At 34.8% G+C, this 57,671-nt stretch carries 53 protein-coding genes (2 of these 53 running past the window's edge); 31 read left to right on the top strand and 22 right to left on the bottom strand.

The genetic code is table 11. From position 1 onward, the window contains the following. From ZA07_RS15800 to ZA07_RS15730, 15 genes are all read left to right on the top strand, one after another. On the top strand, positions 1-835 hold the 3' portion of the coding sequence (locus ZA07_RS15800; protein WP_053972730.1) for a glycosyltransferase family 4 protein. 275 nt of this gene lie to the left of the window's left edge; 835 of the gene's 1,110 nt are visible here — the last part of the coding sequence; its start codon lies beyond the left edge, outside the window; its stop codon occupies positions 833-835. Continuing rightward, complete coding sequence (locus ZA07_RS15795) at positions 832-1,797, top strand: glycosyltransferase family 2 protein (RefSeq protein ID WP_231628700.1); 966 nt, start codon at positions 832-834, stop codon at positions 1,795-1,797. The genes ZA07_RS15800 and ZA07_RS15795 overlap by 4 nt, the downstream gene beginning before the upstream one ends. A gap of 5 nt (positions 1,798-1,802) precedes the next feature. Beyond that, complete coding sequence (murJ, locus tag ZA07_RS15790; RefSeq protein WP_053972728.1) at positions 1,803-3,119, top strand: murein biosynthesis integral membrane protein MurJ; 1,317 nt, start codon at positions 1,803-1,805, stop codon at positions 3,117-3,119. Continuing rightward, complete coding sequence (locus tag ZA07_RS15785; RefSeq protein ID WP_053972727.1) at positions 3,116-4,228, top strand: O-antigen ligase; 1,113 nt, start codon at positions 3,116-3,118, stop codon at positions 4,226-4,228. Before murJ ends, ZA07_RS15785 begins: the two co-directional genes overlap by 4 nt. Positions 4,229-4,232: 4 nt before the next feature. Continuing rightward, positions 4,233-6,071 carry an asparagine synthase (glutamine-hydrolyzing) gene (gene asnB, locus ZA07_RS15780; RefSeq protein ID WP_053972726.1) on the top strand — a complete coding sequence of 613 codons (1,839 nt, stop codon included), beginning with the start codon at positions 4,233-4,235 and terminating at the stop codon, positions 6,069-6,071. Beyond that, on the top strand, positions 6,071-7,132 hold the full coding sequence (locus tag ZA07_RS15775) for a glycosyltransferase (RefSeq protein ID WP_053972725.1): 1,062 nt from the start codon (positions 6,071-6,073) through the stop codon (positions 7,130-7,132). The genes asnB (ZA07_RS15780) and ZA07_RS15775 overlap by 1 nt, the downstream gene beginning before the upstream one ends. Beyond that, positions 7,132-8,286: a glycosyltransferase gene (locus ZA07_RS15770; protein WP_053972724.1), complete on the top strand. Its 1,155-nt coding sequence runs from the start codon at positions 7,132-7,134 to the stop codon at positions 8,284-8,286. The genes ZA07_RS15775 and ZA07_RS15770 overlap by 1 nt, the downstream gene beginning before the upstream one ends. Next, the gene (gene asnB, locus ZA07_RS15765; protein ID WP_053972723.1) at positions 8,286-10,175 is read left to right on the top strand and encodes an asparagine synthase (glutamine-hydrolyzing); all 1,890 of its coding nucleotides are present in this window, start codon (positions 8,286-8,288) and stop codon (positions 10,173-10,175) included. The genes ZA07_RS15770 and asnB (ZA07_RS15765) overlap by 1 nt, the downstream gene beginning before the upstream one ends. Then, a complete protein-coding gene (locus tag ZA07_RS15760) occupies positions 10,172-11,284 on the top strand; it encodes a glycosyltransferase (RefSeq protein WP_053972722.1) in 1,113 nt (370 codons plus the stop codon). The genes asnB (ZA07_RS15765) and ZA07_RS15760 overlap by 4 nt, the downstream gene beginning before the upstream one ends. Beyond that, positions 11,281-12,486, top strand: a complete 1,206-nt coding sequence (locus ZA07_RS15755) for a DegT/DnrJ/EryC1/StrS aminotransferase family protein (protein ID WP_053972721.1) — start codon at positions 11,281-11,283, stop codon at positions 12,484-12,486. The genes ZA07_RS15760 and ZA07_RS15755 overlap by 4 nt, the downstream gene beginning before the upstream one ends. Before the next feature lie 8 nt (positions 12,487-12,494). Beyond that, positions 12,495-13,073 carry a sugar transferase gene (locus tag ZA07_RS15750; RefSeq protein WP_231628699.1) on the top strand — a complete coding sequence of 193 codons (579 nt, stop codon included), beginning with the start codon at positions 12,495-12,497 and terminating at the stop codon, positions 13,071-13,073. A gap of 247 nt (positions 13,074-13,320) precedes the next feature. Then, positions 13,321-14,409, top strand: coding sequence for a DegT/DnrJ/EryC1/StrS aminotransferase family protein (locus ZA07_RS15745; RefSeq protein ID WP_304438207.1), 1,089 nt, complete (start codon positions 13,321-13,323; stop codon positions 14,407-14,409). 13 nt (positions 14,410-14,422) lie between these two features. Further along, a complete protein-coding gene (locus ZA07_RS15740) occupies positions 14,423-16,309 on the top strand; it encodes a polysaccharide biosynthesis protein (protein ID WP_369793542.1) in 1,887 nt (628 codons plus the stop codon). Between the two features lie 5 nt (positions 16,310-16,314). Then, positions 16,315-17,091 carry a polysaccharide biosynthesis/export family protein gene (locus ZA07_RS15735; protein WP_053972718.1) on the top strand — a complete coding sequence of 259 codons (777 nt, stop codon included), beginning with the start codon at positions 16,315-16,317 and terminating at the stop codon, positions 17,089-17,091. A 4-nt stretch (positions 17,092-17,095) separates the two neighbouring features. After that, on the top strand, positions 17,096-19,444 hold the full coding sequence (locus tag ZA07_RS15730; protein WP_053972717.1) for a polysaccharide biosynthesis tyrosine autokinase: 2,349 nt from the start codon (positions 17,096-17,098) through the stop codon (positions 19,442-19,444). 1 nt (position 19,445) lies between these two features. Here ZA07_RS15730 and ZA07_RS15725 read toward each other — a convergent pair whose 3' ends face one another. After that, on the bottom strand, positions 19,446-20,630 hold the full coding sequence (locus ZA07_RS15725; protein WP_053972716.1) for a proline dehydrogenase family protein: 1,185 nt from the start codon (positions 20,628-20,630) through the stop codon (positions 19,446-19,448). Between the two features lie 93 nt (positions 20,631-20,723). Between ZA07_RS15725 and aroB the strand changes: the two genes are divergently transcribed. Beyond that, positions 20,724-21,794: a 3-dehydroquinate synthase gene (gene aroB, locus ZA07_RS15720; RefSeq protein ID WP_053972715.1), complete on the top strand. Its 1,071-nt coding sequence runs from the start codon at positions 20,724-20,726 to the stop codon at positions 21,792-21,794. A 76-nt stretch (positions 21,795-21,870) separates the two neighbouring features. Next, positions 21,871-22,176: a hypothetical protein gene (locus ZA07_RS15715; protein WP_053972714.1), complete on the top strand. Its 306-nt coding sequence runs from the start codon at positions 21,871-21,873 to the stop codon at positions 22,174-22,176. Here ZA07_RS15715 and ZA07_RS15710 read toward each other — a convergent pair. The 3 genes from ZA07_RS15710 to ZA07_RS15700 all read right to left on the bottom strand — a co-directional run bounded on the left by ZA07_RS15710 (position 22,152) and on the right by ZA07_RS15700 (position 24,451). Then, the gene (locus ZA07_RS15710) at positions 22,152-22,694 is read right to left on the bottom strand and encodes a DinB family protein (protein WP_053972713.1); all 543 of its coding nucleotides are present in this window, start codon (positions 22,692-22,694) and stop codon (positions 22,152-22,154) included. The two genes, ZA07_RS15715 and ZA07_RS15710, sit on opposite strands and share 25 nt — an antisense overlap. Positions 22,695-22,755: 61 nt before the next feature. Continuing rightward, positions 22,756-23,238: an Lrp/AsnC family transcriptional regulator gene (locus ZA07_RS15705; protein ID WP_053972712.1), complete on the bottom strand. Its 483-nt coding sequence runs from the start codon at positions 23,236-23,238 to the stop codon at positions 22,756-22,758. A gap of 82 nt (positions 23,239-23,320) precedes the next feature. After that, positions 23,321-24,451, bottom strand: coding sequence for a M14 metallopeptidase family protein (locus ZA07_RS15700; protein ID WP_053972711.1), 1,131 nt, complete (start codon positions 24,449-24,451; stop codon positions 23,321-23,323). Between the two features lie 301 nt (positions 24,452-24,752). Here ZA07_RS15700 and ZA07_RS15695 point away from each other — a divergent pair, with 301 nt between their 5' ends. Beyond that, positions 24,753-25,160, top strand: coding sequence for a helix-turn-helix domain-containing protein (locus tag ZA07_RS15695; protein WP_053972710.1), 408 nt, complete (start codon positions 24,753-24,755; stop codon positions 25,158-25,160). A 4-nt stretch (positions 25,161-25,164) separates the two neighbouring features. Here the strand turns inward: ZA07_RS15695 and ZA07_RS15690 are convergent, their stop codons facing one another. The 9 genes from ZA07_RS15690 to ZA07_RS15650 form a co-directional block, all read right to left on the bottom strand. Continuing rightward, a complete protein-coding gene (locus tag ZA07_RS15690) occupies positions 25,165-25,650 on the bottom strand; it encodes a hypothetical protein (RefSeq protein WP_053972709.1) in 486 nt (161 codons plus the stop codon). Between the two features lie 2 nt (positions 25,651-25,652). Continuing rightward, positions 25,653-25,853, bottom strand: a complete 201-nt coding sequence (locus tag ZA07_RS15685; RefSeq protein WP_053972708.1) for a hypothetical protein — start codon at positions 25,851-25,853, stop codon at positions 25,653-25,655. Next, on the bottom strand, positions 25,846-26,040 hold the full coding sequence (locus ZA07_RS15680; protein ID WP_053972707.1) for a hypothetical protein: 195 nt from the start codon (positions 26,038-26,040) through the stop codon (positions 25,846-25,848). Before ZA07_RS15680 ends, ZA07_RS15685 begins: the two co-directional genes overlap by 8 nt. Before the next feature lie 2 nt (positions 26,041-26,042). Beyond that, the gene (locus ZA07_RS15675; protein WP_053972706.1) at positions 26,043-26,792 is read right to left on the bottom strand and encodes a phosphatase PAP2 family protein; all 750 of its coding nucleotides are present in this window, start codon (positions 26,790-26,792) and stop codon (positions 26,043-26,045) included. Between the two features lie 32 nt (positions 26,793-26,824). Next, the gene (gene serB / locus ZA07_RS15670; RefSeq protein ID WP_053972705.1) at positions 26,825-28,048 is read right to left on the bottom strand and encodes a phosphoserine phosphatase SerB; all 1,224 of its coding nucleotides are present in this window, start codon (positions 28,046-28,048) and stop codon (positions 26,825-26,827) included. 129 nt (positions 28,049-28,177) lie between these two features. Further along, the gene (locus ZA07_RS15665) at positions 28,178-28,969 is read right to left on the bottom strand and encodes a (Fe-S)-binding protein (protein WP_197276763.1); all 792 of its coding nucleotides are present in this window, start codon (positions 28,967-28,969) and stop codon (positions 28,178-28,180) included. Between the two features lie 27 nt (positions 28,970-28,996). Next, positions 28,997-30,304, bottom strand: coding sequence for a (Fe-S)-binding protein (locus ZA07_RS15660; RefSeq protein WP_053972704.1), 1,308 nt, complete (start codon positions 30,302-30,304; stop codon positions 28,997-28,999). A 15-nt stretch (positions 30,305-30,319) separates the two neighbouring features. Further along, complete coding sequence (locus ZA07_RS15655) at positions 30,320-31,270, bottom strand: MlaD family protein (RefSeq protein WP_053972703.1); 951 nt, start codon at positions 31,268-31,270, stop codon at positions 30,320-30,322. A 62-nt stretch (positions 31,271-31,332) separates the two neighbouring features. Continuing rightward, positions 31,333-32,454 (bottom strand): N-acetylmuramoyl-L-alanine amidase, encoded by a 1,122-nt coding sequence (locus ZA07_RS15650; RefSeq protein ID WP_053972702.1) that lies wholly within the window; start codon positions 32,452-32,454, stop codon positions 31,333-31,335. A gap of 85 nt (positions 32,455-32,539) precedes the next feature. Between ZA07_RS15650 and ZA07_RS15645 the strand changes: the two genes are divergently transcribed. The 5 genes from ZA07_RS15645 (at position 32,540) to ZA07_RS15625 (ending at position 39,634) form a co-directional block, all read left to right on the top strand. Beyond that, on the top strand, positions 32,540-35,317 hold the full coding sequence (locus ZA07_RS15645) for a putative LPS assembly protein LptD (RefSeq protein WP_053972701.1): 2,778 nt from the start codon (positions 32,540-32,542) through the stop codon (positions 35,315-35,317). Between the two features lie 10 nt (positions 35,318-35,327). Continuing rightward, the gene (locus ZA07_RS15640) at positions 35,328-35,708 is read left to right on the top strand and encodes a RidA family protein (protein WP_053972738.1); all 381 of its coding nucleotides are present in this window, start codon (positions 35,328-35,330) and stop codon (positions 35,706-35,708) included. A 6-nt stretch (positions 35,709-35,714) separates the two neighbouring features. Then, complete coding sequence (locus tag ZA07_RS15635; RefSeq protein ID WP_053972700.1) at positions 35,715-36,479, top strand: TIGR02757 family protein; 765 nt, start codon at positions 35,715-35,717, stop codon at positions 36,477-36,479. 27 nt (positions 36,480-36,506) lie between these two features. Then, on the top strand, positions 36,507-38,009 hold the full coding sequence (locus tag ZA07_RS15630) for a S10 family peptidase (RefSeq protein ID WP_053972699.1): 1,503 nt from the start codon (positions 36,507-36,509) through the stop codon (positions 38,007-38,009). Between the two features lie 149 nt (positions 38,010-38,158). Further along, positions 38,159-39,634, top strand: coding sequence for an alkaline phosphatase PhoX (locus tag ZA07_RS15625; RefSeq protein ID WP_053972698.1), 1,476 nt, complete (start codon positions 38,159-38,161; stop codon positions 39,632-39,634). Positions 39,635-39,707: 73 nt separating this feature from the next. On the opposite strand, the gene ZA07_RS15620 is transcribed toward ZA07_RS15625, so the two are convergent. Then, positions 39,708-41,597 carry a peptidase M61 gene (locus ZA07_RS15620; protein WP_053972697.1) on the bottom strand — a complete coding sequence of 630 codons (1,890 nt, stop codon included), beginning with the start codon at positions 41,595-41,597 and terminating at the stop codon, positions 39,708-39,710. A 179-nt stretch (positions 41,598-41,776) separates the two neighbouring features. Here ZA07_RS15620 and ZA07_RS15615 point away from each other — a divergent pair, with 179 nt between their 5' ends. Genes ZA07_RS15615 through ZA07_RS15600 form a run of 4 tightly spaced genes read left to right on the top strand, consistent with a single transcriptional unit; the run spans position 41,777 to position 45,919 of the window. After that, positions 41,777-43,690 (top strand): BatA domain-containing protein, encoded by a 1,914-nt coding sequence (locus ZA07_RS15615; RefSeq protein ID WP_053972696.1) that lies wholly within the window; start codon positions 41,777-41,779, stop codon positions 43,688-43,690. Beyond that, a complete protein-coding gene (locus ZA07_RS15610; protein ID WP_053972695.1) occupies positions 43,687-44,943 on the top strand; it encodes a dihydroorotase family protein in 1,257 nt (418 codons plus the stop codon). The genes ZA07_RS15615 and ZA07_RS15610 overlap by 4 nt, the downstream gene beginning before the upstream one ends. After that, a complete protein-coding gene (locus tag ZA07_RS15605; RefSeq protein WP_231628698.1) occupies positions 44,940-45,266 on the top strand; it encodes a DUF4870 domain-containing protein in 327 nt (108 codons plus the stop codon). Before ZA07_RS15610 ends, ZA07_RS15605 begins: the two co-directional genes overlap by 4 nt. 11 nt (positions 45,267-45,277) lie before the next feature. Next, positions 45,278-45,919, top strand: a complete 642-nt coding sequence (locus tag ZA07_RS15600) for an alpha/beta hydrolase (RefSeq protein WP_053972693.1) — start codon at positions 45,278-45,280, stop codon at positions 45,917-45,919. A gap of 1 nt (position 45,920) precedes the next feature. Here ZA07_RS15600 and ZA07_RS15595 read toward each other — a convergent pair whose 3' ends face one another. Then, positions 45,921-46,427: a hydrolase gene (locus tag ZA07_RS15595; RefSeq protein ID WP_231628697.1), complete on the bottom strand. Its 507-nt coding sequence runs from the start codon at positions 46,425-46,427 to the stop codon at positions 45,921-45,923. Further along, on the bottom strand, positions 46,424-47,188 hold the full coding sequence (locus ZA07_RS15590; RefSeq protein ID WP_053972736.1) for an MBL fold metallo-hydrolase: 765 nt from the start codon (positions 47,186-47,188) through the stop codon (positions 46,424-46,426). Before ZA07_RS15590 ends, ZA07_RS15595 begins: the two co-directional genes overlap by 4 nt. A 93-nt stretch (positions 47,189-47,281) precedes the next feature. On the opposite strand from ZA07_RS15590, the gene ZA07_RS15585 reads away from it, so the two are divergent. Beyond that, entirely contained in the window at positions 47,282-48,739 is a 1,458-nt protein-coding gene (locus ZA07_RS15585) for a hypothetical protein (RefSeq protein WP_053972692.1), read from the top strand. 30 nt (positions 48,740-48,769) lie between these two features. Here the strand turns inward: ZA07_RS15585 and bcp are convergent, their stop codons facing one another. Then, the gene (bcp, locus tag ZA07_RS15580) at positions 48,770-49,222 is read right to left on the bottom strand and encodes a thioredoxin-dependent thiol peroxidase (protein ID WP_053972691.1); all 453 of its coding nucleotides are present in this window, start codon (positions 49,220-49,222) and stop codon (positions 48,770-48,772) included. 43 nt (positions 49,223-49,265) lie between these two features. Here bcp and nth point away from each other — a divergent pair, with 43 nt between their 5' ends. Beyond that, complete coding sequence (gene nth / locus ZA07_RS15575; protein ID WP_053972690.1) at positions 49,266-49,925, top strand: endonuclease III; 660 nt, start codon at positions 49,266-49,268, stop codon at positions 49,923-49,925. 23 nt (positions 49,926-49,948) lie between these two features. On the opposite strand, the gene ZA07_RS16240 is transcribed toward nth, so the two are convergent. Together ZA07_RS16240 and ZA07_RS15570 are read right to left on the bottom strand one after the other, a co-directional pair. Further along, the gene (locus tag ZA07_RS16240; protein ID WP_166958548.1) at positions 49,949-50,098 is read right to left on the bottom strand and encodes a hypothetical protein; all 150 of its coding nucleotides are present in this window, start codon (positions 50,096-50,098) and stop codon (positions 49,949-49,951) included. A 57-nt stretch (positions 50,099-50,155) separates the two neighbouring features. After that, a complete protein-coding gene (locus ZA07_RS15570) occupies positions 50,156-50,740 on the bottom strand; it encodes an RNA polymerase sigma factor (RefSeq protein WP_053972735.1) in 585 nt (194 codons plus the stop codon). Between the two features lie 231 nt (positions 50,741-50,971). Between ZA07_RS15570 and uvrA the strand changes: the two genes are divergently transcribed. Further along, positions 50,972-53,758 (top strand): excinuclease ABC subunit UvrA, encoded by a 2,787-nt coding sequence (gene uvrA, locus ZA07_RS15565; RefSeq protein WP_053972689.1) that lies wholly within the window; start codon positions 50,972-50,974, stop codon positions 53,756-53,758. A 1-nt stretch (position 53,759) separates the two neighbouring features. On the opposite strand, the gene ZA07_RS15560 is transcribed toward uvrA, so the two are convergent. Next, positions 53,760-54,848, bottom strand: coding sequence for a DUF3667 domain-containing protein (locus tag ZA07_RS15560; RefSeq protein WP_053972734.1), 1,089 nt, complete (start codon positions 54,846-54,848; stop codon positions 53,760-53,762). Positions 54,849-55,066: 218 nt separating this feature from the next. On the opposite strand from ZA07_RS15560, the gene ZA07_RS15555 reads away from it, so the two are divergent. After that, positions 55,067-55,747 (top strand): hypothetical protein, encoded by a 681-nt coding sequence (locus ZA07_RS15555; RefSeq protein ID WP_157492177.1) that lies wholly within the window; start codon positions 55,067-55,069, stop codon positions 55,745-55,747. A gap of 51 nt (positions 55,748-55,798) precedes the next feature. Here ZA07_RS15555 and ZA07_RS15550 read toward each other — a convergent pair whose 3' ends face one another. Further along, on the bottom strand, positions 55,799-56,335 hold the full coding sequence (locus ZA07_RS15550; protein WP_053972687.1) for a DUF4833 domain-containing protein: 537 nt from the start codon (positions 56,333-56,335) through the stop codon (positions 55,799-55,801). A gap of 300 nt (positions 56,336-56,635) precedes the next feature. Continuing rightward, on the bottom strand, positions 56,636-57,671 hold the 3' portion of the coding sequence (locus ZA07_RS15545; protein WP_053972686.1) for a M13 family metallopeptidase. 986 nt of this gene lie beyond the right edge of the window; only the last 1,036 of its 2,022 coding nucleotides appear in the window; its start codon lies off the right edge, out of view; its stop codon occupies positions 56,636-56,638.

Genomic DNA, 57,671 nt, shown 5'->3' with positions numbered 1-57,671 from the left:
TTCAGACACAAATGCCGATTTAATACTTAGTTTCACCACCACGGCTAATTTCTATACGGTTATTTTATCGAAGATATTAAACATTCCGTCGATAATAAGTGAACGTATTCATCCAAAATATGCCTTAAACAAAGCTTGGCAAATTTTGGTTAGACATAGTTATAAGTACACAAACATTTTAGTAGTTCAAACTGAGGAAATTAAAAATTACTTTAAGAGGTCATTGAAAGACAACAAGTTGAAAATTATTGAAAACCCCCTTTCAGAGCATTTAATTAGTAAAAAAAGCGTAGCATTTAAAAGGAGCAATTCTATTCTGAGCATTGGAAGATTGGAATCTCAAAAAAACCAAGAACTTCTTTTACGGGCATTTAGTAAATTAAACCACAACGACTGGGAATTATTGATCATTGGTTCGGGCAGTCTTTTAGATTATTATAAAGAACTATCCTATACATTAAAAATTGAGTCCCAAGTATCCTTTTTAGGAGCCATAAAGGATGTTTCTCCTTTTTTAAATCAAGAAGGCATTTTTGTTTTAACTTCAAATTTTGAGGGTTCTCCCAACGCCTTGATTGAAGCCATGTATTTTGAAATGCCATGTATTTCAACTGATTGTCCTTCCGGACCAAATGAATTGATCGTCAATAACCATAATGGCATTTTAATACCTACAAACAATGAACAAAATTTGATCGATGAATTAAATCGATTAATGAACAATTCAGATTTAAGAAATCAATTGGGAAAAGCTGCAGGCGCATCTGTCAATCGGTTTATGCCTGACAGTGCATTGAAAAGATGGGAAGATTTAATTGAAAACACCTTGAAATGATGGATTTAAGAACATTATTACCCACATATAGCGAAAATCAAAAGCAGGATGAATTTTTGTATAAATTCACAGTTTTCACACCAGTTTACAATAGAGCGAAAACTGTTCATAGAGTTTTTGATTCCCTCAAGAACCAAACATTCAAAGACTTTGAGCTTTTAATTATCAATGATGGCTCTAAAGACAATTCAGATGAAGTCATTAGGGAACTTATTAAATCCGCAAACTTTCCGGTGAACTATGTTAACAATGAGACCAATCGCCATAAAATGGCATGCCTCATTCAAGGTTTTTCATTAGCTAAGGGCGAACTGTTCTTAACACTCGATTCTGATGATGAATGTGAAGATAACTCTCTTGAAGTATTTTACTCCAGATACCAGGAAATACCCGAAAACATAAAACCTCGAGTTAGTAGCATGACCTGTATGTGTAAAGATCAATTTGGAAATCCTGTTGGGGATACTTTCGAAACAGATCCTTACTACAGTTCCACTTTCAAGAATATGCTAGACGAAAAGTATCAAAAAGAAAAATGGGGATTGGTGAAAACCAGTATTTTAAGAAATATCGAACTAAGCCCAAAATTATATAATCAAGGTTATATCCCAGAAGGTGTTCTTTGGTGTTTTCTATCTAAACTCAATTATGACACTTATTATTTCAATGATTTTTTAAGGACTTATTACATAGACGAGAATGACCAAAATATTTCAAGTGGAACAAGAAAAAATAATCCATTGGGATTAGCAGTATATGCCCTTGGAATTCTCAATTGGTTTCAAAAAGATTTCAATAAAAATCCCAAACTTTTTTTAAAGTGGATTTATTATTTATTGCTAGCCTCAAAATACCTGCCCTATAAAAGAAAAGACTACAATCAATCTATTGAAAGTCCTTTATTCAAGGCTGTTTTTAATATGGTTTGGCCCATCAAAAACATTGTTATTACTAGAGAATAGTTTGCATGTTGAAAAATCAAATTAATAAAATAATCCAGAATAAAACGGTTTCTAACATTGCTGTAGTTGCCATCATTACCATTTTGGTAAAATTTGTTGGGTTTTACAAAGAAGTAAAAGTTGCAGAAGAGTTTGGTCTTTCAGAATTACTGGATACTTTTTATATCGCTTTGTTGATTCCTGGCCTGATTAACCAAGTGTTTTTAATTTCTTTCAAATCGGTTTTTATTCCAAATTACATTGCAGAATTAAAGGAAAAAAAAGAAGCCGCCTCATTTCAAACAGTGAGTTTTGTTATTACCATTGGCCTTGGACTCATTTTTACCCTTATTTCCTTTTTTTTCACAGACTTTTACTTAGATATTTTCTTTCCAGACCATACAGAATCCTATTACGGCTTGGTTAAGATTCAATTTCATTATCTAGCTCCTTGTTTAGTCATTTGGGGATTAAATGCCCTTCTAAGTGGTATTTTAAATATTTTTGACGAGTTTAAATACTCCTCTGTCTACCCCATTCTGACATCCATATTGATGCTTGTTTGTCTTTTGGGCTTTCAAAATATATTGCAAGAACGTGTGCTGGCAGTTGGTATGCTATTAGGTTCTTTAGCTGAATTTATCTTTCTCCTAATTGTTAGTTTACGAAAGGGCATTATCAAGTTCTCAACTCCTGATTTTACCAGTAAAAACACCCGAATGATGTTAAGGGAGTTTCCGGCCAGAATCACATCTAGCTTTTTAACCGGAATGGTCCCCGCTACCGATCAGTATTTTGCCGGACAATTAGCCATAGGCTCCATTACCGCCTTAAATTATGGTTATAAAGTGCCTGCCTTTATTTCGGCGATAGCTATTGTGGCGCTAGGAAATGTCCTTCTTCCCTATTTTTCAAAACTCATTTTGGACAATAAAGAAACTGCTTATGAAAGACTGTATACCATCATAAAGGTTTTGTTTGGAGGCATTTTAGCAGTAATCATTCCTCTATGTTTCCTATCCTATTTTGTTATCGAAATTTTATTTGAAAGAGGTGCCTTTACCGCCAATGACACCAATACAGTAGGCTTGATTCAAATTGTTTACTTTTTGGCACTTCCATTTTCAATATGTACAGATGTACTAGTGAGGTTTTTAACCGGTATCAACAAAAACACATTTATGGCTGTTGTATCTTTCATTAGTCTTCTTTTAAATATTATCTTCAACTATATTTTTATGAAATTGTATGGGGTCATGGGGATAGCCTTATGTACCACCGTGATTGAAGCCTTGAAATTTGGAGTCTTTTACATGTATTCCAAAAAGTTGCAAAAAACATGAATTTAGTTATTAGAAATATCATTCTTATACTTCTACTATTGAAGCTAGATAGCTTTGCTCTTATACATATTAGTGAGGGTTTGGGTAGCGCATTAAGCTACTTAATGTTGGCTCTATTGGTTTTCTATTATTTTATTTCTGAGAAAACCAAACCTGAATTTTTATTGCTCATTTTAGGATTGTCCTATTTTGTTATTTCTGTTTTTCAATATTATGGGCCAACCAATAATTACATCATTGATTTAATCAAGTTTTTGGTTTTTATTATCACTGCCAGTACCCTGGCAAATCAAGCCTCACCTAAAGAAATTGCACTTTATTTATCCATTGGTTCTTTTAGCATTATTGTAAATACTATTGCATTCCCTAATGACTACGGAAGATACAGTGGATTTTATATAAACCCCAACAACGCAGGCCTTATTGCGCTTCTGGGATTTGCGTTTGCATTTGCTGTAAGTAATGTCAAACTACGAATTTTTTTTCAATTTTTGTGTATTGCCGGAGGTATCATGACGCTTTCACGGTATTTTTTAATCACCTTAACGCTTATCGCTCTATTATCAGCACTCTATAAAAAATCAAATTTAATAGGCATCCTTTTTGGAGCTATGGCCTTTGTTCTGGTACTTTCCAGCGGAAACTTAAAATTAAACACCACTCGTTTCCAAGCCCTTCAAAGTGTCTTTTCAGATGATGTAGATACTCAAACGATTACAAAAGAATCTAGGGAGGAAACTTGGGCCCTGTATAAAACCCCCATACTAAATCATTTACTTTTTGGTAATGGCTATAAGGCTACGCATGGACATGAAAATGACTCAGTTGGTGTGATTACTGGGGTTCACAACACCTATTTGATGGTATTGGGAGACTCTGGGTTTATACCGTTTGTCATTTTAATTTTTATATACATCAGACAACTAGTTAAAAGTGCCAAACACTTTTTTAAACAACCAGAACATTTATATATTGCATTGATATTGGTTACCTTTTTATTAGTAAGTCATAATTATTTTGATAATTACATTGTATTGTTTTTTTCCCTTTGGCTATTTCAAAAAAACAGAGCATTTGAAAATGATTTCATCAAACTAAAAAAGGAATGAGTAAATGTGTGGAATTTACGGAAGTACAAAAATTTATGAACCAGACCAAGTTCAGAAGAAGCTAGAAAGAACCAATTTTAGAGGTCCCGACAAGCTACAACATATAAACATCAACAATAAAGTCGTATTTGGACATAACAGATTGGCCATTATCGATTTAGATGAAAGGTCAAACCAACCTTTCACTTACCATCATGTACATATTGTATTTAATGGTGAAATTTATAATTTTTTAAGCCTGAAGGATGAACTTGTTCTTAAAGGATATGCCTTTAGAACCACAAGCGACACCGAAGTTATTTGTGCCGCTTACCTTGAATATGGAAGTGAATGTGTCAATAAATTTAATGGCATGTTTGCATTTGTCATCTACGATGAGAAAAATAACATTCTATTTGGCGCCAGAGACCGATTGGGACAAAAACCGTTTTACTATTATCACAACAAAGGTCACTTTGAATTTGCTAGTCAATTAGCTCCCATTCAGCTTTACAATTCAGATTTAACTATATCAAGTAAATCAATAAGTTATTATTTAGCATGGGGTGATGTTCCAGATCCCTACTCCATTTTTAATGAAGTTAAAAAACTGCCTCCAGGAAATCATTTTACATACCAATTAGATTCCCATAAATTAACGATAAAACCTTACTGGAACATCTCAACCAAACACACCCCTTATTTTCAAGGTTCGTTTGAAGAGGCCAAAGAAGAGCTTAAATCGGTTTTAAAAGATGCCGTAAAGATGAGACTTTTTGCAGATGTTCCCGTAGGGGTATTTCTTTCTGGTGGTGTGGATTCATCAGTAATCGCCGCCATGGCAACTCAAACCACAGAGAGCAAAATAAAAACGTTTTCTGTAAAATTTAATGAGAAAAAATTTGATGAGAGTATCTATGCTCAACAGGTTGCGAATCACTTAAAAACGGATCACCATGTTATAGAGTGCAATTATGAAGAAGGTATCGACTTAATCGACAATTTTTCATACTACTACGACGAACCTTTTGCTGATTCCTCCGCCATTCCAAGCATGTTATTATCCAAATACACAAGAGACCAAGTTACAGTTGCTTTGTCTGGTGATGCAGGTGATGAAAATTTTATTGGTTATGAAAGGTATGTTTGGATCAAAAAGGGTAAAATGGCCTTTATGCTTCCTAAACCTGCTCGTCAATTAGCATCAAAAATTCTGCAATTACCTTCTAATTACCGTATCAAAACAATGGGTAAGGTTTTAAATTTCAATGATGTAAATGACATTTACATTGCTGGAATGACAGGTGTTGACACGAGTTGGATTGATTCTGATTTTAATTATCTGGAAGTTGATGAACTGAAATATCTAAAACACAAGGAGAAGAATATTTACGAGCGCATGTCTGATTTTGATCTAAAAACCTACCTTAATTGGGATATCAATACCAAGGTTGATCGTGCCACCATGGCATACTCATTGGAGGCCCGCTCTCCTTTGATGGATTATAGAATCGTAGAGTTTGCAAGATCCCTGCCTACAGAATACAAAATACAGGGTAAAAACCAAAAGCGCATTTTGAAAGAAGTACTTTATGACTATGTCCCAAAAGAAATCTTTGACAGACCAAAAGCAGGCTTCACCATGCCTTTTCAGGAATGGTTTAGAGGAACTTTAAAAGATTATGTGATGTCGGAATTAAGTGATACTGAACTTAAAAATATTCCAAACATCAATACTAAAGAAGTTAGTTTAAGAATCAATCAACACATGGATGGATCTTGGAACCGATACCCGCTTATATGGAAACTGTTAGTTTTAAAGCAATGGCTATCTAAAAATGGAAAAGGCTACTCTATCAAATAATGGAAAAAGACAAAAAACATATAATTTTCATTATTCCTTCTTTGGCTGCCGGTGGTGCCGAAAGAATATTTTCTTTCGTTTCCCAAAAATTGAATAAAGAAAAATTCAAAGTGGAACTTCTTGTAATTGGGAGCGCCCTAGATTCGGTATATCCCATAGACAACGTAGAGACCATCTATTTAAATAAACCAAAGATTTCCAAGGCTTTTTTAAAAATCATCAAAGTATTTAAAAGTAAAAAACCAGATATCGTTTTAAGCTCTATTGCGCATTTAAATTCCATGATGGCTGGCATTTCAATTCTTTTTCCGAACATTAAATTCGTTGCAAGGGAAGCCAATGTGATAAGTGTTTTGGATCAATATAATAAATCCAATGTACTTCCCAAATCAGTTATTGTTAAAACCAACAGGTTCATTGATAGATTCATTGCGCAATCCAAAGACATGAAAGAGGATATGATCAAAAATTTTGGTATTCCTGAAGATAAAATAGAACTTATCAACAACCCTATCACCTCCAAGATCTCTTTAAAAAAATCAATGGTACATTCACCACTCAAATTTATTACCGTTGGAAGATTAAGCAAAGAAAAAGGTCATGACCGAATTTTAAGAGCTTTAGGACAATTGAACTTTCCTTTTTCCTATACCATTATAGGAGATGGGAATGAGGCTAAAAATGTTTTTGCATTGGCAAAAGAATTAAATATTCAGAATATCAACCATATACCATTTACTTCGGATGTTGGCAACGAACTTGGCAATCACGATGTATTCCTACAAGGTTCCTATGTAGAGGGATTCCCCAACGTTTTACTTGAATCATGTATGGCAGGGACACCCATTATCGCATTTAAGGCTCCTGGCGGGCTTAACGAAATTATAGAACCAAATATCAATGGTTTAATTGCTCAAAATGAGGATGAATTCATTACCCACTTGAACCATATCAATCAAGTATTTCCTTTTGAAGCTGAAGAAGTAAGAAAAATTGTTTTGGATCGATTTAATGAGGACAAAATTATTAGTCAATACGAAAATTTGTTACTCAATCTCTAATGAAATCTAAACCTAAAATAGCACTTTTTACCTATGCTCTTTATTTTGGTGGTACAGAAAGAGTTGTAAGCATTCTTGCAAATGAACTCATTAAATATTATGATGTTACAATCATCCTATTTTACAAACAAATTGACTTCTTCATTGATCCCAATATCAAGATATTAAGCTTATCGAAGGAAAATGAAAAAAGCAAATCCAATCTTGTATCTAAATTGAATGATTATTTGTCGTTCTTTAAATCTTATAAGAAGGCATTAATCAAAAATGAAATTGATGTTTCTATTTCCTTTTTAGCTCTGCCCAATGTAATTAATGGCTATGCTAAATCACATTCACCAAAATTAAGAACAATCATAAGTGAACGCTGCTTTCCGTCAAAAAACTATACGGGAATTATTGGTAAAAACCTGAGAAAATGGGCCTTTAAAAAATACTATAATTCCAATGATATCTTATTTTCAAATTCGCAGAATATCAACATAGATCTTAAAAAGAATTTTTATGTTAATTTGGATACAAAGGTCATCTATAACCCTATAGTAATCGATGCTGAAAAGGATTATTCCTATCTAAAAAAAGATTCCGAATCCATGAAAATCATAAGTGTTGGCAGGTTTACTTCAGTTAAAAACCATGAAGGAATTATAAGAAGCCTTAAAAGGGTAAACAACCAAATTAGTTTGGATATTTACGGAAATGGTGAACTTGAAGATTATTATAAATCTATTGTAAATGCAGAAAATCTCCAGAACCGGGTGAATCTTAATAAGGCTGTTCCCAATATTAAAGAAGTTTTAAAAACATGTCATGGTTTTGTTCTTAATTCCCATTCAGAAGGATTTCCAAATGCCCTTTTGGAAGCTATGTCGGTTGGTTTGCCTGTAATAGCAACAAATTGTATGACGGGTCCACTGGAACTGTTAAATGAAAATCAAAAAATCAACATTCCACAAGGAGAATTTCACCTTGCCAAATACGGAATTTTAATAAATGTCAATGACGATATGGGTCTCGCTAAGGCTATTGAATTTTTATACCACAATGAGTCCGAACGCTTAAAATTCAGTAAATTAGGTTTTGAAAGAGCTCAGGATTTTGACATTGAAATAATTGGAAACCAGATCAAACAATTAATAGATACTTTGCTTTAATGTGCGGAATTAACGGAATTATATCATACCATTCAAGTTCTATTGAAGATTTTGAGAATAGGCTTCTTAAAATGAATAATCAAATCATTCATAGAGGTCCCGATGACTGTGGTCATTTTGTTCAAAGAAATACAACAAATCAAGTGGGGATGGCCATGAGAAGGTTGTCTATCATTGATTTAAATACAGGACATCAACCTATTTATAATCAAGACAAATCACTGGTTATTGTATTCAATGGTGAGATATATAACTATCAAAACTTAAGGCTTGAACTTGAAAATGCTGGAGCTACCTTTCAAACCCAAAGTGACACCGAAGTCATTTTAAAGCTTTACGAATACCAAGGCACCAAAGCATTTTCAAAGCTGGACGGCATGTTTGCCTTCAGTATTTATGACAAAAAAGAGGAAAAAGTCATAATTGCTCGCGATCTCTTTGGGGAAAAGCCACTCTATTACTATCATGGGCAGAATGAGTTTATTTGGGCTTCTGAGCTTAAGTCGATTGTTTCCTATTTAAATTTTAAGCCTGCTATTTCCAATCAAGGTTTAAGTCTATTTTTGAAACTAACATATATACCAGCGCCTTACACAATTTATAATGACATTTATAAATTAAACGCTAACTCCTATATTGAATTTAACATTCAATCAAATGCATTCAAAACCCATTTAATCAATGAGTTAAAAAACTACACAAATACTGAAATTCAATTCTTAAATGCTAAGTCAAAAGTACGTGATTTAGTTATGGAAAGCATAGAATCTCGATCTATTTCAGATGTGCCATTAGGCACCTTTTTGTCAGGAGGTGTGGACTCATCCATCGTGAGTTGGGGATTATCAAAGATTAAAAGAGAGAGAATTAATACTTACTCCATTGGCTTTGAAAAGGAGGAGTTTGATGAAACTGACAAAGCCAAAACGGTTGCCAAACTTATAAAAAGTAACCACCATGAGTTTATCTTAAAGGAAAGCGACATTGAAGAAAGTATCCATGAAATTATTTTAAATTTTGACGAACCCTTTGCCGACCCTTCTTCCCTGCCAACCTACATGGTTTCCAAACTTACTCGAGAACATGTCAAGGTTGCTTTAACAGGAGATGGCGGCGATGAAGTGTTTGGTGGTTACAACAAGTATTACATGGGTAAACTGAACACCCACTACACTCGTTGGGTTCCAAAAAGCCTTCACAATGCCACTAAAGATTTGACTAATAAATTGCTTTCAAGTAAGGATGATAGTCAAGGAATTAAATTCAAACTTAAGAAACTTATTAATTCCGTTGAATATGGTAATTCTTACTACTGGAACATTATAAGTCAAGGCTTTTTACAACCTGAACAAATTCTTCAGAAAGACTATGTTTATGAAAATCCGTTTGATCATTACCAAGAAATCACCAAAAACCTAAAATTAAATTCTCTTAATGATTTCAGGGAATTAGATAGACATGTCAGTTTGGAGGGCGATATGTTGGTGAAAGTAGACAGAACGAGCATGTTTGCCTCTTTAGAGTGTCGAGCTCCTTTTTTAAATAAAAAACTCTGGAAATACACCAATTCGCTTCCATCAAGCTTTCTCTTGAACGGATGGAATAAAAAACACATCCTTAAGGAAACTTTCAAATCTGAATTCCCTGAAGGTTTTCTAGAGAAATCAAAGCAAGGTTTTGTTGTTCCTGTTGGAGATTGGTTACGATCAAGTCTAAAAAAGGAAGTGGCGCATTATGTCTCAAATGAATTTTTAAACAAACAAGGCGTCTTTCAAAAGGATCAAATTCAAGACTTGTTGAACAACCACTTAACCGGAAACATAGATAGTAGCAGACAAGCATGGACATTTTACGTCTTCCAAAAATGGTATGAAAAAAATTATTTATGACAATAGAAAGAGGTAAAATTTGTTTAGTAGGCGGCGAAGATGTGCACAAAAGAATCGATCTTTCAAAATATCTCATTGCAGCTGGATCTGAAGTGACGATTATTGGGACAAGTTCCTATAATTTTCCTGACTATATCAAATATGAGAACTACCCTTTGCAGAGGGAGTTTTCACTTTTATCAGACCTCAAGACAATCCAGTGGTACAAAGAATATTTCACAAATAACTCCTTTGATCTGATACATACTTTTGATACCAAACCAGCTTTTCTATTACCTATTGCTTTAAGGAGACAAAACACTCCCATAAGTAGAACTATTACGGGACTTGGGAAAATTTTTATGAAAAAAGGCCTCTCTTCTTTCATTTTGAAGACCATGTATCAAAAGCTCCACAAATCCATACGGAAAAGAGTGGCTGTTACAGTCTTTCAAAACACAGATGATCAAGATTATTTTATTAAAAATCAATTAGCAGACAGGGACCAAACAACCTTAATTTTAAGTAGTGGAATAGAACTAAAAGACATTTCAAAAGTAGCATCAAGAAAAAGCAACCCTTACACCTTCATTTGCGTTTCAAGATTGGTTTATGAAAAAGGAATCATTAACTATTTAGAGGCCGCAAAGACATTAAAAAGTCAAGGATTTGATTATCGCTTTTTGCTGGTTGGCCCATTGGAGGAAAATAGCGAAAGACTCAATCAATCCATTCTAGACCAATATCAGGATGTCGTAGAAATATTGGGTTCCAGAACAGATGTCATGGATTTACTTTGTCAATCTGATGCTTTTGTATTACCTACCTTCTACGGCGAAGGCTTCCCCAGAGTATTGTTGGAAGCCGCTGCAGTCGGCTTACCCATAATCTCTACAAAGGTCACAGGCGTTACACAATATGTCTACAACAACAAGGAAGCGGCTATTTTAATTGAACCGAACCAAACGAATGCTTTAGTAGAAGCCATGAAAGGGCTGGCTGAAAATAAGTACTTGAATGAAGACCTCTCAAAAATTGGGTTGGAGCATGTAAAACAGTTTGGGTTAGATAAAATAAGTAAGGAATATATAACTATCTTTGAAACAGCTATTAATCAAAGAAAAATATGAAAATCCCATTTTCACCACCCTACATTACCCAATCCGTATTAGATGAAGTTATGGATTCCTTGCAATCCGGATGGATTACTACCGGACCTAAAGTAAAGAAACTTGAAGAAATGATATGCCATTATACAGGAGCTAAAAATGCTCTTGGCGTGAACTCTGCAACATCAGGTTTAATATTGGCTCTAAAATGGCTGGGAGTCAAAAAGGGTGATGAAGTCATTATTCCTGCTTACACTTATTCTGCAACAGCTCTCGCTGTAATTCATGCTGGAGCCACACCTGTAATGGCAGATGTTAAGGATGATTTCAATATTTCGATCGAAGAAATCGAAAAGAGAATAACCAATAAAACGAAGGCCATTATTCCTGTTGACATTGGCGGTTGGCCATGTGATTATGACGAAATCATGAAAATCACAACCAATTCAAAGCATCTATTTACTCCAGAATCAACAAACCAGGAGAAATTAGGGAGAATTTTGGTATTATCTGATGCTGCTCATTCATTGGGGGCCAAATACAATGGAACGTATTTAGGTGCATCAGCCGATTTAACTGTATTCTCATTTCATGCGGTCAAAAATGTTACTACTGCCGAAGGAGGTGCCATATGCTTGAATTTACCGGAACCATTCAGTAATGAAGATGAGTATAAATACCTTAGATGCTTTTCTTTAAACGGTCAAACCAAAGATGCCTTTACAAAGTCACAAGCGGGTGGATGGAAATACGACATAGTTTACCCAGGAATAAAAGTTAATTTACCAGATGTTTTGGCAGCTATCGGTATTGCTCAATTGCCTGAATATTTTGATTCTACACTTCACCAGCGTAAAGATATTTTTTCATTTTATCAAGATTTTTTTCAGCAAAAGACATGGGCCATTTTACCAAAATTTCAGGATAACGCTAAAGTATCTTCCTGTCATATTTACGCTTTGAGAATAGCTAATTGTAATGAGGAGCAAAGAGATAAGATTATGAAGAAAATTGCAGAAAAAGAGGTTTCTGTTAATGTTCATTTCCAACCTTTGCCTCTACTATCCGTTTTTAAGGATATGGGTTTTGAAATTGCAGATTTTCCTAGTGCATATCAACAATATAAATGCGAAATCTCACTTCCTATTTATCCGCAATTAAAAGAAGAGCAATTAAACTTTATCACCCAAACTGTGAGTGAAGCAGTTGAATCTGTCTTATGATTAAAAGAATGTTTGACATTATAATGTCCATTTTGGGAATCTTTTTTTTGTCTCCCATTTTGTTGATAATCGCCATTCTAATCAAATTGGATTCAAAAGGTCCGATTCTATATCTTCAAAAACGAGTAGGCAAAAACAATCATGATTTCTTTATTTATAAATTCAGAACCATGTATGTAGATGCCGATAAAAAAGGATTACTGACCTTAGGAGATAAAGATCCAAGAGTGACTCATATTGGACAATTTTTAAGGAAATTCAAATTAGATGAACTACTACAACTATTTAATGTTCTAAAGGGAGACATGAGTTTTGTCGGTCCCAGGCCAGAAGTAAGGAAATATGTTAATTTTTATTCTAAGGATGATTTAAAAATCCTAGAAGTAAAACCCGGTATAACAGATTATGCTTCCATTGCTTTTAGAGATGAGGCCGAATTACTGAAAAAAGCAGATAACCCAGAGGAATATTACATTTCTGAAATCATGCCTGCCAAAATCAAATTGAACATGAACTACATAGACCGTCCGTATTTAATAACGGACATTAAAATTATTTTAAAAACCCTTTTTAAAATAATGAGCTAGTTTCTCAGGTTCTAAAAAATTGATATTTTTATTTCTACAATTATTAATTAAATCAAACCTTTAATCTTTGATGGTCATTGAATCCTCAAAATTAACTCAAGGAGTAGTCTCTAAGCCTCTTAAAGGAACATCGTAGAAATGAGCGATTTATCGTATTTTTTTGAAAGTTAAATGATTATAGCAGATATTTACCATGGATCAAAGTGCTAAAAAGGAACATAAAAGAATTTGGTTATCCCCTCCTCATATGAGTGGAAAGGAACTAAAATACATTCATGAAGCCTTTGAATCCAACTGGATTGCCCCTATTGGACCAAATATTGAAGGGTTTGAAAAAGACCTTGAGAGTTATTTAAAACATACCTCTCATGTTACAGCCGTTACCTCTGGTACCGCAGCCATTCATTTAGGACTTATTATGTTAGGGGTACAACCTGGAGATGAAGTGCTTTGCCAAACAAAGACGTTTATAGCCTCAGTTAATCCAGTTATTTATTTAGGAGCAAAACCTGTTCTGATTGATAGCGAAAAAGACACATGGAATATGTGTCCTGAATTATTGGAAAAAGCAATAATTTCAAGGATTAAAAAAGGAAACAAGCCAAAGGCTATAATTGTAATAAATCTTTATGGTATGCCATATAAAGTGGATCAAATACATACTATTGCGGGCAAATACGGAATCCCTATTTTAGAGGATAGTGCCGAAGCCATAGGCAGTTCCTACAAAAGCCAAAAATGTGGCACGTTTGGCGATTTCTCTGTCCTTTCTTTTAATGGCAATAAAATCATTACTACCTCGGGAGGTGGCGCTTTAATATCTAAATCAGAAAAACTAAAGGCTAAGGCTGTTTATCTTTCTACTCAAGCCAAAGAAGTTGGAATTCACTACTCCCATAAAGACATTGGATACAATTATAGGATGAGTAATGTTTCAGCTGGTATTGGTCGTGGACAAATGGAGGTGCTGGAAGAACGAATCACCTCTAGAAGAAGAATTTATCATTACTATAAAGACCACCTAGACAACATAGAAGAAATCAGTTTTCTTGAAGAACCCGAAGGATTTTTATCCAATAGATGGTTGACCTGCATTTTACTTAAAACACAGGAACAACGGGATGGTATTTTAAACCTATTACTTTCTAAAAATATTGAAGCTAGACCTTCTTGGAAACCTATGCACATGCAACCCGTGTTTGAAAATGTGCCCGCTTTATTAAACGGGGTTTCAGAAGACTTGTTTAACAGAGGCCTTTGTTTACCAAGTGGCTCAAGCATGACAGATGAAGATTTAAACTATATTATAAAATACATAAAAGGATATTTTGAATAAATTAAACTACATATTGAGAAAGCTATTTAACCGCTATGCCAGTAAATGGCTGGTTATGCTGTTTGATCTCTGTGTTGTTTCATTTACCTTTTTTTTGGCATACATCATTAGGTATAATTTTGAAATAAATTTTGATGTCGTCATTTTTATCAAACAAATTCCATTTGTTTTAATAGCTGCTGTAATTAGCTTTTTAGCAGTCAAATCCCACGAGGGTGTGGTTCGATTTACGGGCGCCAATGATGTTATTAACCTGATAATTGGTATTAATATTTTAGCCACCATTTTAATTATTACCACCTTTTTAAGCAGACAATATCATTTTGATTTAGTATTTGACATACCAGGTTCCATTATATACATCCACCTCTTATTGAATATTTTCTTTTTGGTAGGTGCCAAGTTTTTTGTGAAGTCCATTTACCAAAGTATTGTTACTGAGTTTGACGAAAAGAAAATAGCTTTGATTTATGGAGCTGGAACATCTGGTATGATTGCCTATGATGCCGTCACCAATGATCCAAGAAGTAACATTCAAGTAATTGGCTTTATTGATGATGATGAGCGAAAAACTGATAAAAAAATAAACCAGCTAAAAGTTTATAGTCCCAAAAAAATTACTAGAGAGTTCGTTGATAAAAACGTTATAGATGAGGTTATTATCTCCATTCAAACAATAGACTCTAACAGATTACTGCAAATTACAAGTAGATTATTTTCCATTGGCCTTAAGGTAAAAATCGTGCCAGCGGTAAAACATTGGATTGATGGTGATTTAAGTTTTGGTCAAATTAAAGACATTAACATTGAAGATTTACTGGGAAGAGAACCTATAAATATAGACAACCCACTCTTAACAGAAGAATACAGCAACAAAGTGGCTCTTGTTACGGGTGCTGCTGGATCTATTGGTAGTGAATTAGTTAGAAAATTGACCAATTACAATCTCAAAAAAATAATTCTTTTAGATAATGCCGAATCTGCACTTTATGATGTGGAACAAGAATTATTACAAAAGGGAATAAACAATATTGAGGCCATAATCGCCGATATAAGAAACATACAGAGACTGGACCTCCTATTCCATCGTCATAAACCCGATATTGTTTTCCATGCAGCGGCATACAAGCATGTTCCCCTTATGGAACACAACCCCTACGAAGCAGTTAGTGTTAACGTAAAAGGAACTCAAAACCTAATAAACTTATCTAACAAATACGGCATTAATAAGTTTATCTTGGTATCTACAGATAAGGCAGTTAATCCGACAAATGTGATGGGTGCCTCAAAAAGAATTGCTGAAATGATAGTTTGTTGCCAAAAGAAATTTTCAAATGGCAAAACCAAATTTATCATTACGAGGTTTGGAAATGTTTTAGGCTCAAATGGCTCAGTCATTCCTCTATTTAAGAAACAAATTGAAGCTGGAGGGCCACTTACCGTGACCCATCCCGATATCATTCGATATTTCATGACTATTCCTGAAGCTTGCCAGCTAGTGCTGGAAGCTGCTGCTATGGGTCATGGCTATGAAATCTTCGTTTTTGATATGGGCAAACCAGTCAAGATTTTTGACCTTGCTGTCAACATGATTACACTTTCAGGATTTCGATATCCAGAAGACATTGGAATTAAAATAACAGGATTGAGACCTGGAGAAAAGATTTATGAGGAACTCTTGGTGGATGGAGAAAACACTAAACCCACGTATAATGAAAAAATCATGATTGCTAAATGCAAAATCATTGACATTATTCAAATGGAAAAAAACATTAAGGATTTATGTACTGTGGGACCCCACACTCAAAATATTGATATCGTGGCTAAAATTAAAGATATCGTTCCAGAATACAATCCTAACAATACCAAATATGAGGTATTAAATATGAGATCAAAATAATCATTATGAAATCCAAAACCAACTATTACATTATCCTCTTAATCGCTGTTCTCTTATTAAATGCATGTGCCTCTAGAGAGGATGTTGTTTATTTTCAGAATCAGCCCATAACAGCAGAATCAAACATTGCGTTCTCTCCTAGCATTACTTATAAACCTAATGACTTGGTATCCATAAACGTTTCAGCACTTGATCCTGAAACCGTCAAGCCATTCAATTTACCTGTGATTACCAACACTTTCTCATCGGTAAATTATCAAGGAGAGATGAGAATTCAAACCTATTTAGTGGATGCCGATGGTAATATCGAATTCCCCGTGCTAGGAACCATTCAAATTGGCGGTTTAACCAGACAAGAAACCGTAAATATGATGCGAGAAAAAATTTCGGAGTATGTTAAAGATCCTATCATAAATATCAGACTTACTAATTTTACTGTCACTGTTTTAGGTGAAGTAAATAACCCTGGTACGTTTTCAATTGAGGACGAACGTATTTCTTTAAGTGAAGCTCTTGGAATGGCTGGAGATTTAACTATCTACGGAAAACGAGACAATGTATTTTTAATAAGAGAAAAAAACGGAGTGAAACAATATGGCAGGTTTAATCTAACTCAAAAAAACGTTTTGAATGACCAAAATTACTATCTGGAACAAAATGATGTAATTTATGTTGAGCCTAATAAAGCTAGGGTAAGATCAAGCGCCTTTAACCAAAATAATGCCATCATCATTTCAGCAGTAGCAACATTAGTTACATTGGTAGCCATATTGGTAAAATAATTTTATGAAACAAAAAGATAGTTTTCGAGAAATTCTCTCTCCCTATTTACTTAAGTGGAAATTCATTTTAATCTGCTTAATTGGTTTTATGGCATTGGTGTTTTTATATTTAAGATATACCGATTATTTATACCAAGCTTCAGCCACTATCAAATTGAAGGACGACAAAAGCAACTCTAAATTACCTGAGTTAAATACCCTTCAAAATTATGGTCTCTTTAAAACCAATAATACTAACGTTCTTGATGAAATAGAAGTCATAAAATCGAGAACCATTATCACCGAAGCCATAAAAGACTTAAAATTTAATATCCAATACTTTGTGGAAGGTAGAATTAATGACCACGAAACCTATTCCAATCCTCCCATTTCAATTAATTTCAGTGAACCCGACTCTCTAATTTATAAGGTTGACACCACCTTGACAATAAAAATTAATTCTGGAACGCAATTTCTCCTTAAAGGAGCCGACTTTTCCAAATTGAAAACAAAAAAGGAAAAGGATTTAGATGACGAGGGAACCATTCACAATTTTGGAGAACCTGTAACAACCAGCTTTGGAGACATAACTATCACTCCCAGAATAGGTGAATATGCAGCCAAAATAGGCTCAAGAATAACTGTAAAAATAAGTCCAATTGAAAAGGTAGCTTCTGATTATAAAGGAAAATTGATTCTTGAAAATAAAGAAACCTCCAATGTCATTAAACTATCCATAAAGGATCATGTTAAAGAGAAAGCCTCCTTGTTTCTAGATAAACTTATTGAAAAATACAATGAGGATATTGTTAAAGACAAAGAACTTGTTGTTCAGGCCACTTCTGACTTTATCAATAGCCGACTGGAAATCGTTTCCGAAGAATTGGGCGAAGTTGATTTAACTGCAGAATCCCTACAGAAGGAAAACAAATTAACCGATCTTCAAACGCAGTCTTCCCTATTCCTTCAAAATGAAAAGGAAAACGAGAGTCAAATCATTCAAACAGCCAATCAAATTCAATTGATTGACTACATGTCCGATCATTTATCTGAAAAAGGACAAGCCAATGACCTACTTCCTGCCAATATTGGAATATCCGACAATTCGGTTGCTTTAATTACCAAAAAGCATAACGAATTGGTTTTAGAGCGTAACCGACTATTAAAGAATTCAAGTGATAAAAATCCAACGGTTATTAATTTAACCAATCAAATTGATCAGCTTAAAGCGAATTTACAAGAAAGCTTAAGCAGCATCAAATCAACGAACCAAATCACTTATAATAATCTAGTAAATGAAAACCAACGAATAAACTCCCAAATATATTCTGCTCCCAAAAAACAAAGGCAATTCAGGGACATTAAAAGACAACAAGACATTAAAGAAGCGTTGTACCTTTATTTACTTGAAAAACGTGAAGAAGCTGCTATTACGCATGGAGTCTCTTCCCCTAATGCCAAAATTGTTGACAAAGCGTATGTTTCAAACCAACCAGTTTCACCCAAGGTACCATTAATTCTACTCGCTGGGTTGATACTCGGTTTAGCGGTACCAGTCGGGTTTGTTTACTTAATTGACTTATTAGATGATAAGGTTCATAACATTTCCGATATCAAAAAAGCCCTTTCCGTTCCTTTTATTGGAGACATCCCAAGATCAAACAAAAAACAACATTTGATATCCAAAGTAGACTACTCACCAAAGGCTGAAGCTTTTAGAATGGTTCGAACGAATATTGATTTCATGCTTCAGAATATATCCGACAGAGCCAAAATTATCTTTGTCACGTCCACTACAAGTAAGGAAGGGAAATCTCATAGCTCTATTAATTTGGCTTTATCCCTAGCCTATTCCGATAAAAAAGTTCTCTTAATCGAAACTGATATTCGGGTTCCTAGAGCTACTAATTATTTGGATGTTGAGAATAAAACAGGTGTTACCAATTTCATTGGAAACCATCATTTAGGCATCCATGAAGTTATTTCAAAATATCCGGGATCCGAATATTTAGACATCATTCCATCTGGAACCATCCCTCCGAATCCGGCTGAATTATTAATGAGTAACAGGGTCAAAGATATGTTTGATTCCGTAAAAAATTCTTATGATTATATCATTGTTGATACGGCCGCTGTTGGTCTGGTAACCGATACGCTCTTAATCAGCAAGTTTGCAGACTTGTTTATATATGTAGTGCGCGCCAATTACCTTAGAAAAGATCAGCTGGAGATAGCTCAAAGAATGTATGATGAAAAACGCCTTCCAAACATGGCTATTCTTTTAAATGGAGTTGACCACAAACGTGGATATGGCTATGGCTATGGTTACGGAAAGATGCCTTCCAAAAAGAAAGCATGGTGGAAGTTTAAATAATTTAATCTTCTTTTTCGTTTTTCCTTCTTTCCTTTTCTTTGGTTAACAACATCAATTCCCGACCAGTTTGACCGGCAACCGAAGTATTTTCTTCCGCTCTCCTAATAAGATAAGGCAACACATCTTTGACGGGGCCAAATGGGACATATTTTGCTACATTATAGCCTTTTTCAGCTAAGTTAAAGCTAATATGGTCACTCATACCATACAACTGCCCAAACCACACTCTTTCGTCATTATTTGCGATATTCTTTTGAGCCATTAAATCCATGATCAGATAACTACTGAATTCATTATGTGTACCAGCAAATAAGGATATTTGATCCAAATGATCTAAAATATAAGTAGCTGCAGTATTGAAATTCTCATCAGTCTCAGCCTTATTGGCACATATCGGGGTTGGATACCCCATCTCCTCTGCACGCTCATTTTCCTTCTCCATATAGGCGCCTCTTACGATTTTGTAACCCAAAAAATAGCCCTTTTCATTGGCTCTTTGGTGTTCTCGTTTAAGAAAATCCATGCGGTCATGACGGTACATTTGAAGCGTATTGAATACTATTGGCTTTTCTGTATTATACTTCGCCATCAAATGGCTTACCAAATCATCAGCTGCGTCTTGCATCCAACTCTCTTCAGCATCAATCAAAAGCTCTACATCCAGCTCTTTGGCTAATTTTCCAATTTGATCAAATCGATTCACTACACGTTCCCATTCTTGTTTTTCTGAATCGGTAAGTGGACCTTTTTCTCCAATTTTTTGATACAATTTCAACCTACCAAACCCAGTTGGTTTAAAAACTGCTATTGGCATCGCGTCTTTATTGGCTGAAAATCTGATGATTTCTAGGGTTTTTTCCATTGCAAAATCAAAATGCGCTTCGTTTTCCTTCCCTTCAACAGAGAAATCCAAAACTGAGGACACCCCTTTTTCAAACATTTGGTCAATTACGGGTAGGCAATCTTTCTCATTCACTCCACCACAAAAATGGTCAAATACCGTTGCTCTAATAACGCTTTCTACCGGTAAATTGGATTTGATTGCAAAATTACTTAACGCCTTCCCAACCTTTACTAAAGGTTCAAATGAAATCATCTTAAATAATAAATAAGCACGATTCAATTCAACATTGCTTTTTAACGAAAAAGCAACCTTGGTGTTATCAAAAATACGTTCGTTATTCATTTCAAAAAATTGGTGTGCAAATATAATTTATCGCAAGCTTTTTTGGTATTAAATTAACGCTTATTTTCACACTTAAAATGACTATTTTTGAACATGAATTCTATTATAAGTAAAGGTTGCCCCATTCATTTCAATAATGAATGTTATAAGCAACTAAACCAGCACCTAAAAGAGGTTCGTTATTCTAAAATTTTTGTTCTTGTTGACGAGAATACACACGAGTTTTGCTTGCCTTCCCTTTTGTCTCAAATAGAAACCACTTGTGACATAGAAATTATAGAAATTGAATCTGGGGAAGAACATAAAAACATAGAAACCTGCCTTGGTGTTTGGGAAGCCCTTTCGGAATTGGAAGCAGACAGAAAAAGTTTGCTTATCAATGTAGGAGGAGGCGTCATTACAGATTTAGGCGGATTTGTAGCCTGTACTTTCAAAAGAGGAATGGCTTATATCAATGTTCCCACTTCCCTACTTTCTATGGTCGATGCCTCTATTGGCGGAAAAACAGGCGTAGATTTAGGTCATTTAAAAAATCAGATTGGGGTTATTAGTTCAGGTGAAATGGTTTTAATCGACACTTCCTTTTTATCTACTCTACCAGAAAACCAATTTAGATCTGGTGTCGCTGAAATGCTAAAACATGGCCTCATACAAGATGAAACTTACTTCAATACTTTCAAAAAGATGGAATTGTTGGAAACAGACCAATTTGATCAATTAATCCATCAATCCATATTAATTAAAAAGGATGTAGTTGAAAAAGATCCCAACGAGAACAATTTGCGAAAAACTCTCAATTATGGTCATACACTAGGGCACGCCATTGAATCCTATTACTTAAGCCATCCCGAAAAAAATCCTTTCCTACATGGTGAAGCCATTGTAATAGGAATGATTTTAGAAACTTATATTTCCTTTAAACAACTAGGCTTTCCAGAACATAAACTAGTTGAAATCACTAAAACTTTGATTGAAATATTTGACCATCACCCCATTGCAGAAGGGGATTTTCAACCTATTATAGAGTTACTTAAATACGACAAGAAAAATGATTATGGGCAAATTAATTTTGTTCTTTTAGAGGATATAGGATTGCCAAAAATTGATTGCCAAGTAGACAATAATTTAATAGAGGAAGCTTTCATTTTTTACAACAACCAATAAATTTATTTTGTATTTTTATAAAAAGTTGCTGGAGAAAAGGTTGTAAACTGCATCAATAACACCTAAATCCTTGGTAATGAGAAAAATTATAGTTGACTATAAAAGACTCACACCTGAAATTCTCAAATTACTAACCGAGAAATTCCCCGATGGTTATGGTGATGACGATATCATAACCTTTGACAATCATCACAACCAAACCATTGAAGCCGTTGAAGTTAGAACTGAAGATGCCATTTACTTGGTAAAAGTAAGTAGCAAATTACATTATACTATGACCAACTTTGAAAGCATTGAAGATTTAGAAGTTGATGACTTAGGTAATGTTATTATTAATGAAGATTTTAAGGGTGAGGTTTATAATGATGACGAAGAAGAATAATCTTGCAAATACCTTTCTTCAAGAACTTGCAAATGATGCTGGCAATGTCCTATTATTACAAAACCCAGCGCCCTAACGGTCATCATTCCATTATTGGCAGTACCTGCCAAGGTTAACTTCTCATCACTAAAGCTTTCAAATAATAGAATGTTGCTTTTTCTGACCGTTTCAAATTCCGACTTAAGAGATTCCCAACTACGATTAGTTGCTTCAGCAGTTTTTGCATAATCATTCTCATCAAACCCTGGTAAGCTTGTTTGATCTCCTCTTGAAAATCTTAAGGCGCGATAAGCAAAAACTCTTTCAACATCAATCATATGCTGGATAACATCCTTAATAGTCCATTTATCTTCTTGGTAACAATAACCGTGTTTTTCAACAGGTATCTTGTCAAAAAACTCTAGTGACTCCTTTAAATTTGTTTTAAGTCCCCCTATCAAGACCATATCCCCTAATTTATCCATATATGGCTTATAAAAGGGATGAAATTCTGCAGGAAGGATATTTGATGCTTTCATATAAAAAACAAGCCCCTTTAATTTTAAAGAGGCTTGGCAGATAATAAGTTAAACAATAATATTATAACATATCATTAAAAATAGAATGCATCAAACGCTTCTTGTCGTTAATACTTTCTTCCAATGATATCATAGTTTCTGTTCTGTAAACCCCTTCTATGTCGTCCAGCATAAATATTACATCTTTGGCGTGATCTGTATTTTTAGCTCTTACTTTGCAGAATACATTGAATTTGCCAGTTGTAATGTGCGCCACGGTAACAAAAGGTATTTCGTTAATACGCTCCAAAACAAATTTAGTTTGTGAAGTGTTTTGAAGAAAAATCCCCACATAGGCAATAAACGAATACCCTAACTTTTTGTAATCTAATGTTAATGAAGAACCTTGGATTATTCCAGCTTCTTCCATTTTTTTCACACGTACATGTACCGTACCTGCAGAGATAACCAATTTTTTTGCAATATCAGTAAAGGGAACCCTAGTATTATCAATCAACATATCCAAAATTTGGTGATCGATTTCGTCTAGTTTAAATTTAGCCATAGCGTTTTCGTTATTTTTAATAAAAATCAAAATTAATACATTATTATTAAATAATATGCATCTTTTATTAAGATTTTATCAGTTATAATGAGAATTTCTTAGAATTTATCTCAACGAAATCGATTTCGATACCCTCTGAAATAAGTGTTCCTTTATCACTTAATACCTTGTGTTTATTGGCATTGTAGACCATATGAGCGAAGAATTTTGACAAATTGGAAATTTTTTCAACTTTTGGTATAAATTTAATAGTGTTTTGGTCCAATTTTTCCTGATACTGAATTCCTATATCATAATCAGGACCTTCCATTACATTTCTTATAATGATGTCAAAGAAATTCTTTTCATTATTTGGAATACTAAAATACCCTTCACTCCTATCTCCTTGTACTTCATTTTCTGATATATAGGATAAAGCACGTAATAATGAAAGAAATATAAAATACCTCGTTTCCTCCCGATTATAATCATCATCATAATGACCTGCCTCAAACAAAACCGTAGGAGTTCCTAGATTCTGAAACGTATCCCCAACACAATTAATATTGAAACTATCGTCATAAATCCCTATCTGCCCAGGAATAACTCTTTGAAGCTCGTCATTCATAGCTGAGATAAGCTCCATAGCTACCTTTCTTGTAGTATTTACGGTTCTTTCTGGGTCTGCAGCTGGAGATAAATAAGAAACCGTAGCCGATTTTCCAGTATCTCCCACACCAAAGATGGTGCGCTGACCATGCAGATTAAAACAAAAATGCGGTTGATATTTATTATAATAATCCCTCAATACAACACTTTCAGGTTGACTAAGATTGACAGCGTCTCGATTCAAATCTACTTCATTGGCATTAACCCTTGTATATTGTTCAGCTCCATCTGGATTTAAAATAGGAATAATAGCAATAGAACAACTATTAAGAATAGTATCGGAATCCATATTGGATTGTGAAAGAAGATTCAGTAGATCAAATACAGCTTTTGTAGTTGTACTTTCGTTCCCATGCATTTGTGACCACATCAAAATCCTTTTGGGTCCATTACCTAACTCTATAGCATAAATAGGCTTATTTAAAACAGAACGTCCAATTTCAGTTACTCTAAAAACGCTCTTCAAATTGTCTAAAAGAGGTAGTACATGATCGTTGCAAATGTACCTTCCAAACAATGTTTTCTCTTTGACAAGGTTAAAAATTTCCTGCTGTTTAGTTGCCATATGATTTTAAAAATACAAATGTAAACATTTACTTTTTTACAACTGTAAACAGAAGTTTCATAATAATTTGTATACATCGATAAACACTCTCAAGGTCATTTAGAGAGTCTTCCTGATATTTAAAGTGTATAATTTAAGAAGTAAATATGAATAAATATTAACATATTGTTTTTCAGTACTATAAATAGTGTTTAGTAAAGTATAAATTCAATATATTTTTTACATATCTAAACAAATATTTGAGAAATCCCTATTTAAATATTACATTTGTAACATGTAGTTTTTGAAAATGTAATTTACAATGGTAAACAGCTCCGAATTCGCCATCCGACTCCAAAAAATCATGGAATACTATCAAGAATCTGCCTCCTCATTTGCAGAAAAAATTGGTGTACAACGATCCAGTATCTCACATATACTTTCTGGAAGAAATAAACCTAGTTTGGATTTTGTTTTAAAAATTCTCTCATCCTACCCTGAAGTAGAATTGTATTGGCTATTGAATGGAAAAGGACAATTTCCAGATGAAGGTCAAGAAAAGAACACTCTTTTTTCAAACGAAGATTTGGATGTGAAAGAAAATAAAAAATCCCCTGAAAAAACATCGAACGAAGTTGTTTCAGAGGAATTCAAAAAAGATGGCAATAAAATAGAACGAATTGTTATTTTTTATAAAGACGGTACTTTCAGAAATTTCGAACCATCCTAATTTCCTATTTTACAAATCTAGAATGCCAGCTTTCACTAGCGGGCACTTCCCAGTTTTCTTTAAATTCAGCAATGTTATTCACCAAATTATTAAATACAATGGTATTTTTTGAAACAGCTTTATCCTTGGCCATTTTTCTAAATTCGATTAAAGGCTTATAAGCGACGAATTCTCCTTGCTTATAGGACACATTCATTTTGTCCATCAAATCTACCTGGTAACCCTGCTCCAATTGCTGAATAAAATTCACGGAAGCGTCAATGGAACACCCAGTAGCTGATTGCAACTCCTGATCCAAACCAATAATAATAAAACGCTTGTATTTTATTGTATATCCTGCTTTTAGGTCACTACCATGAGCCGTCCAAGCTTCTAAAAAGACTTTTAATTTTTCTTCAATATCAGACAATTCCTCATCTGAAAAAGATCTGTTTGCCTGATAGATCCAAACTCGGGATTCATCTGGCAGTGTATCAAAATCAACTAGCATAGTTATTTATTTTCGTAGTAATTAAATCTATTTGCAAAGGTCATAAATCCGCCAAAGAAAAGAAAATGGAATACAAATTTCCACACGTTAAAATCATGATCTACAAACCAATCAAATCCAGCCATCAATAAGGCAAAAATCCCTCCATTGATTACATATATCTTGATTAATTCTTTTCTTGGTTTTAACTTTCTATTACTCATTGCTCTTACTCCTTCGTTTTTTTGATTGAATTGAATCAACTAAAATAAGCCCACCAATAAAGAAGGCAACTTGGAACAACAAGCTACCAAAAGAAATCTCCTCTTTTCTTATATACAAGGTTTCACAAATCATGAATACTCCAAAAATCAAGCCGGCAAATATGGCCGTAATTACCTTTCTCTTCATTACTAAAATTTTAAAACAGCCGTAAGCCCCAGTCGATCACCTCCAAAATAAGGTAAAATAACTGCATTTTGGTCGTGATTTTCCTTTTTAAATATTTTATTTTCTATCCAAGGCACCAACCAATAGGCTATTTTGGTACTAGCCATTCCTATTCCCGCTCCCATGACTACATCATTAAACCAGTGCCTGTCATTATATACTCTAAATGCTCCAGTGGTCACAGCCAATGAATATCCTAACACACCATACCAAACTGATTTATCCTTATACTCCTGCCACAAAAATTCTGCACTCATAAAAGCTGTTGCCGTATGGCCTGAAGGAAAAGAATTATAAGAAGATCCATCTGGTCTAAGAACTGTAGACGAAGATTTTAAAATCATTACGGTTGTGGTCATAATGGCGTGAGCCGTCAAAATCCGTTTCGTTCGTCCCTTGAAATTATGTTTGGCTTTCACTCCAAAAGCATCAAGGCCATAAACAAGAGCTACAGGTGTATACTGTGTAAAATCATCAATAGTCAATTTTTTATCAATGTGTTCATGAACTTCGTCCTTAAGCTGGTCATTAATATCCAATAAAGTATGACTCTCCAAACCAATAATTCCAACCGTCATTAATGTGGCCGGAATGATAAAGGATTTTAGTTTAATGTTTGTCTCTGGATTCTCAGGAATGCTATCTGTTTTTATCTGGGCGTGAAGTTGGACAACGAAAAAGATAACTATAAAAAATAAAATAATATGCTTCATTATGGTATGCTAGGTACAGATCATTGAGCTTCCTATTCCAACAAGTCGATATGTCTATCATGATAACCCAATAGATAAAGTACGCCGTCCAATCCGATACTTGAAATGGAATTTTGAGCATTGTTTTTAACAGTGGGTTTAGCATGAAAAGCAATCCCCAAACCAGCTAGATTTAGCATTGGCAAATCATTGGCTCCATCACCAACCGCAATAGTCTGACTGATATTTATCCCTTCTTTATCAGCAATCTCCTTGAGGTATTCTGCCTTTTTTAAGCCATCCACAATTTCACCAACATACCCTCCTGTCAATTTTCCATCTTTTATTTCCAGTTGGTTAGCATAGACATAATCCATGCCCAATTCCTTTTGTAAATAATGACCAAAATAAGTAAAGCCTCCAGATAAGATAGCTGTTTTAAAGCCATAACTTTTTAACGTGTCAATCAATCTTCTAGCGCCTTTTGTTATAGGCAGGTTTTTAGCAACATCTTGAAGCACTTCCTCGTTCAAACCTTCCAATAATTTCATACGTTGCGTAAAACTCTCCTTGAAATCAATCTCTCCCTGCATTGCTGATTCGGTAATAGCCTTCACTTGTTCTCCTACCCCCGCCAATTCAGCCAACTCATCAATAACTTCTGTTTGAATTAACGTAGAGTCCATATCAAAACAAACCAATCTTCTGTTTCTTCGGTAGATGTTATCTTCCTGAAAAGCAATATCTACATCCAAATCCTGTGATATTTGCATAAATTTTTCAGTGAATTCAGATTTATCATTGATGCACCCTCTAATGGAGAGTTCGATACAGGCGCGTGGATATTCTTCTTCCTTATTTAAAGAAATCCGCCCTGTTAGTCTTTTAATGGCATCAATATTTAAATTTTTCTCTGAAATAACTTTAGTAACCTTGGTTATTTGTTCCGCGCTTAATTTTTCACCTAAAAGCGTAACGATATAGCGGTCCTTTCCTTGAAAGCTTACCCATTTTTCATAGTTCTCAGAAGTAATTGGCGTAAACTTTGCTGTGATTCCTAATTCATAGGCTTTGAAAAGCAAATCTTTAAGAACAGCCGCAGACTTGGCTTTTGACTTTATTTCGAACAAGATTCCTAAAGATAGGGTATCATGAATATTAGCTTGACCAATATCGAGAACTTTCGCTCCGTAATCGGCCAAAACTTCTGTTAACGCCGATGTTAACCCTGGTTTATCTTGTCCTGAAATATTTAAAAGGAATATCTCTTTAGTCATGTCTATTTTATTTTTTTTGGGCTGAATAAAAAACTAACTATGAATTGAAAACAAATTCAAATAAATTTAAGAAGTCCTAAAACAATTAAGTAATCTTGAGATTGTGCGAAAGATATTTTCACCTAAAAGTTATAAATCTTGGGAATTTGCAATTAATTCAGCGACATCCAATACTTGTATACTATTCTCCTTCTCCTTCGACTTAACACCATCTGTCATCATAGTATTACAATAAGGACAACCCGTTGCTATAATTTCAGGTTGGGTTTCAAGAGCATCTTCTGTTCTTAAAACATTAATATCCTTATCACCTTTCTCGGGTTCTTTAAACATTTGAGCTCCACCAGCACCACAGCATAAGGCTGTTCTCCTATTTCGCTTCATCTCCTTAAGGTCTACCCCCAAAGTCTTCAGTAGATTTCTAGGAACTTCAAAAACTTCATTGGCGCGACCTAAATAACAAGGATCATGAAAGGTTACTCGTTTTCCATTTAATTTGGAACTGCTCTCTAGTTTCAGACGACCATTTTGTAATAATTCCTCAATGTATTCAGTATGGTGCTGCACGTGATAGTTTCCTCCTAATGAAGGATATTCATTTTTAAGTGTATTATATGAATGCGGACAAGCGGTCACGATTCGTTTTACTTCATAGCCATTTAAAACCTCTATATTCATCATAGCCTGCATTTGAAACAAAAATTCATTTCCTGCTCGTTTGGCTACATCGCCTGTACAACTCTCTTCAGTTCCTAATACCGCAAAATCAACTTGAGCTTTGTTTAAAATCTTAACAAAAGCTCTGGTGATTTTTTTGGCTCTATCATCATAACTTCCAGCTGAACCCACCCAAAACAAAATTTCGGGTTGCTTTCCTTCGGCCATAAAATCAGCCATGGTTTTTACTATCAATTGGCTCATGTCGTTTAAAATCTTTTTAAATTCAAGTTATTCATTTACCCAATTAAGACGGTCCATTTGGTTGTAAGGCCAAGGGGCACCATTATTTTCAATATTGGTCATCATGTTATTCAATTCCATGGGTGCAGCACTTTGTTCCATAACTAAATAACGTCTCATTTCCATAATAATGGACAACGGATCGATGCTCACTGGACAAGCTTCTACACAAGCATTACAGGTAGTACAAGCCCAAAGTTCTTCATTCGTTATATAGTCACCAAGCAGCTGTTTACCATCGTCTTTAAATTCTCCTTTATTGGCATCGATGTTTTTACCAACTTCCTCCAAACGGTCTCTGGTATCCATCATGATTTTTCTAGGAGATAATTTTTTACCTGTTTGGTTAGCCGGACATTCACTGGTACATCTTCCACACTCGGTGCATGTATAGGCATTTAATAACTGAACCCAATTCAAATCCATGACATCACTAGCTCCAAATTTTGCAGGAACAGTTGCCTCGGCTCCTTCTGCAGGTGCTGCAAATGGGTCTACATTGGGATCCATCATCATTTTCACCTCATTGGTAACGGCTTCCAAATTATTGAATTGTCCTTTTGGCGTAACACGACCATAATAGGTGTTTGGAAAGGCCAACAGAATATGTAAGTGCTTTGAAAAATATAGGTAATTAAGAAAAACCAAAATCCCCAAAATATGTAACCACCAAGCTGCACGCTCGATCGTATGCAAGGTTCCAACTGATAAACCTTCAATCCATGGAGCAATCATTTGACTTATAATATTTCCTGAATTCATCTCCTGAAAGTGAACATCTGTAGCATTCATGACTAAAAATAAAGTCATCAATACCATTTCAAAATAAAGGATGAAATTTCCGTCGTTTTTTGGCCAACCCTTCATTTCGGGCTTCCAAAAACGCTGAAGTTTAATTACATTTCTTCGAATCCAAAAAATAATTACCGAAACAAAAACCAATAAAGCCAATACTTCAAAAGACCCTATCAAGAAGCCATAGAAACTCCCTAACCCAGACATGATACGATGCGTTCCAAAAAGACCATCGATTATAATTTCAAGTACTTCAATATTTATAATAATGAAGCCTGCATAAACAATAATATGAAGAAATCCAGCTATTGGACGGTTGACCATTTTGGACTGCCCCAAAGCTATTCTCATCATATTACGCCACCTTTGTGGCTTTTGATCGCTTACATCTACATCATGGCCTAGGCGAATATTCCTTAAAAGTTTTTTGACATTTTTAGCAAAATAGCCAATGCCCAAAATTAAAGATAAGGCAAATAAAATATTTGGTAAGTAGTTCATTTATTGATTTTTAAATCACTGTCTTTCATCTTCTGGTTTAACGTATTCCTCTTTGTTTTTCCCACCAAAAACAGACACGTTAACATAGCGTTTTGGATTCAGTTTGAAATCTTGCAACAGTTCTCTTAACTGCAAAGAAGCAACCTCTAGATTATGGTAAAGCTTATCATCAGTAAGTAATTTACCTAAAGATCCTTCACCATTATTTAAACCAGCCATTATTGAATTCACATTGTCTAGGGTTCCTTCTAAATCATTAACCGTTTTAGATAACTGAACTCCTTTAAGATCTTCAGTGAAAACCGCTAAATCTGTTGTTATTTTATTGAAATTAGCAATAGCCATACTCAAACTATCCTCATTTTGAACGATTAAGGATCTAACATTGTTAGAGGTAGACCTAAAAGACGCCAACGTTAAATTCAACTCCATAACAGCGTGCTTCAGCCCCTCCTCGCCTTCATCTTGTATAATTCTATTGACATTCAACAGTAAGGAATCGGCTCTTCTTAAGGTGATATCCAAGCCTGTACTCAAACCAGAAAAGTTCTTACTTAAACTTTGAACCAAACCTTGTTCTACTTCAGAATTTAGAAAATCACCATCCTTGGCTACAGCCGCTCCATCTTCTGCAGGAATAATAGCAATCCCGTTGCCTCCCATCAGACCCATTTCATACATTCTTATTCGACTGTTCTTTGAAAATTCCAAACGACTGTCCACAGTGAAAGAAACTCTGGTTTTTCCCGATTCTATCTCATATTTTATTTCATGAACTTTACCAATATTATTCCCTTTAATTGTAACGGGTGAGGATGTAGTAAGAGCATTATAATCAAACTCTGTATAATATGTATTGTTGGACTCCAACAAATCTTCTCCTTTTAAATAGTTATAACTGAAAATTAGAAGAACAATTCCAAGTATAACTAATAAAGCTGTTTTTACTTCTCTAGATAATTTCAACTTATGCGTTTTAGGTTAGAAACAAAATTAGGAATAAATTATAAAGTGGCATGATTTAAATACTATTTTAAGGCTTCATCCAATGAAATCTGCTGCCCATTTTTAAAAGCTACAACAAAGCTAGACGGGTAACCTTTTGATTTTGCTATACTTTGCATGCGTTTAATTTGAGTGTAACTTGAAGTGTAACCGTAATAGTATTTATAAAGATTTCCTATTTTTTCTCTTGAGATATCATCAAGGCCGTTAAAATTAAAAGGCTTTGGTTCTAACTGTTTGGAGCTTGCTGCAATTTGAACTTTAAAAACCACATTCTCATAAACTTGCTCATTAGAATTGTCTAAATCATCTTCACCAACATGCTCGTCAACAATCACATGAGAAATTGACAATTTACCTGTGTTCTGTTCAATGGCGGTCTTATAATCCAAAATCGCCTTAGCAATATTTTTGGAAATTTCAGACTGCCCCTTTTTAGAATTTAAATAATCACCTTCATTTTTATTAGTTACAAACCCTGTTTCTATTAAAACACTTGGCATTATTGTTTGATGTAATACTATCAGTCCAGCCTGCTTAACACCTCTACTTTTGCGTTTTAGAACTTTTGAAAAATTATCTTCAATGTAACGTGCCAACAATATACTTTGATCCAAATACTCTTCCTGCATAAGTGTTAAGCCTATATAAGATTCGGGTGCATTTGGGTCAAATCCGGCATAATTCTCTTCATAATTATCCTCCAAATAAATTACCTCATTTTCCGCTTTGGCTACATTAAAATTGGTTTGGTTTCTATGAATTCCCAACACATAAGTTTCAGTACCGTAGGCCTGAGAATTGTGGGCATTACAATGAACAGAGACAAAGAGATCTGCCTTGGCTTCATTTGCTATTTTACCTCGAACAAACAAATCAACAAAAACATCTTTATCTCTAGTGTAGACCACTTTTACATTTGGAGTTTTCTCCAGAATTTTACCCACGGTCAAAACCACATTAAGAGCGATATCTTTCTCCTTATAACCATATTGAGAGGGTTTACCAGGGTCCTTTCCGCCATGTCCAGCATCCAAAACCACCACAAATTGGCCGCTTGATGATTGGGAATAAAGCGATTGGAGTGAAATATTTGTTAAACCTAAAAATATTAATAAGAAAAGGGTAATAGGGCGCGTTTTCATACAGATATAACAGCTTTTTTGCCGGTTTATTTTATTGCTCAAAATTTGGGGATTATTAATTTAATCACAAAAAATATATGTACTTTTGGCAATTCAAAAACCGAGCCATACTTTTACAAAAATACACTTAAAAGCATTGCGTACAAACATCTTCCACATACTTTTTACCCTAAGTTTTACAGTGCTTATCAACACTTTTTCCATGGCTCAAGACCTGCCAGGAAAAAGCACTGAGATAAAACCAAAGTTAGAAGATGACACCATTCAAAATGACAGCCTAAATTTGAATGCTGCCGATTTTGAAAAAATGGAACTTTCTGAGAGAAATCAAGACAGCACTCTTCAAGACTCGGTAAAACCAAAAAGAGAGACGCTCACAGGCCCCATAAAATATAAAGCCACAGATTACACTAGGTTCAACATGAAAGAACAGAAGCTTTATTTATACAATGAAGCAGAAGTTCTTTATGAGGACATGCAAATTACGGCCGGTATAATCGTTATTGATTATAATAAAAAAGAAGTTTACGCCGGAAGAATCAAAGACTCTCTAGGAAACTACACTCAAAAACCAGTCTTTAAACAAGGGGATAACGTTGCGGAACCGGATTCCATTCGATTCAATTACGAAACGGAAAAAGCTCTGGTATTCAATACAAACACAGAACAAGGAGGCATGAAAATTTATGCTCCTATAACCAAAAAGGAAAACGACTCTACCATCTTTTTATATAAAGGACGTTTTACCACTTCAGAAAACATTGAAGATCCAGAATATTATTTTCAATCGAACCGGATTAAAATGGTTCCAAAAAAGAAAATTGTAGTTGGATTCACTGATATGTACATCTATGACGTGCCAACTCCTATCCTACTACCCTTTGGTTTTTTTCCTTTAACCGAAAAGCACACCTCTGGGGTAATCATTCCAACACCTGGGGAAGATAGCAATAGAGGATATTTTCTTCAAAATGGAGGATATTATTTTGCCATAAATGATTATGTCGATTTGGCTGTCCTTGGAGATTATTATACAAATGGAAGTTACGGATTAAGAATGGAAAGTAATTATTCCAAAAGATATAGATACAGCGGAAATGCTGGTTTTAGATATGAAAGTCTTATACAAGAAGAAAGAGGGTTTCCAAATTACGCCAAGACTTCTATATACAACCTAAGGTGGACTCACAGTCAGGATGCCAAAGCCAGTCCTAATTCAAGGTTTACAGCTTCGGTCAACATGGGTTCTAGCCGTTATTATCAACAATCAATCAACCAAGTTAATTCACCCAGTTTTTTAAATAACACGCTGGCATCTTCCGTATCCTATTCAAAAACCTTTGTTGGTGAACCTCAAGTAAATTTAAGTTTAACAGCAACCCATTCACAAAACACCCAAACGGAAGCCATCAACATGACCTTGCCTACTTTACAAGCGAGTGTAAGCAGGATTTTTCCGTTTGAACCAAAAACGGGCACTAAGAAAGGAATCATTCAAAACATCAATTTCCAATATAACGTCAGAGGAGAAAATAGAATTCAAACGACTGATTCGCTTTTCTTCCAGAAGGAAATGTGGGATGATGCTAGAATGGGTTTAAGACATTCCATTCCATTGACAACGAACTTTAAAGTACTAAAATATTTAAGTCTAAGTGCCGGAACCAATTATGATGAAACTTGGGTCTTTGAAACTTACAGAAGATCTTATGATAATGAGGAACAAGAAGTTATTACTACAAAGGAAAATGGTTTTGCATCTTACAGAACTTATAATTTCAATTCCAGTTTAGGTACCACTATATATGGAATGTTTCCTTTTGAAAAGCAAGGAGAAGACAGGAAAATAAAAGCAATCAGACACGTCATGAGACCGTCTGTAAGCTACAATATTAATCCTGGGTTTGAACAGTATTATGATACCTATACTGTAATTAGTGCCGATGGTTTGACATCTGAAGAGGTAGAATACTCAAGATTTCAAGGAACTTTATATGGCGCTCCCAACCAAAATTATTCGAGTTCCATGGGATTTAGCCTTTCCAATAACATTGAAATGAAAGTAAGGGACAAGGACTCCACTGCCACCGAAGCCAAAAAAATCAAGTTATTGGATAACCTTAATTTTTCTACGGGTTATAATTTTTCTGCAGATTCTCTGAATTGGAGTGCTGTGAGAATGACAGGAAGCACCAAAATTTTTGACCAAAAAATGGCCATCAACTTCGGAGCAACCTTAGACCCCTACGCGCTAGATAACAACAATAGAAAAATAAACACCTTTAATATCGATAATGGAGGTAGTCTATTTAGATTAACAAGTGCCAATTTAACCACTAGTTACACCCTTTCTAATAGTACCTTTAATGGTGGGCAAAGTGATGAAAGTAAAGAAGAAACTCTACGAAGTGGTGGTAGAAATGATGACATGTTTGGTAGATCTCAAACTTATTATGATGAAGGTTTTTATGATGAAGAAGAAGACGGTACAGATGAAGAAGAGGAAACACCCAACGATCTTTACACCCATAAAATTCCTTGGAATTTAAGGCTGGCTTATGCCGTCAATTATTCCAATTCAAGAAGGGAAAATGAAATTTCGTCACATTCCTTAATGTTTTCTGGTGATATCGAATTAACCAAACGTTGGACCGTGGGAGCCTCCTCTGGATATGACTTTAAAAATCAAGGATTTACATATACACAATTACGTTTTGAGAGGGATTTATTAAGTTGGAGAATGAGTTTTAACTGGATTCCTTTCAGCACTAGAAGTTCTTGGAATTTCTTTATTGGTATCAAATCCAACATGTTGAAAGACATTAAATACGATAAACGTAAGCAACCAGACCAACGATTATAAATCAATGACCATGAAAAAAATTATTCAAACTCCGCATGCCCCCGCCCCTATTGGACCTTACAACCAAGCAGTTTTAACCAATGGCATGCTGTTTACCTCAGGACAAATCGCCCTTCATCCTGAAACTGGTGATTTAATCATGGGATCCATTGAAGAGGAAACCAAACAGGTCATGGAAAATTTGAAGGCCGTCTTGGAAGCAGCAGAAATGTCCTTTGAAAATGTGATTAAATCGTCTATTTTCATTAGTGACATGAACAATTTTGGTAAAATCAACGAGGTTTATGGTTCTTACTTTGATGAAGCTACTGCTCCAGCAAGAGAAACAGTTGAAGTAGCTAATCTACCAAAATACGTGAATGTTGAAATCAGTATGATTGCTGTTAAATAATTTGGTTTGACCAAAAAAGAACTTAAGGAATTTCTTGATCAAAAAGCGGCGCTTTACAATAACACCGATTTTATTTCTACAGATCCCATTCAAATTCCACATCAATTTTCATTAAAGGAAGACATAGAAATTACAAGCTTTCTCACAGCCTCTATTGCTTGGGGCAATAGAAAAAGCATTATCACCAATGCTAAAAATTTGATGTTACTTTTAGACGAAAGTCCGTATGATTTCATCATGAATCATGAAGATTCTGATTTGTACAAAATGCAATCCTTTGTGCATCGTACGTTCAACGGTTTAGATTTAATCACTTTTATAAAGGGGCTTAAGCACATTTATTCTAATCACGCAGGTTTAGAGGGTATTTTCAACAAATATCAGGAAAAAGATTCCTTGCAATTTGCTATCCATAAATTAAAGGAACATATTTTTGAGATTGAGCATTTACCACGAACCCAAAAACACGTAAGTGATCCTTTAAAAAACTCAGCCGCGAAACGAATAAACATGTTTTTAAGATGGATGATAAGACCCAATAATACCGGTGTTGATTTTGGAATATGGCAGGATATCTCTACTTCCAAACTGTCCATGCCATTAGATGTTCATACTGGAAATATTGGAAGAAAACTAGGTCTTTTAACAAGAAAACAAAATGATGCCAAGGCATTGAAGGAGTTGGATCTGGCGCTCAGAAAATTTGATCCCATGGATCCAGTTAAATATGATTTTGCGCTTTTTGGCCTTGGTGCATTTGAAAAATTTTAACTTTAAGGCTCTAATTCTTTGAGTCTTATGAAAAAATTATTCTTTTCCCTTCTTCTTTTGGTTCTTATTATTCCAAATGCGTTTTCTCAAAAACGTGAGATTCCTACCGATACAGTAATTACCACAAGCCATCAAGCAACCATCAATGGTCAAAATTTCAACTATGAAGCTAATGTGGGAACACTTCCGGTTTGGAACAAAGACAATGAACCAATTGCCACCTTATTCTATACCTATTATAAACGTTCCTTAAGTAAACCAGATGACAGCAGGCCCCTAGTCTTTTCTTTTAATGGCGGCCCCGGCTCTGCTTCTGTTTGGATGCACATTGGCTACACGGGTCCGAAAATCTTGAATTTAGATAAAGAAGGCATGCCCGTGCAACCCTATGGCGTTAAGGATAATCCTTATTCCATTTTGGACGTGGCAGATATTGTATATGTGGATCCGGTGAATACTGGATATTCCAGAATGGTGAAAAATAAAGATGGAAAAGATCCAGACAGAAGTCAATTTTTTGGAATCAATGCCGACATAAAATATCTGGCAGAATGGATGAATACCTTTGTTTCCCGATACAATCGCTGGAACTCCCCAAAATTTATCATTGGAGAAAGCTATGGCGGAACGCGAGTTATGGGATTAGCTGAAGAACTACAAAACAAACAATGGATGTATTTGAATGGTGTAATCATGGTTTCCCCAGCAGATTACAAGCTTTATAATAACGGTTTAATTTCTACTGCTATAAATATACCCTATTACACAGCCGCTGCCTGGTATCATAACAAACTACCTTCTGATCTGCAAAACAGAGAATTAGAATCCATCTTACCAGAATCAGAGCAATTTGCTATCAACGAAGTTCTTCCGGCCTTGGTCAATGGAGCTTTTTTAAATGAATCAAGAAAACAGCAACTAGCTGAAAAAATGGCAAAATATACTGGTTTGGATAAAGAACGTATTCTAGATCAAAACTTAGACCTATCAACCTTCTATTTCTGGAAAGAATTGCTCAGAGATGATAAAATGATCATAGGTAGATTGGATTCGAGGTATTTGGGAATCGACAAAAAGGATACAGGAGACAGACCTGAGTATTTTCCTGAATTAACCTCATGGAATCATTCTTTTACACCGCCTATAAATCATTATTTAAAAAATGATTTAGAATTCGTCACAGATACAAAATACAATATGTTTGGAGATGTACATCCATGGGATTTAACCGAAAACAACACTAGGGACAGGCTAAGGCAGGCTATGGCTCAAAACCCATATCTCAATGTTTTGGTGCAATCTGGATACTATGACGGAGCTACCACTTATTTCCAGGCGAAATTAACGATGGGACTTGTTGACCCCAGTGGAAAAATGAAAGACAGGCTCACCTTTAAGGCTTATAAAAGCGGACACATGATGTATGTAAGAGATGAAGATTTAAAACAGTCTGCGGCCGATTTAAGAAATTTCATTCTTAAATCTATAGGTCACAAAACGTCAGCAAAATATGATAATACGAAAAACTAAATTAGATTCATTTTAAACAGTAAGGGTAAATTAACAAACCTAACATTGACATAACTATTTCTTCATTTAATACCAATTTTTAGTTAACAGACTGGATAAGTATTACTTATAATTTTAGAAAATCATTAATCCATCTAAAAAACTAAAAAATGAAGAAAGTTTTTCTATTGTCTTCTTTAGCAGTTTGCTCCTTTTTCTCATGTGAAAAAGAATTAACTACAGAAGAGTTAAACCAAACAACTACAAACGAGGCTAGCCTTGAAAAAAAGGCTGGAATGAACCTGGAAAATCACTCCATCACTCCCTCTTTTCTTGATTTGAAGCAAGAATTCAAAAACCTAAAAGTGTATCCTATTTTATCCTCTGAGGATGTTCTTGAAAATTCCCCAGAATTCGTTTACGGATCTATGGCCGATGGTGCCGGTTTGTTAAAAAACGAGGATGGAACCTACACTCTTATCAATAACATCGAAGCCGACTATTCCATTGCCAGAATTACATTAGACCAAAACTTAAAACCCGTTCATGGTGAATACATTCTCAATGCAGCTGCAACTGCAGCTACAGCTCAATGTTCAGGTTCTTTAATTACTCCAGAAGAACACGGCTTTGGACCTCTTTATCTTTCTGGAGGGGAATGGGGAGGAGCTTCAAAAGGTGTTTTTGCAACAAACCCTTTTAAAGATGCCAATGACGCATCGGTAGCTACGCTTTTGCCTGCCATGGGACAATGGTCTACTGAAAATGCAGTAGCTATAGGAAAAGACGCTTACCCAGGAAAAACCGTTGTATTCATTGGAGATGACCACTCAGATAACACGGTTCCTTCAGGGCAACTTGGTATGTATGTTGGCAACCAAGGAGATTTAGACGGTGGTAATCTCTATGGTTTAAAGGTAACTGATCCTAGCGTCTTATTTGAAATGGACATGGAAGAAGGGCAATCCTATCCTATGGAGTTTGTACAACTGGAAGAAACCCAAATTGATCTTTTAGATGCCGAATGCAAGCAAAAAGGCGTTATGGGATTCTCTAGATTAGAAGATATTGACTGGAGAAAAGGGTCGGCAGAGAACAACAGAGAGATTTATTTCTGTGTAACTGGTCGTGATAAGCCAGATTTAGTTGGAAAAGGAACTAAATATGGTCGTGTTTATAAAGTGACTTTAAATCCAGAAGACCCTACAGCTGCAGGAACCATTACCTGTATTTTGGATGGAGACAATTTAACCGGAAAAGCTAAAGCATTCCATAGTCCAGATAACATAGTCGTTACCAATAATTATGTTTACATTCAAGAAGATCCAAATGGATATTATGACAACCCCAATAAAGATCACTTCGCATCTCTTTATGAATACAATATAAATTCTCAAAAGTTAAAAACCGTATTAGAATGTGATCAAACAGCTGCTCAGGCTTTAGGGTATGGAACTACTAGTAGTAAATGGGAAATTACAGGAATGATTGATATATCTGATGTTGTGGACGTAAACAAAACTTTTATTTTGATCACCCAAAATCATGGTTGGGAAGATCCTGGATTTACAGATCCGAATGCTAACCCAACAACAGCCTCAAATGAAGGAAGTATGTTGTATGTTATTCAAGGATTAAAAAGATAAGTGCCTGCTACTATCTAAAAATAAAGCCTGACCGTTTTGGTCAGGCTTTTCTTCTATAGTTAGTGAATACCGATTATCCTCTTAACCAAGCTTCACGTAATTTCTTTTGAGATTCGGTAGCGTCTTCAACAGGTCTTAAAGATTCTCCTTCTGTGAAGGATTGCTCTAAAGTTCCTTTTAGTTCAATATCCTGCCCTTCTCTTGAAATAACCATTTCAAATTCCATTCCAGGTTGCCACATAAATACTTCTTGGAAAATGTTGTTAGCATTTTGCAACGTTACCTGCTCTCCTCCTACTGATTTAATAACATCATTTGGTTGTACCCCTTGTTCTTTCCAGAAACTGTTGTTTTGAACTGCATCAGAGAAAAAGATAGTTCCATCTTGCGGATTGGCACCAACAATCAACACGCCATCATTTTGGATATAATTTGTCTTTACTTTAGCCTTAGACTTTGCTAACCCTACCTTTTTAAAGAAATCATTATAATTGATTGGAATATCACCTACCACATGATCTTTTAAAAATTCTCCAATTGATGGATAAGTCATAGCCGTGATTTCCTCAATTATTTTATCATCCTCAAACGGTTTGTTCTTTCCATATTTCATTGAAAGCTCTTTCATTAATGATAAAATACCTCTTTGACCATTGCTTTCTTCTCTCAATAAAATATCAATGCACATGCCTATTAAAGCTCCTTTTTGATAGACATTGTAATATTGACTAGCATAAGGTTCGTCCAAAACATTTTCACTCATAATGGTAAAACTCATGGAGTCATTCATCATGGCTGCTGTTTTGATTTTTTCTTCAATTTTATCATAAAAATCGTCATCAGAAACCAAACCTTGATCTACTTGGAATAAAGTAGCAAAGTACTCAGTTACTCCTTCATACATCCACAAATGCTTAGAAAAAGTAGGCTTGTCATAGTCGAAATAATGAACATCTTCTGAATGAACACTCAAAGGCGTAACAATATGGAAAAATTCGTGAGATACCACATCTATCATGCTTTCATCTAAAGCGGCTTCTGGCATAGATTCCGGCATAACAACTACAGTAGACGTATGGTGCTCTAAAGCTCCAAAACCTTTAGGAGATTGTTCATCGCCTCTTGACAAGTACAAGTAAATATCATATCTAGGTGTGCTATTGATGTCTCCTAAATAGGTTTTTTGTCCTTTCATCATCTTAAACATAGTTTCCTTCAACTTCTTGGCTGTATGTGCCTTGGTTGGAGAATAAACACTTAAAACAATTTTGATATCGCCCACTTGAAACTCTTCTACATCTAGATTTCCATACATCATTGGGTTATCAGTAATATCAAAATATCTAGGCGCATAATAACTGGAAGTCATTGTTTGCCCATCATCACTTTTGGAAGTTCCTACTACTTGTAAAGCAGACGTTCTAACAAAATCTGAAGGAGCTGTAACATCCAATTTGTATTGGGCATTTTTTAAAGAATCGAAATAACCAACAAATCCATGAAGGTTTAACACATAATTATCAGGCTCGATATTAGTTCCTGCAGGAGAAAACGGCGTATCGCCTCCAATGCCTCCAGTAACTTCAACATCAAAGGTATCATTGACGTAATAAGTCACATAATCAAGATTTGATGCTTGATTGATTTGCCAGGAATTGGTGTCAATTTTTTCAGTTGGAATTTCTTTACCTTCATAATCAAAGGCTTTGAAATCCTCAATATATTTTCCAAAATCACTAACCGAATAAGTTCCTTGTACCACTCTTGGAAGACGGTAAATTTCAGTTTCACTTGTAAATCGTCCAGGGTTGATGATCACTGGAACCTTATCATCTTTTACTTTGGTCAAGTCTATAGAAGACTCAATCGGATTGCTAATAGCAAGATTTTTAGTAGTTTGGTTAGTTGTTCCGCATGCCATCATAAGCACACCAACTCCTACCGCGGTTAGGATTCTGTTCATTATAAGTTAATTTTCGTTTAAGTTTATGACGCCCAAATTTACAATGTGTTACAGATATAAAACCTAACTTTATGTTAAAAAGTTACTGTTTCAAAGGCTTGCTCACCTATTTATGATTAATTTGATCAAATTGAATTTATTTTCAATACAAACACTATTTTTGTAAATAAATCCTCGGAATGCAGTTTAAACACCCAGAACTTCTTTATGCTCTTTTTGCACTGCTCATCCCCATTATAGTTCATTTATTCCAGTTAAGAAAATTCAAGAAACAGCCTTTTACAAATGTGGCTTTTCTTAAAAAAATAAAATTTGAAACTAGAAAAAGTTCGCAACTTAAGAAATGGTTAACCTTATTGACCAGAATGATGCTTTTAGCTTGTATCATTTTTGCTTTTGCCCAACCCTATTATGCAAAAAAAGGAACTTTTCAAACTAAGAAGGAAACGGTTATTTATTTAGACAACTCCTACAGTATGCAAGCCAAGGGTGATAAAGGAGAATTATTAAAGCGGGCTGTACAGGATTTATTGGAACAAGGTGATGTCTCAGAAAAACTTTCCTTGCTCACCAATGACCAAACTTTTAAAGACATAACCATAAAAGGCGTTCAAAAGGAACTATTGGATTTAGGATACACTTCAAATCAATTAGAAAAAGACGCGGTGCTTTTAAAATTAAAAAAGTTATTGTCACAAGAAAACACGATTAAAGATGTGATTTGGATCTCCGATTTCCAACAAAAGGAAGAACCATTTTCCCTTGAAAGTGATTCAACACTCAACGTTCATTTGGTACAACTAAAACCAGAGAAAACAAATAATCTATCTATCGACAGTTTATATATTGAAGATAAAACGGCGTCAGAAATGGAGTTGGTCGTTATTGTTAATGGTGAAATGGAATCTGCCATTCCTGTTTCGTTATTCAATGGAGATACACTAATAGGAAAGACAACAATTGCCAAAGAACAAGACCCAGCTACGGCTCGATTTACCCTTCCAACCAATAATGGTCTGAATGGTGTTGTCACTTTGGATGATAATCACTTGGAATTTGATAATACCTTCTACTTTTCGATTAACAAAAACAAAAAAATCAATGTTTTAAGCATCAATGCCATTTCAGATGATTTTTTAAAGAAAATTTATACTGAGGAAGAATTCAACTTTAAAGGATCAACTTTGGAACAATTGAACTACAGTTCCATTGAAAACCAAAATTTAATTATTCTGAATGAGCTACAACAGCTGCCCATATCTTTAACAAATGCCCTAAGAGTGTTTAAAGAAAATGGTGGTAATTTGGTCATTATTCCTGGAATTGATATAGACATGGAATCATATAATGCCTTGACTTCCATGTTTCAAATAAACTATTCAAGCAAAAGTAGAAACGAGCGCAAAATTACCACGATAAATTTTTCACACCCCATATACTCCAATGTATTTAATAAACAGGTAACCAACTTCCAGTACCCCAATGTAAGCGAGTTCTATGCTTTAACTTCTCCACATTCCAATCCTTTACAATTTGAAGATGGTAGGCCTTTTTTAACTTCTGGTGAAAACATATTTGTCTTTAGTGCTGCGATAGATAGTGAAAATTCAAATTTCAAGTTGTCTCCCTTAATTGTCCCAACACTATATAACATTGGAAAGCAAAGTTTAAAAATACCAAACCTTTATTATACTATTGGGCAACCGAACGAATTTGATGTCACAGTAGAATTAAAACAAGATAATATTTTAACACTTTCAAAAGACGGGAAAGAAATTATTCCGCAACAACAGTATTTCAATAATAAAGTAAAAGTCAAAACCAACGAATCCCCAACTGAATCAGGAATTTATGCAGTCAAAGACAAAGGAACGGTTTTGGAATATGTGAGTTTTAATGATAATCGGTCTGAAAGTCAATTAATCTATAATGACTTAAGCCAAATAAAATCTGCTACCCTTTCCAATTCCTTAAATCAAACCTTAGAGGATATAAAAAGTAACTCTAAAGTTAACGAGCTATGGAAATGGTTTGTTATTTTTGCATTGATTTTTCTGGTTCTTGAAATTCTCATATTAAAATTCTTCAAATGAACGCACTTATAAAATCAGCCAAAATTATTGACCCAAAGAGTGATTTTCATAATCAAACGGTTGATATTCTTATTGAAGAAGGCTTGATTACCCAAATTTCCAACGACATTAAAAACAATAAAAACTTCAAAGAAATTAGCTTTGAAAACCTTCATGTGTCCCAAGGATGGTTTGATAGTAGCGTTTCCTTTGGTGAACCAGGGTTTGAAGAGCGCGAAACTATTGATAATGGTTTAAAAACCGCTGGGAAATCAGGATTTACGGCTGTGGCATTAAATCCCAGTACCAATCCAATTATTGATACGAATTCCAGTATTTCTTTTGTAAAGTCTAAGGCTTCAAATCATGCAACAGGCCTGTACCCAATAGGTGCATTAACAGCAGGCTCTAAAGGTGACGATTTAGCAGAATTATTTGATATGAAAAATGCTGGTGCAGTAGCATTTGGCGATTATAAAAGTCCTATTACCAATCCAAACCTTGTGAAAATTGCATTGCAATATGTTGAAGGATTTGACGGGTTGGTATGCTCCTTCCCTTTTGAGCCTAAGATAGCAGGTAAAGGGGTTATGAATGAAAACATCACTAGTACTAGATTGGGCCTAAAAGGTATTCCTAGCCTGTCTGAGGAACTACATATTACTCGAGATCTGTTTATTTTGGAATACACCCAAGGAAAACTTCACATCCCAACGATTTCTACGGCAAAATCAGTTGAATTGATTAGAGATGCCAAAAGTAAAGGACTTAATGTAAGCTGCAGTGTTGCCATTCACAACTTAGTTTTGAATGATGATGCATTAACTACGTTTGACACCAATTTTAAGGTGCTTCCACCATTAAGAACTGAAGAAGACAGACAAGCCCTTATTGAGGGACTTAAAGATGGAACCATCGATATGATTACTAGTGATCACAATCCTTTGGATGTGGAACATAAAAAAGTGGAATTTGATAATGCTGCCTATGGAACCATAGGATTGGAATCTGCATTTGGAGCCTTGAATAAGATTTTTACTACCAAACAAACGATTGAATTCTTAACAAAAGGAAAAAAACGTTTTGGAATTGAATCACATTCGGTTCAAGTGGGAAATAAAACAGAATTGACGCTCTTTAACCCTGATGGCAAACAAACCTTTGAAAAATCAGATATTTTATCCACTTCCAAAAATGCCATTTTCCTAAACCAGGAACTTAAAGGAACTGTATATGGTATCTTTGCTAACAATAAAATGGAATTGAAATCATGATGTCACAACAAACCATACAAGAAGGTAAAACATGGGCTATTGTTAGTTATTTTACCTTCATAGGCCTCATAATAGCCATTGTTATGAACATTGAAAAGAAAAACCCTTTCACATCTTTCCATATTAGACAGATGCTAGGGCTCATCCTTATGCTTATTGTTTCTAATGTTACAGAAGCTTATGTCAATTCATGGTTAGGAACCGTTTTATGGATTATTACTTTTGTTTGCTGGATTTTTGGTCTTTATCATGCCATCAAGGAAGAAGCCAAACCCATTCCCGTAATTGGAGGGAAATTTCAGGATTGGTTTAGAAATCTTTAATAAATTACACTTTGAGTTTAGAATATATCACCAGACCATCATCTCTTCAAGAAAACGCACCTTTACTTATCATGTGTCATGGCTACGGCAGTGATGAAAACGACCTGTTTTCTTTTGCTTCGGAATTGCCTGAAGAATTATTTATCATCTCTTTAAAGGCTCCATTTAAACTGGAACCTTATGGAAATGCTTGGTACGCCATTAATTTTGATGCCGAAAAAGGAAAATGGAGTGATGATGAACAAGCAAAGCAGTCTCGTGATTTGATTTCCAATTTTATAGACGAAGCTTGTGAAAAATATCCGGTGAACCCATCAAATGTGACCTTATTAGGTTTTAGCCAAGGCTCTATTTTAAGCTATGCTGTAGCATTAACTTACCCCGAAAAGGTTAAAAATGTGGTGGCCTTAAGTGGTTATATTAATCCCAACATTTTACCGTCAGAATTTACCAATAAAGATTATTCCAATCTTAGTATCTATGCTTCCCATGGAAGTGTAGATCAAGTAATTCCAGTGCAATGGGCTCAGCAAACCCCTAAATTTTTGAGTCAACTAGGCATTGAGCATGCCTATTCTGAGTTTCCTGTAGGCCACGGCGTTGCTCCCCAAAACTTTTATGAATTTAGAGAGTGGTTAAAAAAACACTTGTAATCTAGTATTCCTTGGTATAAAGTAAATGATCAATCAGTTTGAAATTTAATTGCTTGTCGTCTGTAAATTCATAACGCAATAAAATTTCTCCCCAATATTTACCGTCTGAGAAATTGGCAATTATCCATCTATGGTTTAAAATTCTGATGTCATCTATAGCCATTTTGGAATTGGTCATAGAAACATAAGGTATTAAAGGATGCTCCTCTCCTTTTTGCAAATTCAATTCATACAATTGGTCCTTGATGTAAGGAATAACTTTTGAAATACTGTACCCTTGCTCTTCTAAATAGGTCATGGCCGATTCATTTTCATCCAATTTAAATTGTGATAAATCCAAAATTCGATCTTGCAATTGATTTATAGTATCCTCACAATGCATATCCTGCCCTTCCACTTTAGATAATTTAGATTCATAATCTTCTAATATCTTTTTTGAGTTGACATATTGAAAAATCACCAACAATAAGGTGAAAATAAAGAGGTACATGAATATTCTACTTTTCATTCTATGGTTATGGTTAAGTTATCGTATGCTAAAAAAACGCCATCTGGCAAAGATTGTTGTACGTCGTCATGAAATCCTAACAAATGGCTAATATGCGTTAAAAAGGCTCTCTTTGGTTTTAATTTTTTAATGAGATCTAAGGCTTCTTCTAAATTGTAGTGGGAAGGATGTGGATCTATCCTTAAAGCATTCACCACCAATACTTCCAATCCTTTTAATTTTTTCAATTCCTTGTCTGCGATCGTTTTCATATCGGTCAAGTAAGCAAAATTACCAAATCGAAAACCAAAAACCTGCAAATTATAATGCATGCCGTCTATGGGAATTACCTCCAAATTTCCCAGTTTGAAAGGCTCATTTTTAATTTCATTGCAAACTACACTTGGAGCTCCTGGATATTTATTTTCGGTTTCAAAAATATATCCAAATCGATGCTCCAACTCTCCCAAGACCCTTTTATGGGCATAAATGGGAATATCTCCTTGTCTAAAGAAAAAGGGTCTAATATCATCCAATCCCGCTGTGTGGTCGGCATGTTCATGAGTAAAAACAATGCCATCCATACGTTCACAATTAACCCGAATCATTTGTTGTCTAAAATCTGGTCCGCAATCCACAACATAAGTATAGTCATCCCATTCGATTAATATTGACACCCTTAGACGTTTATCTTTAGGGTTCTCACTTAAACATACGGGGTGTTTGCTCCCTATGATTGGGATTCCTTGGGATGTTCCTGTACCTAGAAATGTAACTTTCAACAGCGCTAGCGTTTGGAACAAAAATAAACTTATTTTTTTGTAAAACATGGCTTTTTAATACCTTTGTCTTAATGATAACCTCTGAATTCAAACATGGAAATAACCCTTAAAGGAGATAAGGAATTTGATGATATTCCATCAATAAAAACCAAGGCGCTCCGGATTAATTTAAACGAAAATATTTACGGAACTTTTGCCGAAATTGGTGCCGGCCAAGAAACTGTAAGAAACTTTTTTAGGGCTGGTGGTGCTTCAGGCACAATCGCAAAGGCCATGTCAGCTTATGATAAAGATTTTAGTGATTCAATCTACGGAACTGAAGAAGATGGAAGATATGTGACAGAGGCGCGTCTCAGAAAAATGCTTTATCATGAAATAGGGTTAATTGAAAAACGATTAATTCGGGAAAAACACCCTAATAAATTGTTCTTTTCATATGCCAATACGGTTACTACTATTGATTTTGCCAAACAATTTAAGGGTCATGGTTGGGTAGGAATTAAATACCAGTTAGATCCCAACCAAAAAGAATACAACGAGATTATCCTCCACATCCGTTTTAAGGAGAATGACGCCAGATTACAGCAAGAAACTCTGGGAATTCTAGGAACTAATTTGATTTATGGTGCTTTCTATAAATATAACCAACCTAAAAAGTTGTTGAGATATTTATATGACCATTTGGATAAGGATCAAATTGAAATAGATACCATCAATTTTTCAGGTCCCATTTATAAAGATGTTGATAACCGATTGATGAGTTTGCAATTGGTCAAAAATGGTATGACTGATGCGGTAATGTTTTCGCCTGATGGAAACAATGTCCTTCCAGCAAGAATTCTTTATAAAAGAAATATTCTGGCATTTAGAGGTAGTTTTAGACCCGTGACTAAAGTAAACATGGATATGTATAAAAATGCATATGAAATGTTTATCAAGGAAAATAAAGTAGACGTTAATAAAACTCAGGTTATATTCGAGATTACCTTATCAAACCTAAGGGCAGAAGGTGAAATTGACGAACAAGACTTTATGGATCGAGCTAAATTGCTTTGCTCATTAGGTCAAACCGTTCTAATTTCCAATTTCCAGGAATATTACAAATTAGTTGAGTATTTCTCTCAATATACCAAGAATAGAATGGGATTGGCCATGGGCGTCAACAATTTGGTTGATATTTTTGATGAAAAATACTATAGACATTTAAGCGGTGGTATTTTGGAAGCATTTGGTAAATTGTTCTTCAAAGACCTTCGGGTTTATCTCTATCCTATGGTTGGAGAAGATGGCCACGTTATAAATAGTGAAAACCTGAAAGTACACCCACGTATGAAAGAATTGTATAAATTCTTTAAATACAATGGCAAGGTAGTAGATATTACTGATTACGATCCGAAAATACTTACTGTTTTCTCAAGAAGAGTGCTTAAAATGATTACTGGAGGAGAAGATGGTTGGGAAGAAATGTTGCCAAAAGGTGTTTCCAAACTTATTAAAGAAAAACATCTATTTGGACACCGAAGCAAAGAAGAAGTATTAAAAGATAATTAACAAAAAAGCGACTGTAAAAGTCGCTTTTTTTTATTTCAGAATTTGATCGGAATGTTCCTTAGTTTTTACTTTGGAAATAACGTCTTCAATCATACCATTTTCATCAATAATAAAAGTCGTTCTATGAATCCCATCATATTCCTTTCCCATAAATTTTTTAGGTCCCCAAACACCATAGGCATTAATGACCTCTTTATCTTCATCTGCTAATAAGGGATAAGGGAAATTATATTTATTTCTAAAATTAGATTGTCTCTTTTCAGAATCAGCACTCACACCCAAAATATCATAACCCTTAGATTTAAAGGCTTCATAATTGTCACTTAAGTTACAGGCCTCTGCAGTACATCCCGGTGTGCTTGCTTTAGGATAAAAAAACAAAACCAGTTTTTTACCTTTATAGTCACTTAAAGAAACATATTCACCATCTTGATTTTTCACTTTAAAATTTGGTGCTTGATCTCCTGGTTTTAATTGTGTCATAATGTTTAAATTTGAATGTTCATTACAAAAATACAATCCATAAATGACTAAGCAAGAAAAGGTAGACTTTGTTATGAAAACTTTAGACAATATCTACCCTACCATTCCCATTCCATTAGACCACAAAGACCCTTATACTCTACTGATAGCCGTTTTGTTATCTGCTCAAAGTACCGATGTTAGAGTGAATCAAATCACTCCAAAACTGTTTTCAAAAGCTGATAATCCATATGATATGGTTAAACTAACGGTAGAAGAAATTAGGGATATCATTAAACCGGTTGGGCTATCCCCTATGAAAAGCAAAGGTATTTATGGCTTATCTAAAATTCTAATAGAACAACATAACGGACAAGTTCCTCAAACTTATGAAGAACTAGAGGCGCTTCCGGCGGTAGGTCATAAAACCGCTGCTGTTGTATTATCTCAAGCTTTTGGCATACCAGCTTTTCCTGTAGACACTCACATTCATCGCTTAATGTACAGATGGAATCTTTCCAACGGAAAGAATGTTGTTCAAACTGAAAAAGATGCGAAACGATTATTTCCAGAGGAATCCTGGAATAAATTACACTTACAAATAATCTGGTATGGGAGAGAATATTGTCAAGCTCGTGGTTGGGATTTGGAAAATGATATCATTACCAAAACCATCGGAAGAAAATCAGTTCTTGACACCTACTATAAAACAAAAAAGTCCTGATTGCTCAGGACTTTTTTCAAAGTTTAGTTGAGAAGTGCTTCAAACTTCAAATTATTAATATTTATAACACTTAAAGCCTTAGAATAATTCAAAAGAAACTCAATAGTTTCATCTTTTGGGTTAAGTTTACCAGTTTGATTCTTTAGGGATTTTTGAGAGTAAATTTTTGCCATTAATACTGTTTTTATCTGTTACACACATTATTAACGGACTATATAAACCTTTATTGTTTAGTTTGTTAAAATTATTTGGTGTTTATCAATAATCTTTCTCATATTGATTAAAGCATAACGCATCCTTCCCAAAGCTGTATTAATACTAACCCCCGTTATTTCTGATATTTCTTTAAAACTCATATCCTTATAAATACGCATCATCAAAACTTCCTTTTGATCTTTTGGCAATTCTTCGATAACCATCTTTAGATGGCTTTCTACTTGATCCTTAATTAAAGCTTTTTCAGCATTTGGTGAATTATCACTTAATACCGAAAAAATATTAAAATCTTCCGTATTGCTAAATTTAGGCATACGGGTATTTTTTCTAAAATGATCAATAACTAAGTTATGAGCTATACGCATCACCCAAGGAAGAAATTTTCCTTCTTCATTATATTTCCCTCGTTTCAACGTTTTTATTACTTTAATAAAAGTGTCTTGAAAAATATCTTCAGCGATATCTCTATCCAAAACTTTGGAATAAATAAAGCTATAAATACGTTGTTTGTGTCTGTGTATTAAGATTTCAAGAGAAGACTCATCTCCTCGAATATAGCTCTTAACCAATTGGGCATCAGTGATAAGTTCATTTTGCATAATCATTACTTTTTAAGCATAGAAAGCTTCTATGTTGGGGTTAAATAGATTAAAAGAGTAATGTTATGCTATAGGCTATATTCGTGATTTTAAGATTAATAAAACCAAATATAACAACAATCATTCCTAAAAAACAAATTCACCAATTAATTTAACATTTAAACCTTTATTAATCTATTTTACATCCTAAGAAACAAATGATATCTTTGTGGGATTAGTCTTTTAGATTCCATGGCAACAGATATTTCACAAGTAAATCCTAAGCAAAACATAATTATAAAAGGAGCAAAACTGCACAATCTCAAGAATATTGATGTGGTTATTCCCAGAAACAAACTAGTTGTAATTACTGGTTTATCGGGTTCTGGAAAATCCAGTTTGGCCTTTGATACGCTTTATACCGAGGGTCAAAGAAGGTATGTTGAAAGTTTATCCTCTTACGCCAGACAATTCCTAGGTAGGCTTAATAAACCCAAAGTTGATTACATCAAGGGAATTGCTCCCGCCATTGCTATCGAGCAAAAAGTGAATTCAACCAACCCAAGGTCTACCGTAGGCACTACTACCGAAATTTATGACTATTTAAAACTTCTCTATGCTAGAATAGGAAGAACCTTCTCTCCTATTTCTGGTGAAGAAGTGAGGAAAGATTCGGTCTCCAATGTTTTAGATTATATTAAAACCTATGATGAAGGTGAAAAGTGTTTGCTTTTGGCACCAATCCATCTGGAGGAAGGTCGCAAAATGCCTGATAAAATTAAGGTACTTCAACAACAGGGTTATGCCCGAATTAAAATAAACGACCAAGTTTTAAGATTAGATCAAATTGATCCTAACGAGGTTCCAAACGATTGTTTTTTGGTGGTGGATAGAATCATTACTAAAAATGATGAAGATTTTTATAACCGATTGGCTGATGCCACTCAAACTGCCTTTTTTGAGGGCAAAGGAGAATGTATCGTTGAAAGTCTTATAGACGGGAAACAAAAGCATTTCAGTAATAAGTTTGAACTGGATGGCATGAATTTTCTGGAACCTAATATCCATTTGTTCAGTTTCAATAACCCATACGGGGCCTGTCCCAAATGTGAAGGCTATGGTGATGTTATTGGTATTGATGAAGATTTGGTGATTCCTAATACTGCTTTATCTATCTATGAAAATGCCATTTTTCCTTGGCGTGGAGAAAGCATGAGTTGGTATCGAGACCAATTGGTTAACAATTCCCATAAATTTGATTTTCCGATTCATAAACCCTATTTCAAACTTTCGGAAGAACAAAAAAACTTAATCTGGGAAGGCAACTCCTTTTTCACAGGCTTGAATGAGTTTTTTGGCGAATTGGAAGCAAAGGCCTATAAAATTCAAAACCGCGTCATGTTATCCAGGTATCGCGGAAAAACCAAATGTAAAACGTGTCATGGTAAACGCCTTCGGAAAGAAGCTGAGTACGTTAAGGTAGGAGGTAAATCTATTTCTAATTTGGTGGATATGCCTTTGGAAAAGCTAGCCATTTTCTTCCAGGATTTGGAATTGAGGGAATTTGAACAAAAAGTAGCGGATAGACTTCTAAAAGAAATCAACAATCGTTTATCTTATTTATCTAATGTCGGATTAAGCTATTTAACCCTAAACAGAAAGTCTAATACCCTATCGGGTGGGGAGAGTCAAAGAATTAATCTAGCCACTTCCTTAGGAAGCAGTTTGGTAGGTTCTATGTATATTCTAGATGAGCCAAGTATTGGTCTGCATCCCAAAGACACCGAAAAATTAATTGAAGTTCTCAAATCGTTGCGTGATCTTGGAAATACGGTTATTGTTGTGGAACATGATGAGGATATCATGAAAGCAGCAGATGAAATTATTGATATCGGACCAGAGGCTGGCACATTGGGTGGTGAAGTAGTAGCATTTGGAACATATAAAGACATTCTCAATTCCAAGTCTTTAACAGCTGGTTACCTTAACGGAAATCTGGAGATTGAAATACCCAAAAAGCGTCGCACTTCAAAATATCAGGTTGAAATTACTGGGGCACGTGAAAACAACTTAAAGAACATTGATGTCACGTTACCATTAGGAATGCTTACCGTGGTAACTGGTGTTTCCGGTAGTGGAAAAAGTACCTTAATCAAAAAGATTGTCTATCCCGTACTTCAAAAGAAGCTTACTGATTTTGGAGATAAACCTGGCCAATTTTCTGAGCTCAAAGGAAACTTTTCCAACATCAAGCAAATTGAATTTGTGGATCAGAACCCCATAGGACGCTCATCTAGGTCCAATCCAGTGACCTACATTAAAGCATATGATGATATCAGAAACCTCTTTGCCAAACAAAAACTAAGTAAAATAAGAAACTACCAACCCAAACACTTTTCTTTCAACGTAGATGGCGGAAGATGTGAAACCTGTAAAGGAGAGGGTGAAGTAACCATAGAAATGCAGTTTATGGCAGATGTTCACCTTACCTGTGAAACTTGTAATGGTAAACGATTCAAAAAAGATGTTTTGGAAGTGACATTTAATGATAAAAACATTGATGATGTTTTAAATATGACCATTGACGACGCCATTTCATTTTTCACTGAACAGAAACAAGAGAAAATCCAAAGTAAACTACAGCCTTTGCAAGATGTTGGTTTGGGCTATGTCACACTGGGGCAAAGTTCCTCAACCCTATCTGGTGGAGAGGCTCAACGTATCAAATTGGCAACATTTTTAGGAAAGGGAAACCGAAGTGATAAAGCGCTTTTCATTTTTGATGAGCCCACCACAGGACTCCATTTTCATGACATTAAAAAACTTTTGAAATCATTTAATGCCTTAATCGAGGTTGGTCATTCCATAATTGTAGTTGAACATAACTTGGATTTAATTAAATGTGCTGATTACATATTAGATCTTGGCCCTGAAGGTGGTGAAAAGGGAGGCCTACTAGTTGCTTCAGGAACACCCGAGGAAATAGCATTAAATGCGGAATCCTTCACAGGTAAATACCTAAAAGAAAAACTGCATTAATCTAATAAAACATAAAGGCAAACATCATAAGCAGAATGGACGCTGGTATCATCAAAATACCAAAAACGGTAGCAACGATACTTGTTTTAATATAAGTTAAAAACCAACCTTGACCATAAAACCTTTTTAAGGCAATCATTAAATAGAAAAAGGTAGATAAGATTATTAAAAAATTGGCCCAAGCTGGAAATTTTGCCCAGATTAATGAAACCAACACCAAGATGCTAAATACCACAAAAACAAAAGCAAAAAAGTAAAAACTGAACACCAGATGATGTGCATAACGGCCTTTGTTGTAATATAGCACCTTAAGAATAAGCGCAAATAGTGGTAGAAGGAAAAACATGGCTATAGGCAAGGAATCATAGAAAGCTTTCAATAAAGACCCTCCACTCCTATTCCTATAAAACTTTAAGCCTTGTTGATACATTCTTGTTTTAAAGTAACCTGACTCCTGCTCCAATCCCATTACCTTCAAAATTTCCTCATCTGAAGCCCCTGCTTGAATCAGAGAATCAACTTCTTTTTCCTTCTCACCAAAAACCCAACTGGTTTTGACATTATTTTTATTCTTCTTAATAGCAGTACTTCCAGCGTTTATAATAGAATCCAATTCCTTTTTATCTAAATCCTTTAATCCTAACTGATCCTTGTTTTCATTATAAACTTGCAAAACTTCATCAACCTTTGCACTATCTACGGGCTGTTCAGAAATTGAGTCCATAGTATGTCTAACTTGGTCAAAATCTTTTTTCAAAGCTTGATCAAATTTTTCCTCTTGATTGCGGGCGACAAATGAAAACAAAAAGAAAAATACCACGGACACGAATAAATACATTTGTGCCGGATGCAGATATAGAAGGCGTTTTCCTGCTAAAAATTTCCTAGCTAAATATCCTGGTTTGGCCATTAATGGCCAAAAGCTCTTAAAGAAACGGGCATCAACAGAAAAATAATTGGCAATCGTATTACTAAACAATACACCAATGGTTAATTCCTCTTTATCATTTTGTCCACAATAGGGACAATAATTAAAGGCATCGTCAAAAATTTGTTCACAATTTTTACAGGTGGTTTCTTTAATAGCCATAAAGTTGGGATTAGCATTCATAAAAGTAAAAAAATAATGACTATAACAAATACCAACGATAAAGAATCTACCAAAAATGGAAGAAACCAAAGTTTTCCAAGCTTTTAAAAATCAATCACTTAAACACTTCAAGAAAGTTTGGCACATATATTGGATTCCAAATAATATAGCGTAAGCCGAAAAGCTAAAGAGTAGGCATCACTTAAATTTTAGAAATTATGAAAAAATTTTTACTATTTGGAATAAGCATGATGTTTGGAACCATGCTTACTATGGAAGCTGAGAATACTATGATCAATAATGTTGAGCTTCAATCACGCTATCATTTTGCCCAACCCATTTCTTTTATAGAACGTGGTATTGAGTTTTTGATTTTTCCTGATGGCAGTTTTGATTTCAATACCCATTTTGAAGGCAATTTATATGGTGGTGACATGTATTACAGGAATAATACCAGAAGAGCGTCTGTAAATGGAACCTTTGGGGCTCCAAGAACATCTTTAGGAAATCCTGTAAGATATTCTCAACCTAATCCAATGGGTGTATTGATAGAGCATGATAGAGATGGGAAGGTAAGACGTATTGGAAATGTTTTTATCAATTATGACAGATATGGTAAAATTAAAAGAGCTGGATCGGTTTATATGAGTTACAACCGAGGCAACACTGGTCTATTAACTCAAGTGGGAGGTTTAAAGGTGACTTATAACCACTGGGGTGAATTAGTTCATAGTTACGGTTACGTGAACAGACTGAATACAGGCCTTACCTATGGTAATAGTGCATCAAGTAATGGTTCGGTAGTCTTTAACGATTCCTACACAAATACAAGTAATGAGGATTTCTATTATTACAAACAAAACGGTGAAGTTAAAAAGAAAGAAAAACTAAAAAAATAGGCTACTTATAATAAATGAAACCCTTCAATAGCTTAAACATTGGAGGGTTTTTTAATCCATGGTAACTTTTTCAACGACATTTTCTCCCGTTGTATAGTCAGTACCTTCCAACAAGATATACTTGGCTTGTACACTAAGACTCGTTAAGGAATCATCCAGCTCCAAAAACATACGATCTAAATAAATTTTACGTCCGTTAACGTTAACAAATACTCTAGGAATGCCTTTACTTGTCATAATTAAGAAAAAAACAAGTTCTTTGGAAGCTGCCAAAGTGAAACGATATAGATTGGTTTTTACAAACTGTACATGAGTACCGTATGCCATCTTTTTTTGAATTGGGCTTAAAGGTTTTTTTACACCACCTTCTGTATAAACAATACGATATTCATTAACTGGATTATTTTTTTTAAAATAGCTGCCATCTAAATTGGCATCGTAAACATAGGTGTTATGATTGAAGCTATGTTGAATATAAAAAAGTCTATGAGGTGTCCTTTTTGGAATAGGATAATTCTCCTGACCAAAGGCTATGACATGGAAAACAAGAAAACATCCCATGACAATTACTTTTAAATATCTTACCATAAAGAAAACAAAAATTTGTCCTTGTGCTTTTGTTGATGGGTTTGGATTTTAAGGAAAGCACAGTCTTAAAGATATTAAAAAGAACCTATTTTCAAAATTTAGTTCGTTGAATGGAAACCTAGAATTCATTCCATTTTCACCTTAAAAAATCCATTTCTATTTCATAATAAGGATGCAACTATCTCAAAATAAGTGCTCAATGACATGTCCACATGGCTTAAATAAGTTCTTGATTTTGATATAAAAAGTTACAATTCTTTTATTATAAACTTAATCAGGTATTTAAAGATAATGGACTTTCTACCAAATTGTAATTCGATCCTCTTCCTTCAGAAACATGGCTTCATCAGGTTGCACATCAAAGGCTTCATAAAATGGTGTCGTATTCATTAATGGACCATTAACCCTCCAAATAGGTGGTGAATGTGGATTATTATTAATCCATAACCGCAAATATTCATCCTTCATCTTAACACGCCATATTTTAGCTACCGAAAGAAAAAAGCGCTGATCTGGTGTAAATCCACCCAATTTAGTGGTATCCTGACCTTGAGGAGTCATTTTAAAGGCATCATAGGCAACGGCTATTCCCGCTATATCAGCAGTATTCTCTCCCACTGTCATGGCGCCGTTTATATGTAATGTGTCCAAAACAGTAAAGGTGTCATATAAATCAATGACTTGCTGTATTCTTCCCTTAAACTTCTTATAATCTGAGTCCGTCCACCAATTATTGACATTACCTTCCTTATCAAATTGCGCTCCTTGATCATCAAAAGTATGCGTGAATTCATGTCCGATGACCATCCCAATTCCACCATAGTTTAGCGCGTCATCGGCATCATTATTAAAATAAGGGGGTTGCAAAATACCTGCGGGGAAAACAATCTCGTTGGCCGAAGGATTATTGTAGGCTGTGACAGTTGATGGTGTTGTAAACCATTCTTCTTTATCGACTGGCTTTCCAAGGTTATCCAAATTTGTTTGAAACAAATTTGCAGAAGCCGAAAGTACATTTTCAAAGTATTGATCCCGATCAATATGCACTTTACTATAATCTTTCCAAACATCAGGATAACCTATTTTTTTGCTGATGGCAAACAACTTTTCTTGTGCCTTTTGTTTGGTACTATCACTCATCCACTCTAACTTATCAATTCTTGCTGCATACGCCTTTTGCACATTGTTAACCAAATCCAACATTCGTGCTTTGGCTGATTCAGGAAAATAGGCCTTGACATATAACTGCCCTAGAGCTTCTCCCAAATAGCCATCTACCGCACTTGCCATCTTTTCTCCACGTGATTTTTGAATTGCTTGACCAGAAAGTACTTTT

Origin of the sequence: Mangrovimonas sp. ST2L15, from assembly GCF_001280515.1 — a bacterium.
Lineage (GTDB): Bacteria > Bacteroidota > Bacteroidia > Flavobacteriales > Flavobacteriaceae > Mangrovimonas > Mangrovimonas futianensis.
This window is presented reverse-complemented; position numbering and strand designations above follow the sequence as displayed.

What these genes read in the sequence shown, in the direction of transcription:
- ZA07_RS15795 (WP_231628700.1), top strand. Translation starts at nt 832, where the DNA reads ATGATGGATTTAAGAACATTATTACCCACATATAGCGAAAATCAAAAG.
- murJ (WP_053972728.1), top strand. Translation starts at nt 1,803, where the DNA reads ATGTTGAAAAATCAAATTAATAAAATAATCCAGAATAAAACGGTTTCT.
- ZA07_RS15785 (WP_053972727.1), top strand. Translation starts at nt 3,116, where the DNA reads ATGAATTTAGTTATTAGAAATATCATTCTTATACTTCTACTATTGAAG.
- asnB (WP_053972726.1), top strand. Translation starts at nt 4,233, where the DNA reads ATGTGTGGAATTTACGGAAGTACAAAAATTTATGAACCAGACCAAGTT.
- ZA07_RS15775 (WP_053972725.1), top strand. Translation starts at nt 6,071, where the DNA reads ATGGAAAAAGACAAAAAACATATAATTTTCATTATTCCTTCTTTGGCT.
- ZA07_RS15770 (WP_053972724.1), top strand. Translation starts at nt 7,132, where the DNA reads ATGAAATCTAAACCTAAAATAGCACTTTTTACCTATGCTCTTTATTTT.
- asnB (WP_053972723.1), top strand. Translation starts at nt 8,286, where the DNA reads ATGTGCGGAATTAACGGAATTATATCATACCATTCAAGTTCTATTGAA.
- ZA07_RS15760 (WP_053972722.1), top strand. Translation starts at nt 10,172, where the DNA reads ATGACAATAGAAAGAGGTAAAATTTGTTTAGTAGGCGGCGAAGATGTG.
- ZA07_RS15755 (WP_053972721.1), top strand. Translation starts at nt 11,281, where the DNA reads ATGAAAATCCCATTTTCACCACCCTACATTACCCAATCCGTATTAGAT.
- ZA07_RS15750 (WP_231628699.1), top strand. Translation starts at nt 12,495, where the DNA reads ATGTTTGACATTATAATGTCCATTTTGGGAATCTTTTTTTTGTCTCCC.
- ZA07_RS15745 (WP_304438207.1), top strand. Translation starts at nt 13,321, where the DNA reads ATGAGTGGAAAGGAACTAAAATACATTCATGAAGCCTTTGAATCCAAC.
- ZA07_RS15735 (WP_053972718.1), top strand. Translation starts at nt 16,315, where the DNA reads ATGAAATCCAAAACCAACTATTACATTATCCTCTTAATCGCTGTTCTC.
- ZA07_RS15730 (WP_053972717.1), top strand. Translation starts at nt 17,096, where the DNA reads ATGAAACAAAAAGATAGTTTTCGAGAAATTCTCTCTCCCTATTTACTT.
- ZA07_RS15725 (WP_053972716.1), bottom strand. Translation starts at nt 20,630, where the DNA reads ATGAATAACGAACGTATTTTTGATAACACCAAGGTTGCTTTTTCGTTA.
- aroB (WP_053972715.1), top strand. Translation starts at nt 20,724, where the DNA reads ATGAATTCTATTATAAGTAAAGGTTGCCCCATTCATTTCAATAATGAA.
- ZA07_RS15715 (WP_053972714.1), top strand. Translation starts at nt 21,871, where the DNA reads ATGAGAAAAATTATAGTTGACTATAAAAGACTCACACCTGAAATTCTC.
- ZA07_RS15710 (WP_053972713.1), bottom strand. Translation starts at nt 22,694, where the DNA reads ATGAAAGCATCAAATATCCTTCCTGCAGAATTTCATCCCTTTTATAAG.
- ZA07_RS15705 (WP_053972712.1), bottom strand. Translation starts at nt 23,238, where the DNA reads ATGGCTAAATTTAAACTAGACGAAATCGATCACCAAATTTTGGATATG.
- ZA07_RS15700 (WP_053972711.1), bottom strand. Translation starts at nt 24,451, where the DNA reads ATGGCAACTAAACAGCAGGAAATTTTTAACCTTGTCAAAGAGAAAACA.
- ZA07_RS15695 (WP_053972710.1), top strand. Translation starts at nt 24,753, where the DNA reads ATGGTAAACAGCTCCGAATTCGCCATCCGACTCCAAAAAATCATGGAA.
- ZA07_RS15690 (WP_053972709.1), bottom strand. Translation starts at nt 25,650, where the DNA reads ATGCTAGTTGATTTTGATACACTGCCAGATGAATCCCGAGTTTGGATC.
- ZA07_RS15685 (WP_053972708.1), bottom strand. Translation starts at nt 25,853, where the DNA reads ATGAGTAATAGAAAGTTAAAACCAAGAAAAGAATTAATCAAGATATAT.
- ZA07_RS15680 (WP_053972707.1), bottom strand. Translation starts at nt 26,040, where the DNA reads ATGAAGAGAAAGGTAATTACGGCCATATTTGCCGGCTTGATTTTTGGA.
- ZA07_RS15675 (WP_053972706.1), bottom strand. Translation starts at nt 26,792, where the DNA reads ATGAAGCATATTATTTTATTTTTTATAGTTATCTTTTTCGTTGTCCAA.
- serB (WP_053972705.1), bottom strand. Translation starts at nt 28,048, where the DNA reads ATGACTAAAGAGATATTCCTTTTAAATATTTCAGGACAAGATAAACCA.
- ZA07_RS15665 (WP_197276763.1), bottom strand. Translation starts at nt 28,969, where the DNA reads ATGAGCCAATTGATAGTAAAAACCATGGCTGATTTTATGGCCGAAGGA.
- ZA07_RS15660 (WP_053972704.1), bottom strand. Translation starts at nt 30,304, where the DNA reads ATGAACTACTTACCAAATATTTTATTTGCCTTATCTTTAATTTTGGGC.
- ZA07_RS15650 (WP_053972702.1), bottom strand. Translation starts at nt 32,454, where the DNA reads ATGAAAACGCGCCCTATTACCCTTTTCTTATTAATATTTTTAGGTTTA.
- ZA07_RS15640 (WP_053972738.1), top strand. Translation starts at nt 35,328, where the DNA reads ATGAAAAAAATTATTCAAACTCCGCATGCCCCCGCCCCTATTGGACCT.
- ZA07_RS15630 (WP_053972699.1), top strand. Translation starts at nt 36,507, where the DNA reads ATGAAAAAATTATTCTTTTCCCTTCTTCTTTTGGTTCTTATTATTCCA.
- ZA07_RS15625 (WP_053972698.1), top strand. Translation starts at nt 38,159, where the DNA reads ATGAAGAAAGTTTTTCTATTGTCTTCTTTAGCAGTTTGCTCCTTTTTC.
- ZA07_RS15620 (WP_053972697.1), bottom strand. Translation starts at nt 41,597, where the DNA reads ATGAACAGAATCCTAACCGCGGTAGGAGTTGGTGTGCTTATGATGGCA.
- ZA07_RS15615 (WP_053972696.1), top strand. Translation starts at nt 41,777, where the DNA reads ATGCAGTTTAAACACCCAGAACTTCTTTATGCTCTTTTTGCACTGCTC.
- ZA07_RS15610 (WP_053972695.1), top strand. Translation starts at nt 43,687, where the DNA reads ATGAACGCACTTATAAAATCAGCCAAAATTATTGACCCAAAGAGTGAT.
- ZA07_RS15605 (WP_231628698.1), top strand. Translation starts at nt 44,940, where the DNA reads ATGATGTCACAACAAACCATACAAGAAGGTAAAACATGGGCTATTGTT.
- ZA07_RS15595 (WP_231628697.1), bottom strand. Translation starts at nt 46,427, where the DNA reads ATGAAAAGTAGAATATTCATGTACCTCTTTATTTTCACCTTATTGTTG.
- ZA07_RS15585 (WP_053972692.1), top strand. Translation starts at nt 47,282, where the DNA reads ATGGAAATAACCCTTAAAGGAGATAAGGAATTTGATGATATTCCATCA.
- bcp (WP_053972691.1), bottom strand. Translation starts at nt 49,222, where the DNA reads ATGACACAATTAAAACCAGGAGATCAAGCACCAAATTTTAAAGTGAAA.
- nth (WP_053972690.1), top strand. Translation starts at nt 49,266, where the DNA reads ATGACTAAGCAAGAAAAGGTAGACTTTGTTATGAAAACTTTAGACAAT.
- ZA07_RS16240 (WP_166958548.1), bottom strand. Translation starts at nt 50,098, where the DNA reads ATGGCAAAAATTTACTCTCAAAAATCCCTAAAGAATCAAACTGGTAAA.
- ZA07_RS15570 (WP_053972735.1), bottom strand. Translation starts at nt 50,740, where the DNA reads ATGCAAAATGAACTTATCACTGATGCCCAATTGGTTAAGAGCTATATT.
- uvrA (WP_053972689.1), top strand. Translation starts at nt 50,972, where the DNA reads ATGGCAACAGATATTTCACAAGTAAATCCTAAGCAAAACATAATTATA.
- ZA07_RS15560 (WP_053972734.1), bottom strand. Translation starts at nt 54,848, where the DNA reads ATGGCTATTAAAGAAACCACCTGTAAAAATTGTGAACAAATTTTTGAC.
- ZA07_RS15555 (WP_157492177.1), top strand. Translation starts at nt 55,067, where the DNA reads ATGAAAAAATTTTTACTATTTGGAATAAGCATGATGTTTGGAACCATG.
- ZA07_RS15550 (WP_053972687.1), bottom strand. Translation starts at nt 56,335, where the DNA reads ATGGTAAGATATTTAAAAGTAATTGTCATGGGATGTTTTCTTGTTTTC.